Genomic DNA, 57241 nt, shown 5'->3' with positions numbered 1-57241 from the left:
ATCCCCGCTGAGTGCGTTCGGTCCGGCAGTGCGGCCGGCTTCGGACCGCCCCACGGGAAGGAGCGGCGATGCCGACACGAGTGGTCGACTATCTGGTGCAGGCCGTATCGGACATGGGCGTGCGACATATCTTCGGGGTCGACGGCGCCAATATCGAAGATCTCTACGACGCGGCCTACGACGCCGCGGACCGGATCACCGCGGTGGTGGCCAAACACGAATTCGCCGCCGCCACCATGGCCGACGGATATGCCCGCTCCACAGCGGGTTTCGGCGTGGTCTGCGCGACCTCCGGGGGCGGGGCGATGAATCTGGTTGCCGGACTGGCGGAATCGCACGCCTCGCGGATTCCGGTGCTCGCGCTGGTGGGCCAGGCGCCGACCGATCTGGAAGGGAAAGGCGCGTTTCAGGATTCCAGCGGACGAGCCGGAACCTTCGACGCCGCAGAGCTTTTCGATACGATCTCCCTGTATTGCGCGCGGGTGGAGGCACCCGCCTCGCTACCGGCGCATCTGTCCCGCGCCGTCGCGGCGGCACGGGCGGGCGGTCCGGCGGTCCTGCTCCTGCCGAAAGATGTGCAGCAGGCCGAACTCGACGCCGATCCGTTCGTCGCGCCGCGTCCGATGCACGGGCGAGACGATGCCGGTATCGAACGGCTCCTGGAGGGGCTGCGCGCGGCCCGGGCGGTCGGCAAGGTCGTGATCATCGCGGGCACGCAGGTCGCCCGCGACGATGCCCGCGACGAACTGCGCGATCTGGCGGCGGTTCTCGATGCCGGAGTCGGCGTCGCACCCGACGCCAAGGATGTGTACGACTGCACCGAACACGGCTTCCTCGGTGTCGCCGGAAGTATGGGCCATACGGAACTGGCCGACGCCCTGCGCGGCAGTGCGCTGTGCCTGCTGGTCGGCACCCGGATGCCGGTTACCACGCGAGCCGGCCTCGAATCGGTACTCGGCGTGTCGACGGCGTCGGTCGGCGGCGAGCCGCCCTACCTCCCCACGGTCCACGCGACCAGTACCGATCTGGCCGCCACCCTCCGCGAACTGACCTCGGAGCTGACGAGCGGCGCGGGCCGGGTGCACCGGGCGGAACCGCGGCGGCCGCGCCGGGCGCCGGATCCACTACCGGTGCCACCGGCGGACGGGCCGGGGCTGCGGTATCGCGATATCGTCGAAACACTCAACGCCACAGTGCGTTCCGATACCGATGTCTTCGCCGACGCGGGCAATACCGGCGCCTCGGTGGTCCATCACCTGCGCCCACCGCGCGACGGCCGCTTCGTCGTCGCCCTCGGCATGGGCGGCATGGGGTACGCCTTCGGCGCCGCCATCGGGTCCTGCTTCGCCCGCCGGCACCGGGCCGACGGTACCGAGCGCCGCACCGTGGTCGTGGCCGGGGACGGCGCTTTCTACATGCACGGCATGGAAATTCACACCGCGATCCACTACGGACTGCCGGTGACCTTCGTCGTCCTCGACAACTCCGCGCACGGCATGTGCGTGACCCGTGAGCAGCTGTTCTACGGAGATCGCTACAGCTTCAACAGATTCCGCAAGTCGCATCTGGGAGCCGGTATGGCGGCGATGTTCCCGGATCTGCCCGCCTTCTCGCCGGCGACGCCGGCCGAACTCGCGACAGTGCTGTCGTACTGCCTGGAAACGCCTGGGCCCTCGTTCGTTTCGATCGACTGCGATCCGGACGAGATACCGCCGTTCATCCCTTTCCTGTCCGTATCGAGGAGGAATCCGTGACCATCAGCACCGCATCCGCGCTCAGCGATATCCCCGACCATCCGCATCGGGTCATGCCCGGATTGTTGCGTATCGAGAATTCCGATCGCGAGACGACCACTCCGATCATCATGGATATGCTGCGCTCGGTCTATCCCCACGACCAGGTCTTCGGGCAGTTCTGCCCGGTGCAGGACTACATCGCCGCACCGCCGCGCGAATTGTACGAATACCTCTCGCACACACAGAGTTTGGAGGAATGGACCTACAGCCTGCGTGGCTTCACCGAAACCGCCACCCCGGGACTGTGGGAATCCTACGATCGGCTGGGTAAGGACACCCGGATCTTCACTCGTACCGAGGCCAACCCGGATGCGATGACGGTGGATTACCACTGTGCGTGGGACCAGGGTGAACACCTGTGGATGATCTACCTGATGCGCGTCGTCGACGCCCAGGTGGTGTTGAACAAGCCCGGTTCGGTGGTGTTGTGGACCAATTGCCGCCACCCGTTCTACGACGCGAATCCCTATCCCGACAAGGCCCCGGAGGGCCGCAAGGTGTGGGTCGGCGATTTCTGGGAGATGTTCTCCGCCGGACACCGGCTGGAGCTGGACAACCTGAAGGCGATCGCCGAATACCGTGCCGCGCATGGACTTCCGATCACCCCCGAATGGATGAAGTGAGGAAGGTACGCCGAAATGGATTTCACCGATCCCGCCCTGCGGCTGGCACCGGTCAGTCTGGTCGATGTGGCCTCCTATCTGCCGGGTGAACCGGTAGGTACCGAATACTTCACGCAATTCTCGCGTTCGGAACGAATGGCGAAGAACGTCATGTTCCGCGCGCCGCACGGCCGCCATCACAAGGGCCGCGACGAAACCGCCGTGGATATGGTCGAACGCGCGGTCGCGCCGTTGATCGAACGGCACGGCGCCGACACGCTCGCCGATATCGACGTGCTGCTCACCCACACCCAGCTGCCCGACAATCCCGTCATGGGCGCCGGGCCGGAGGTGGCGCGGCGGCTGGGGATGAACCCGAAATGGGTCTTCGATGTGCACAACGGCGGCTGTGCGGCATTCATCCACATGATGATGCTGGCCCGGATGATTCTGCAGACGACCGACGCCCGCACCGCGTTGATCGCGACGACGCAGAACACCGCCGGACCGGTCTTCACGCAGACCGAGATTCGCAAACTCGCGCAGGCGCCGGTGCCGGGTGACGGCTGCGGAGTGGGATTGCTGGTCAAGGACAATCGTGCGCCGATCCTCGACGTGGAATGCCGTACCTTTCCGGAATTCGCCGGGGATATGGATTTCTCCACCGGCTCCGAACGCAAATACTGGGAACCCGGCGAGGGCCAGGGCTGCGTGAGTTTCACCGAATCGAAGGTGACGAAGGTCTTCGCGCGCGGCAACCGGCTGGTCCCCGAACTCGCCCTCGCGGTATGTGACCGCATCGGGGTCAAGGGCCGCGATATCGACACCTTCGTCACCAACCAGCCGAATCGGCTGTTCCTGCGGAACTGGCAAGATGCTCTGGAACTGCCCGCCGAACGCCATCCCGATTCCTTCGATCGGTGCGGAAATCTGTTCGCCGCGGGTATTCCCGTGACCCTCGATATCGAGAACCGGGCCGGCCGGTTGCGCAACGGTTCGGTGGTGCTGCTGGCCGCCTTCGCCCATGCCGGAGATTTCGCGGCCGCGGCCGCGGTGCGCTGGGGTGCGGCGTGATGGAATTCGATCTGGCACTGAGCGAAAACCCGTTCCCGCCATTGCCTTCCGTGCTGGCAGTGGTGAACGAGGCGATTCGCGACGCCAACCGGTATCCGGAATTCCTGCCTCGGCGGCTGCCCGCGGTGATCGCCGCGCATCTCGGCGTCGATGCCGATCAGGTGGTGGTCGGGGCGGGGGCGACCGGGGTGGCGCTGCAGATCATGCAGGCGGTCGCGGGACCGGGCCGGCGCATGGTGTTCGCGACGCCGACCTTCGACGGCTACCCGATCATGGCCGCCATGGCGGGGCTGGATGTCGTTGCGGTGCCGCTGGATTCGAACGGACGTCAGCGGCCGGCGGCGATGGCCCGCGCGGTCGACGACCGGACGGCTCTGATCGCGATCTGCCGCCCGCACAACCCGACCGGAACCGTGGTGCCCGCCGCGGAGTTGAAGGCCTTCCTGTTCGGCGTGCCGCGACATGTTCCGGTGATCCTGGACGAGGCCTATGTGGAATTTCTGGCCGATACCGAGACCGTCGACTCCCACGAACTCATCGCCCACTATCCCAATCTCCTGGTGTTGCGCACCTTTTCGAAGGCGTACGGGCTCGCCGGACTGCGCATCGGGTATGCCTTCGGTGCGCCGGAGCTGATCGCCCGGGTGCGGCGGCTGCAACTTCCGTTCGGAATGCCCGACTACGCCGTGGCGGCGGTGCGCGCCTGCTATGCCGCGTCGGCCGAGCTCGCCGCACGCATCGCCGATATCACCGCCGAACGGGAGTCACTGCGAACTGCGCTGCGGCACAGGGGTTTCGCCGTGCCGTGCAGCCGCGGCAACTTTCTCTACCTGCCGGGGCCCGCGGTGCACGCGACGCTGGCGGGCGCGGGGATCGCGGCCAAGGGGTATCCCGACGGCAGTGCGCGGATCGCGGTCGGTGATCCGCGTGCCGATGCCGCGGTACTGGACGCCCTCGACGGCCGTGCCGAGCCGGTGCCGCGCCTACGCCCGCCGTCCGCGCGGGCCACCGGGGATCGGTGCGCCGACTACCCGGTAGGGGTGGGGCGGTAAATTTTCTAGCAGCGCTAGACAAGCTAGTCATCTCCATCTACTGTTGCTGCATAAGCTAGCAACGCTAGATGATGACTAGGAGTCTTCCCATGCTGACCACATCCGCCCAGGTGCTCACCGTGCTGGCCGTTCTCGGCAACGCCATCGTCTACGGCACCGATGTCGCCGCCGCCCTCATCTTCCGGCCCGTCTACGCCAAACTCGACGACGCGACGATGACCGTCTCGGCCGGTTGGGGGCACTATTACGGCGACCGGCGGATGCCGTTCGCCGGTGCCGGCGGTGTGATCAGCACCGTCCTCGCCGTCGTCGTCGCGGCCGTCGCGGGAGCCACCGGCGCCGCGGTGGCGGCCGGGATCGCGTTGCTGGCGCTGCTGTCCTGGCTCGGCCTCTACGCGCGGATCGCCAAGCCGATCAACACCGCGCAGACCCAGGCGGCGATGACCGGCATCATCCCCGCCGACGCCCGTGCGCTGCAGGACAAGTGGGAGAGCATCCTGGGCTACCGGGTCGGCCTGCAGGCACTGGCAATCGCCGCCCTGTGCACCACCCTCGCCCTGCTGTGAACCGCGCCGACGGACTCGGCGGCCGCTCACACCGTTCCGCGCAGGAACACCTGGTTCGTTGTGGTCGAACGGATTTCGACCGATCGGATCTGATCCGGTGGGGCCGAGGTGATGCCGTCCGCGGTCACCGTCTGGCCGGGATGTGCCGTCCACTGCGCCACCATCGACTGGGTGCCGTCGGTGTGCACCACCCACAGGGCGCCGTCCCAGGTGTAATCCGTATCCGAGGGCGCGTAGTCGCACGACATGTTCACCCGGGTACCGGAACGCAGTTGCGTCAGAGTGAAATTCGCGGTGATCGGTGACGGGATCACCTGATCCATCTGCCGCTCCGTGACCACCTGCTCGGCGGTGGGCGGATTGTTGTGCTGGGTATGGGCGACGGTTATCGGGATGGTGATGGCGACCGCGGCCGCGGCGGCCGCCACCGCACCGGCCAGGGCGAGCCACGGACCGCTGCGGCTGCGCTTGCGCTCGCGCGCGTCGGCCAGGGAGGCGGGGGCTTCCCCCGGCTCGGTGCGGCCGGTTTCCGAGGGCGTTTCGCGGACCGTCGGCGTGCCCGTGGCCCTGTCCGGCTCGGCTGCGCCGGATCCGGCGGCCGGGCCGGTAGCGGGATGCGATTCGAAGGGCAGCATCCCGGCGCCGTCGGTGGTCGCCTCGCCGGCGCGCACCCGGTTCAGCAGGGCGTCGAAGCCGGCGTCGCCGAAACTGCCGGCATGGTCGGCGGACTCGTCGTCGAGCAGTGAGAGGGCGACGTCATCGGGTACGTGGCTGAGCAGTCCCGGCAGGCCCGACAGGTCCGCGACGGCGAGCCGGCATTCGTCGCAGTCGGCCAGATGCGCCTCGTATTCGAGCCGCTGGTCGCGGTCGAGGGCGCCGAGCAGATACGGCGCATCCCAGGTCGCGTAGTCGTCGTGTGACGTGGTGGCGGCCGTCATTTCGTCACCCCCATCTCCTGTAGGGCCGAACGCAACGCTCGCATCCCGTAGTGCATCCGGGATTTGACGGTGCCCTCGGGTATCGCCAGTTCGTTCGCTATCTGCTGTGTCGACAATCCGCGATAGTAGGCCCGCACGATCACCTCGCGGTGATCGGAACTCAGCCGGGCCAGCGCGTCGGTGATCACCCAACTGTCCACTGCGCGTTCCGCCTCATCCGGAGCCGTCTGTTCGGGCGGTGTGTCGGTGCCGTACTCGCGTCGATGCCGCGCACTGCGGAATTCGTCGACCGCGAGATGCCGGGCCACGGTGAACAGCCACGCCCGCGCCGAGGCCGTCGACTGGTCGAGGACCTGCGGCCGCTGCCATGCTCGCAGCAGCGTCTCCTGCACGATATCCTCGGCGCGCCCGGCATCGCCGACCAGGCTGTAGGTGAATCGCCACAGCGTCGGTGCATGCTCGTCGTAGAGCACCCGCAACAACTGCGCCCGGGAGGGCGCCGCGTCGACGGGGGGGATCGCGGAGTCAGACATCGGCGCCGACCGGGCGTATCCGCCGCCTCGGTCGAGGCGAGCGTCGGGGGACCACACTCCGTGGATACGTAATCAATTGCGTTCTAGTTCGATGGGGTGTGTCGCCAGCAGCGACAGCGGCAGCGGCTGCCGGCGCAACACGTGCGCCCACAGATCGGTGCGTCGCGCCAGCGGATCCGACGGCAACGCCGACAACACGATCCAGTCCCCGCGTTCCAGTTCGCCCTCCAGTTGGCCGAAGGTCCACCCGGCGTAGCCGGCGAAGATGCGGATGCCCTCGACCAACGGTGCGATCGAGTCGGGGTCGGAGTCCAGATCGAGCAGCGCCACGCGACCGTCCACGCGGCGCAGCCCGCGGATGCCCTCGATCGAGGCACCGACGCGGACCGTGGTCAGACACAGTGCCGAATCGCGCTTCACCGGCCCGCCCACATACAGGGTTCGGGGCCCGGCCGCGAGATCGGCCCAGCGTGGCAGCACATCCTGCACCGCGGTTTCGCTCGGGCGGTTCAGGACGACACCGAGACTGCCCGCATCGTTGTGTTCGACGATGTAGATCACGGTGCGCCGGAAAGTGGGCTCGACCAGCTCCGTTGCCGAGACCAGCAAGGTGCCGGGCCGCACCGCCTGATCCTCGTACCGGGATTCGCGTCTCGGGCGGTCGCCGTGTTCCTCTGCGCGTGCCACGGTAGTCATCATCGCACCGTCGCGGTGCGCGCGCTGTGTTTAATGGCGCGTGATTCGCGGTTGGATTCCGCAGCGGCCGGCTCGACGAGCCCGCCGGCTACTGCGGCAGGCCGAATCGTTCGCGCGCCCATTGCGGCACCATCGCGAGATATCGCGGCCGGGATTCGACGAAGTGATGGACCATCGGGCACAGCGGCAGAATGCCGAAGCCCTGCTCCACGGTCCGGTCGAGCGCACCCTGCACCAGCAGGCGGCCGTAGCCTTGGCCCTCGTACTGTGGGTAGATCTCGGTGTGCACGAAGGCGCGCTCGGAGGCGGTGTCCTGATAGGCGGCCACCCCGGCATGCTGTCCGTCGACCCACAGTTCGAATCGGTCGAACTGTGGGTTGTCTCGAATTTCGGTGTTCTGCTGCGCACCCTGCGTCATCCGCTGAGCCTAGAACGTGCCGATCACCGCGGGCGTGCGGCTCCGCCGACATCCTTCCCCGTGTCGGGCGTGGTTCGAGTTGTCGCACCCGGCGCCGGTGGCGACAATGCAGAGGCTCGAGTGGTCGGATGCTCGAGGCGACGACGGCCGTCGACCGGCCGGACGGGGAGACGGCGCGGATGGGACGACGGGGACTACCGGTGGCGGCGCGATCGGCGACCGTTGCGGTGCTGACGGTGGTGCTCGCCGTGCTGGCGCCGGCGACAGCGCATGCCGAACCGGGTTTCGGGACGTGCCCGGCCGGGTCCGTCGGCGAGGGGACCCCGGCCCGCTGCGCGTCGATCTCGGTGCCGATGGACTACGCCGCACCGGACGGCGCGCGAATCGATGTGACCGTCAGCCGGATACGCGCGAGCGGGCAGCGATACGGGACTCTCTTCGCCAATCCGGGCGGGCCCGGTGCGGACGCTCTCGGCTACTGGGGCGCCCGGCTGTCCCAGCTGCCGAAGGACCTGGTCGAGCACTACGACCTGGTGGCCGTGCAGCCGCGCGGCCTGCGCTGGTCGACGCCGCTGACCTGCGGGGCCGAGATCGCACAGGACGCCGACCACGAGCGCGAACCGCTCCGGAAGGCATGTGACACCGCCCAGCCCGGCTATCTGCGGACCATCACCACCGAGACCACGGCCCGCGATATGGACGCGGTGCGCGCGGCGCTGGGAGTGGACCGCATCGACTTCCTCGGTATCTCCTACGGGACCTATCTCGGCGCGGTCTACGCCTCGCTGTTCCCCCAGCGTGTCGACCGGATGGTGCTGGACTCCAACGTCGACCCGCAGTGGGTGTGGACCGAACAGTTCGCACAACAGCAGCTTGCGGGGAAACAGCGGCTCGACGATCTGTTCGGCTGGATCGCCCAGCACGACAACGTCTACCACCTCGGCGATTCCGCGCTGCGGGTGTACGAGACCTGGGTGCGGCTGGTCTCGGCACAGGGCGGCGGCTGGTACGCCAACCTGACTCCGCCACCGGTGTCGGCGGCCGACCTGCCGCGCGAGCTGCCCGCACCGCTGCCGGCACTGGCGCGCGAGGGTGTGAACGCCGGTGCCGAGGAGATGGGCAAGGCGCAGAATCTGGTGCGCGCGTTGGCCTCCGGCGGTATGTCGGCCCAGGTGCCGTTGGTGTCGGCGACCACCGTGGCCGCCTACACCCGCGGGTTCTGGCCGAGCCTGGCGCAGGCGATGTCCGAGGCGAATACGCAGCCCGGCGACCTGCGCCGGATGCGCGCCATCGCGGGCGCGGCGACCACCGACCCGACCGGCCAGGCGGTGTTCGCCGCGATCACCTGCAACGAGAACGCGGTGCCGGCCCGGATGGACGCCATCGGTTCGGCGGCCGCCATCGTCGCCTCCGGCGGCAACGCCCTCGACGCCCGCGCCGATCTGGTGCGCAGCGGATTGGCCTGCGCCGATTGGGATCCCGTGACCACACCGGTGCCGATCGCCGATCACGGCCTGACCACGGCCCCGCTGGTACTGCAGAGTCGCCACGACGCGGTGACCGCCTATCCGGGCGGTCCCGCGATGGCGGCGGCCCTGCACGGCCATCTGATCACCGTCGACGGTGGTGACCACGGGACCTTCGGCCGCGGTAATGCTCCACTCGACGACGCCGTGCTGCGATACCTGCGTACCGGCGAGGTCGGGATCGATCACGTGGATCAGGCGCCGATGCCGTGAGTCCGGCCGCATCGCGGCGGGATGCTGAAGCGGCAGGCGGCTCCGGCGGATCGGGTTCACGGCATGCTCGGGGCACGCGCAGTACCGTGAGCGTGTTCGACTGCTTGCCGACGGATTGGGGTGGCGATGGTGCGTGGAAAGCCGTGGCGAGTGGTGATGGCACCGGACAAATTCAAGGGATCGCTGGCGGCGCCGGAGGTGGCGGCGGCGCTCGCGGCCGGCATCGCGCGCGAGGTGCCGGATGCGGAGGTCCGGCAGGTACCGGTTGCCGACGGTGGTGACGGCACCGTCGACGCGTTCGTGGCCGCGGGGTGGGAACGGGTGCGGGTCGACACCGTCGGGCCGACCGGTGCGCCGCATTCGGCAAGCTACGCGGTGCGGGGGAATACGGCCGTCGTCGAGTTGGCCGCAGCGGTCGGACTGGTCGAATTACCCGGAGGCCGAACGGATCCGATGGGCGCGGGCACGTACGGGCTCGGCGTGCTGATCCGCCACGCTCTCGACCACGGCCTCCGCGAGGTCGTCCTCGGACTGGGCGGTAGTGCGTCCACCGACGGCGGCGCCGGCATGCTGCAAGCGCTGGGGTTGCGCATCCTGGACGAGGACGACACCGAAATCGGTTCGGGCGCAGCGGCTCTCGCTCGCGCACGACGCCTCGACTACTCCGATCTGCATCCGGCCGTTCGGGACGCGGTCTTCGTACTCGCCGGCGACGTCGACAACCCATTGCTCGGGCCGGACGGTGCCGCAGCGGTTTTCGCGCCGCAGAAGGGTGCTTCGCCCCGGCAGTGCGCCGAACTCGAAGCGATCCTGACGCAGTGGGCGCACCTGGTCGACACGAGCGGTCACCCGTTCGGGACGGCGGATGCGCATGAGCGCGGCGACCACCTGGCCGGGCATCCCGGAGCGGGCGCCGCCGGTGGGACCGGATTCGGGGCCATGGCGGTGCTCGGGGCGCGGCAGCGGTCCGGGATCGAGGTGATTCTCGAGTTGATCGATTTCGCCGGCCGGGTCCGGGACGCGGACTTGGTGGTGACCGGCGAGGGTGCGATGGACGAGCAGACATTGCGCGGCAAGGCGCCCGCCGGAGTCGCGGCCGCCGCCGGCGCCGCGGATGTACCGGTCGTCGCCGTCGCCGGCCGCTGCACCCTGACACCGGAGCGACTGCGCGCCGCCGGCTTCGCCCGCTGCTATCCCCTGAGCGACCTCGAACCCGATCCGGAGCGATCCATCGCCGAAGCCGCCCGCCTCCTCGTAGAGCTCGGTGCCCGCATAGCGCGCGATTACCTGCGCTGACCCGCCCTCACGCCGAGACGGGGTCGAACAGTCCGTCGCGGCGCCGTTCACCCCACTGTTCGAGTGGGCGCAAAGCCGCGGCCAATGCGACGCCCGCGGGAGTGAGCGAATATTCCACTCGCGGAGGGATTTCGGGAAACACCTCGCGGCGGACCACGCCGTGGGATTCCAGATGGCGGAGATTCTCGGTGAGCACCTTCTCGCTCACCCCGGGCAGCAGGGCGCGGATACGGCCGAAGCGCTGCGGGCCCTCGCCCAGCACCCACATCAGGTGGAGTTTCCACTTGCCGCCGACCACGTCGATGGCCACCGACATCCCGCATACGGAGTGTTCTGTGTCACAGTCGTCCGCCATCTCACCCTCCTGAGCTTTTTCCGAACCTCGAGGTAAGCAACCGCACGTCGACGTGCGTTATTGCCCCGGACCCGGATCCCGGTGACGATCGAATCCGGCGCCGATCGGAAGAACTTCGAAACAGCTTCGAAACAGCAAGGAGTACACCATGTCCGAACGTTCCTCCGTCACGGTGATCGGGCTGGGCCCGATGGGCCGGGCGATCGTGCGCGCACTGCTGGCCGTGGGCACCGAGGTGACGGTCTGGAATCGCAGCGCCGACAAGGCCGAGGCGATGGCGGAACTGGGCGCTCGTCGCGCCGAGTCGGTGGCCGACGCCCTGGACCGCAACGAGGTGATCGTGCTGAGCCTGACCCACTACGCCGCCATGTACGACGTCCTCGGCCGGGCTCCGGAACAGTTGCGGGACAAGGTGATCGTGAACCTGTCCTCCGATTCCCCGGAGCGCACCCGCGCGGGCGCCGAATGGGTGCGCTCGCACGGGGCGCGGTTCCTGTCCGGCGGGTTCATGTCGGCCGGCGACAACATCACCCATCCGGCGTCCTACATCTTCTACAGCGGTCCGCGCGAGGTGTTCGACGCACATGCCGACCTGCTGCGCCCGCTCAGCGCATCGGAGTACCTCGGCGCCGACGACGGGCTGGCGCAGCTGTTCTACCAGGCCCTGCTCACGCTGTTCCATCCCTGGCTGATCGGCTACAACCAGGCCCTGGCCGTGATCGATCGCGCCGGCCACGACGCCGACCGCTTCCTGCCGTTCGCGCAGCGTTCCGCCGAGGCGTTCCCCTTCTTCATGGCCGAATACGCCGCCGCCGCGAAGTCCGGCGGCTGGGGTGACGCGGCCGCCGCCCGCATGATGGTGGCGGGTGCGACCCACGTCGTCGAGACCAGCGAGGAGGTGGGTGTGGACGCCACGCTCTCGCACACCGTGCGCGAGCTGTGGGAGAAGGTGGCCGGCGCCGGAGTACCGATGTACCGGCTACTGCGCGCCGGGGCCTGAGCGAACGCTCAACGGGTGCAGAGGAATTCGATCGCCGCCGCGTATCCCCGGATCCCCATTCCGGCGATCACCGCGGTGGCGATCGGCGAGATGTAGGAGTGGTGCCGGAATTCCTCGCGCGCGTGCACATTCGAGATGTGCACCTCCACGATCGGCACCTCGGGAATCACCAGGGCGTCGCGCAGAGCCACCGAGGTGTGGGTCAGGCCGCCGGGATTGATCACGATCCCGGCTTCCACCCCGCGGGCCGCATGAATCCGATCGATCAGCGCCCCTTCGGAATTGGACTGATAGGCGGTGATCTCGCGATCGAAGCGGGCGGCGGTCGCCCGGCACAGCTCGACCACGTCGTCGAGGGTGTCCGAGCCGTAGACCTCGGGCTGGCGGGTGCCGAGCATATTCAGATTCGGGCCGTTGAGCACGAGAATCGGTGCCATGACCGGTACCCTAGCCCGGTCAGAGGCCGCGCGGCCCCTCGGCTCGCAGGTCGTCCACCTTGCGCATCGCCGTCCGCAGTTCCGCCAACCACTCCTCGGCGTGCTTACCGGCCAATTTCACCGTCCACGCGAGTGCGTCGGCGCGGGAGCGGGCGACCCCGGCGTCGACGAGCGTGTCGAGCACCTTGCGTTCGGGCTGGCGCAGCCGCGTCATCACCGGAACCGAGAGATGGGTGAACAGGGTGCGTTCCCCGTTGACCGATACGCCCCACGCCACATTGCGGCCGTAGCGGGCCTGGGCCTCCTGGGCGATCTGCATGCGGGCCGGTCGCGTCGACTCGCGGAAGCGCGCGATCAGTCCGTCCACCGTCGCGGATGACGGTTCGGAGCCGGCTGCGTCGTCGTCGCCGGATTCGGGGGCCGGCAGCGCCAGTTCGCCGATCACCACGATCTCGTCGCGGTCGATCTCGATGGTCGCCGGACCGCTGAACCACTCGCTCGGCAACCTTCCGGCGAACCAGTCCGGAGCGTCGGCGGCGTCGGGGAGATCCGCCTGTTGCCAGCCGCCCGGCCGCCCGAATCCACGTCCGTGTCCGTGTCTCATGATGTTTCCTCACTGCGAGAGTTTCGCTGTAAATGTGATTACAAGATTACGCCGCAAGATGGCTCGTCGGGTTTCGCTGTCGGAGGAAAGGGGAAAGGTCCGAACACGTCCGCGGATTTCGCCGACCGGCTGCAACGGATGTCGGGGATCGGGCACTATTGTGGTCGCTGAGCATGGAAGATGCGGTCGGTGCCTAGGTGGGACCGCGGGCAACTCCTTCGGGTACCGTTGGTCTTGTTGCTGGAGTGACAAGAGTGAAGAGTGGGCGACATGGATGTGTGGGGATCCCGCCGCTTTCGCGTTCGGGGCGCAGTGGCACTGGCCGCAATTGCTGCCGTAGCGATCGTGATGGGGTCGTGCGATTTTCACAGCACGCCGAGCGGACCCGAAGGGGTCGTCGAGCATTTCACCCAGCTAATGGATGATCGCGATGCCGCCGGCGCCGCCGCACTGACCTCGTACCCCTCCGGTGCCGAGAGCACCCTGAAGTCCATGTTCGACGGACTCCAGCCCGGTAAGCCCGATTACAAGCTGGTTCAGTTCATCAGCCTCGACGGCGATTCGGCGATGTTCAACCTCAAAGCCGCCTGGAATTTCGGCCCGGGTAAGGACTGGAGCTACGACCTGCAGGGCAATATCCGCAAGCTGGCTATCGGCTGGCGGATTTCCTGGGACCCCGCCGTCGTCATGCCGCAACTGGACAACAAGCGCTCGGTGAAACTGGTCCGCACCGAGGCGACGCCGCCACCCAAGGTCAACGACAACGACGGCCAGCCGCTGCTCACCCAGCAGACCATCAACGTCATCAAGGTGGACCCCACCAAGACGGGTGATCTCGTCGGTACCACCAACGCCCTGGCCGATGCCATCGCGCCGGTCGCGCCGCTGATCACCGGTGCCTCGCTGATGCAGCAGCTGGCGGGCTCACAGGGTAAGCCGATCACCGCGGTGAGCCTGCGCGAGGACGATTTCGCGATTCTCGAGCCGCGGATGGCCTCGATTCCCGGCGTGGTGATGGAGAAGCAGCCGAGGCTGATCGTCGCCGATCGGCGGGTGTGGTCGCCGATGACCGAGGCGCTGCAGAAGGTGTGGCAGGAGAACCGGGATCAGCACGCCGGCTGGGGTGTGCAGCTGTTCGAACCCGACGGCAAGATGGTCACCCAGCTCGCCGGATATCAGGGACCGCCCGGACCGGACATCGCCTCCACGATGGACCAGAAGCTGCAGCGCGCGGCCGAGGACGCCGTGGTGAGTGTGGGTACGGCCGCATCGATCGTGGCGATTCAGCCCTCCACCGGAGCGGTCGTCGCGGCCGCCCAGAACAACTACGCCAGCGCTCAGGGCGCGCCCGCCTTCACCGCGACCTATCCGGTCGGCGGTGCGATGGACCTGTTCAAGGCGGTCGCCTCGATTCAGAAGAAGAAGGCGCCGCAGGACGTTTCGGTGCAGGATGCGGCCGAGGCGGCGGCCATGCTGGGTGTCGGTATCGGATTCAAGGTTCCCGGGCTGGACGAGACCACGGGCCGGCTGCCGATCGGTGGTCGTGGCGTCGAGCAGGTCAAACAGGGCGCCAACGATCCGATTCTGGCGAGTCCGTTCGGAATGGCGATCGCCGCCGCCACCATCGCGCGCGGATCGGTGGCGCCGCCGATGATCGAGATCGGCCGGCCCGGCACCACCGAGGCCAAGCTGGAACCGCTGCCGGGCGATGTGGTCGACAAATTGCGCGGCATGCTGCGTGACGCGACCGCCGGTCCGCAGGAGGTGACGGTCGCCCGCTACGCCGGGGTCACGGCCTTCACGGCGAACGCCGGTTCGGACGGGTGGCTGATCGCCAATGCCGGTGACCTGGCCTTCGCCATTCACATCGACGATGTCGACAGCGGTGACGCCACCTCCCGGATGGCCGCGCGCATGCTGCAGTCGCTGGCCACGCCGGACGACAAGAAGTAGCCGTCGAGAAGCGGTCCGCGGGTCAGTTCACGGATGCGCCGGTGGCGCGGATGCGCCGGGCGGCGAGGGCCCACACCGCGCGCCAGCCCAGCAGGAAGACCGCGAGGACCGTCGCCGCGACGATGACGAAGCTGACCGCGGTGCCCTGACCGCTGATCACGCGCAGCACCATGCCGCCGATCAACGTCGACAACCACACCGCCACGCCGGTCGGCCACACCGCCGATCCGTCGAACTGCGCGAACGCCGCTGACAGGCGCCCGCGGCCGGCAATCGTCAGGGCAATCACCCAGCCGATCAGCAGACCGGCGCCGAACGGCCAGACCGTGCGCAGCAGACCCGCCGCCACCGCCTCGTCGTGGCTGCGCCGGCCGATCGCGCAGAACACGATCACCAGCACGACATCGATCAGCAGCGGCAGCCATTTCCTCACGGTCGCCAGGGTAGTGACAGCGGTGCGGCAGCCGGAGTCCGGGACTGCTCAGGCCTGCGGCTCGCCGTCGGGTCGTTTGTCGCCGCCGTCGGCGCGGCGGGGTTCGGCGAGCAGGGCCGAGCGCTGCTCGAATTCCTCCTCGAACTGCGCATCACCGAGCTGCGGATTGCGGAAGCGGAAGGCGAAGACGATCCAGCCGATGATCGCGACGAGAATGAAACTCACCATGCGGTAGACGAAGGCGGCGGCCACCGCCTGTGCGGCCGGCAGTCCCGCGGCGGCGGTGAGGCTGTAGATGAGTGTGGCGTCGACGTAGACGATGCCACCGGGTGCGAACGGAATCGTGCCGACCGCCTTGCCCACGCTGAACGCGATCAGCAGGCCCGCCCAGCGCGGATCGGCGCCGACCGCGTAACAGGCCGCGCCGAGGCAGGCCACATCGCCGAGCCGATGCACGACCGCCCAGAACGCGACCCACGCGGCGTCGCGCCGGTTCAGGTCCACCGATTCCAGCTGGCGCAGGACCTCGTCGACGTGCGCCAGACCGGAATCGGCCGGATGGCGGCGGATCCGGTTGACCAGCCGCACCCCGCGGCGCACCAGCGCCCGCAGCGCACCGGGATTACCGGAGACGTATTTGCCCGCCCACACCAGCAGCGCCACCGTGCCCAGCATGAGGGCCAGCTTCCACGGGCCGATGCGATTGCCGACCAGCAGCGCGCCGCCGACACCGAGCAGCAGCATTCCGCTCGTCGCGACCACGCCCGACATCAGCAGCTGCCAGGACGCGACGATCGCGCTCGCACCCCAGCGGCGGGTCTGGCGATAGGTGAAGGCGGTGGAGAACACCTGGCCGGCGGGCAGCGACACCGACATCGCGGTGGCTCCGTAGACGACCGAGACCGAGGCGCGTTGCGAGACGTCGACCCCGCCGGCGCGCAGCAAGCGCTTCTGGATGCGGCCGAATCCGCTCATCGACAACGCCTGCATCCAGATGCACAGCGCGACCCAGCCCCAGTGGATCTCCGTGAGGTTGCGCCAGGAATCGTGCAGGCGCGGCCACAGGTATACGCCCTCGGCGATCAGCAACGCCGACAGGGCAACGCCGAGGACCCATTTCAACCAGCGGAACCTGCGCCGCGCGGGCCGCGCCGGTTCGCCGCCGGGTTCAGCGTGGGCCGTCACGACGCCCAGCCTAGTGTGGCCGGGCCCGAAGGCGGCAGCGGACGCGTAACCACGCAGGGCCCGGCCCCACTGGGCGCATGGCTCGGCCTAGTGTGGCCGGGCCCGAAGGCGGCAGCGGACGCGTGGTCCCGGGTCAACCGGCCGTGACGGCGCGGGACGGGGTGTCCGGCGGCTGTACGCGCGCGGCACCGATGCGGTCGATCCGCGCACGGCCCCACGCGCCGAGCGGTTCGAGTGCGGTGTTCAGCGATCGGCCCAGGTCGGTGAGGCGGTACTCGACCCGCGGCGGCACCTCGGGGTGGGCCTGCCGGTCGATCAGACCGTCCTCCTCGAGTTCGCGCAGCTGCTGGATCAGCATCTTCTCCGAAACTCCCGGCAGGCCGCGCCGCAGTTCACCGAACCGCCGGACGCCGTAGTTCTCGAGTTCCCAGAGGATCAGCCCTTTCCATTTACCGCTGACGACATCCATCGCGGCGTCGATCCCGCAGAAGTACGGACCGAATCTTTTCGCGCCCATCCACCCTCGCTACCTGTTCACCTACCTGTTGGTGGGTACCGCACCGAATAGTAGGTACTTGTCCCGACAATTCGCGGTGACGAGGGTGGATGACGGCGCGCCCAGCATCCACCCGAGCAAGAGGAGTATCTCGATGACCGCGAACGAACACACCGCCGTTGCCGTGCTGGGCCTCGGCCCGATGGGCCGGGCCGTCGCCGCCGTCCTGACCCGGAGCGGCAATCCCACCACCGTCTGGAATCGCACACCCGGCAAGGACACCGAACTCGTCGCGCTCGGTGCCGTGAGCAGTGCCGATGCCGCCGCCGCGATCGATGCCGCCGAGGTCGTGCTGACCGTGCTCAGCGACCATCCCTCGGTGCACCAGGTCCTCGACCCGGTGGTGGATCGGTTGCGCGGCAAGGCGCTGATCAACCTCACCAGCACCGCTCCGGACGATTCACGCGAGCTCGGCCGGTGGGCGGCGGCCCACGGGATCGACTTCCTGGACGGCGGCATCATGGCGGTGCCGCCGATGATCGGCGGACCCGGTGCGTCGATCCTCTACAGCGGGTCCGCCGCGGTCTTCGAACGATTCCGGTCCGACCTCGAAAAGCTCGCCACCGCAGAGTATTTCGGCGACGATGCCGGTACCGCCGCACTGCTCGATTTCGCCCTGCTGGCCGGGATGTACGCCATGTTCACCGGCTTCTTCCACGGCACCGCCATGGTCCGCTCGGCCGGAGTCACCGCTACGGAGTTCGCGCCGCGCGCGGCCGCATACGTCACCGCGATGGCGGGGTTGATTCCGGCCTATGCCGCGGTGATCGAGAGCGGCGACTACACCGACGAGGCGCAACCGGCGCGATTCCACAAGCCCGCCTTCGACGCGATCGTGCGCGCGAGCCGCGATGCCGGGGTGGCGCTCGATATCGTCGCGCCGATCAAGAACCTGATCGATCGGATGATCGCCGACGGCCGGGCGGAGTCGGGACTGGAGCGGATCGTGGAGGAACTGGCGGGTTCCGGGAAGGGGTAGCCGGAGCCGGTCAGCCCAGGGCCTTCGGCCACGCGAGCCTGGTCTTGCGGCGGCGACCGCGCAACTGCACCTCGTCGCCGGAGATCCACTGCTTCTGTTCGTCGTCGTCGGCGAAGTACAGGGCGCTGCCCGAGGCCAGGACGCGACCCGGATGTTCCTTCGCCAATTCGGTGAGCCGTGAGGCCTCGTTCACCGGATCGCCGATCACCGTGTACTCGAAGCGATTCGCGGCGCCGATATTGCCGGCGACGGCGAGGCCGGCCGAGACCCCGATGCCGATATCCAGGCCCTGCACCTCACGCAGCGCCTCGCGCAGATCACGGGCCGCGGCCAGCGCGGCGGTCGGCGCGTCCGGACGGTCCAGGGGCGCACCGAAGATCGCGAGCGCCGCGTCGCCGACGAACTTGTTGATCAGGCCGTTGTGCCGGTCGACGACGTCGACCACCACCCGGAAGAATTCGTTGAGCAGGCTGACCACCTCGGTGGGCGGATGCTCGGCGGCGGTGGCGGTGGAGCCGACCATATCGACGAACAACACGGCCACGAACCGGGTTTCACCACCCAGTTCGGTGCCGTACTCCAGCGCTCGGCGGGCCACTTCCTCGCCGACGTGCTGGCCGAACAGTTCCTGCAGTTCGCGGCGCTGCGCGGCCTCTTCCATCATGCGGTTGAAACCGACCTGCAGCAGGCCGATCTCACTGCCGTCGAAGACCTCGACCTGCACATCGCGCGCGCCGGCCTGCACCCGGTTGATCGCCCGGGACAGCTGACGCACCGGGTCGGAGATGCTCGCCCCGGTGAGCATCGACAGCGCCAGCGCCTGCATGATCACCACGCCACACAGCAGCAGAATCGAGATGGCCAGCGACTGCGCCGAGAAATGCACCTGCGAAGTGATCTGGGTGACGCACAGCAGCACGATCGCGATGGTCGGCGCGAACGTGCCCATACCCCACGTCATCGCCATGCGGGTGCCGACACCGGGGGTGAGGGTGTGATCGAAGGTGCCGGTGGTCAGCGCGTGCGCGGCGACCGGCCGCAGAATCCGCTCACCCAGCATGTAGGTGAAGCCGAACACGATGGTGGCGGCCATACATTCGGTGACGATCACCGCACCCGCGAGCTCGGGCGTTTCCACGATGATCCGCGCGGCCAGCACCGCACCGCCCACCAGCCACAACAGCAGGTGCAGGATGGACTGCCGCAGCGGCGCGTGCAGGGCCGCCATCTGTTCCTGGCGACTGGGCGGCCCGCCGCGCATCTGCCAGCGCATCACCGGGCGCAGCATCAACGCCGAGGCGGTGACGCTCAGGAATCCGCCGATCGCGAAGACCAGCGCCGGAAGCAGCAGACCGGCGCGCCGCAATCCGTTCGGTGTGCCCTCGGGCGCGGGCAGCCCGTATTGGATGAACGCGTAGACCAGGACCGCACCGAAGGCATTGGCCGCCAGCATGGATGCGAGGTACAGCGGCCAGCGCGTTCGCATGGTCTGTTTGACCGCTTCCAGAGGCGCTGACACGTTGACCAATCTAGCGGGGCGCGGCGTGGGTCACCGGATTCGGGCGGAGCGGACACGTGCCGGTTGCGTCCCCGGCCGATAGGCTCGCGGCGTGAGTGGGGACAGCAAGACCTCCGGGAATCCGGCCGAGCCTGCCCCGGCGGGCGTCGCATCGGCGGCTACGGGCCGAACCGCATCCGGTCGCGGGCGCGAGCGCACCGCCGCCGACTCGGTGCATCCACTGGTGCGCCAGGGCGCCGAATGGTGCTGGCGACTGTTGATCATCCTGGTGGCGGTGCTGGCGGTCGCCTATCTGGCGCACAAGCTGACCACGGTCGTCATTCCGGTCGCGATCGCCCTGCTCGCGGCGGCGCTGCTCTCCCCGCTGGTGGATCTGCTGCAACGCCTCGGAATGCCGCGCGGGATCGGCGTATTCGTGGCGCTGGTCGGATCGCTGGGCTTGCTGGCGGGGATCTTCACCTTCGTCATCGAGCAGTTCATCACCGGTGTGCCGCAGCTGACCGACGAATTCAAGACCAGCATCCATACCGTGCAGGACTGGCTGATCAACGGGCCGCTGCATCTGAGCAACGATCAGATCCGCAACGGCGGCAATACGATCATCAAAACGCTGGAGGCCAATCAGGATTCGCTGACCAGCGGCGCCCTGACCACCGCCGCCGCGATCGGCGAATTCCTCACCGGCGCCTTCCTGACGCTGTTCATCCTGATCTTCTTCCTCTACGGCGGCGACCAGATCTGGAATTTCGTGACCCGGATCGTGCCCACCCTGCAGCGCGAACGGGTGCGCACGGCCGGGCGGCTCGGCTTCGGCACGCTGATCGGATTCGTGCGCGCCACCGTCGTGGTGGCGGCCGTCGATGCCATCGGCATCGGCGCCGGGCTGGCGATTCTGAGTGTGCCGCTGGCCCTTCCGCTGGCATCGCTGGTGTTCATCGGCGCCTTCGTCCCGATCGTCGGCTCCCTGCTCGCGGGTTTCATCGCGGTCTTCCTGGCCTTGATGACGAAGGGTTTCGTCACCGCGCTGATCGTGCTCGGCATCACGGTGGCGGTGATGCAACTGGAAGGCCATGTGCTGCAACCGTTGTTGCTGGGCCGCGCGGTGCGCATCCATCCGCTCGCGGTGGTGCTGGCGATCACGGCCGGCGTGGTGCTGGCCGGTATCGCGGGCGGTCTGCTGGCGGTGCCGTTCGTCGCGGTGATGAATACCGCGATCCGCTCGCTGCTGGCCGGCAGCCCGGAAGAGCTGTATCAGGAACTCAATACCGGCGAACCGGGGGAGCCGATGTTCCACGCCGACCCCGACCGGCCCGATCTGGATCGGTATCGACCGGCCGAATCGCCGTCCGATGCGGGCGGCGGTGATGCGGACGAAGGCTGAGTCCGTGGGCGCCGCGCCGCCCGCCGACTCGACCGCGCCCGGACCGACGGCCGCGACCGCGCCGCTGTGGCGGGCGGCGCAGGTGTTTCGTCTGGTTACGATGCTCTACGCGGTGGGCCAGCAGTTCGCCTCGGTGTCGTCGTACCAGCGGCAGCCGCTGAGCTGGGTGCTGATCGGCATTCTGGTGTTCTGGTCGGTCGTCTCGGCGCTGTGGCTCTCGCGCTGGTCGGTCACCGGGTGGGAGCGTCGCGCGGTGGTGATCGGTGATCTGGCGGTCGCCGTCGGGTTGATGGCGGCTACCCGGCTGGTCGCGGACTATCCCTGGTATCACGGGCATCAGACCGTGCCGACCACGCTGTGGGTGGCGAATGCGGTGATGTCGGCGGCGATCGAATGGGGTGCGCTCGGCGGCGTGGTCGCCGGGCTGGCGATCTCGGTGGTGAGCATCGTGGTGCGCGAACAGTGGGAACTGGATCTGTGGTCGGATGCGACTGCGCCCGTGCTGGTTTCGGTCGGTCTGGCCATCGGGCTGGCGGCGGCGACGGCGCGGCGCGCGCAGGGGCAGCTCGAACAGGCGATGCGGTTGACCGCCGCCACCGCCGAACGCGAACGACTCGCCCGCGAAGTCCACGACGGGGTCCTGCAGGTTCTCGCATACATCAGTCGCCGAGGGAGCGAAATAGGCGGCTGCACAGCGGAATTGGCGGATCGAGCGCGGGAACAGGAAGTCGCACTCCGGGTACTGATCTCCGAACAGGGCCGAAACGGTTCGACTCTCGGCGCCCGCGAAGATCTGCGTTCCCTGTTGACCGCGTTCGCCGCGCCGTCGATCTCCGTGTCTGCGCCCGGAGAGCCGGTGACGATCGGCGGATGGACCGCTCGCGAGATCGCCGCCGCCGTCGGTGCCGCGCTGTCGAATACCGCGCTGCACGCCGGAGCCGAAGCGAAAGCCTATGTGCTGCTGGAGGATATGGGTGACGCGGTAGTGGTCAGTGTGCGCGACGACGGGCCGGGGATCGCGGACGGCCGGCTGCCGGCCGCGGTCGCCGAAGGACGGATGGGCGTCTCGCATTCCATCGTGGGGCGGATCGAAGCGCTGGGCGGCACCGCGGAACTGCTCGACACCACCGACGGCGCCGAATGGGAATTCCGGATTCCACGTGACGGGGAGCAGCGATGAGCGCATCGGAAGACGCGGCGGCACATGATGTTTCGGTGATGGTGGTCGACGACCACCCGATGTGGCGCGACGGCGTGTCCCGCGATCTCACCGAGGCCGGTTTCCGGGTGGTGGCGACGGCCGACGGTGTCGGCACGGCGGCGCGGCGGGCCGCCGCGGTCCGTCCGGACGTCGTGCTGATGGATATGCAACTGCCCGACGGCAGCGGCGCCCAGGCCACCGCCGAGGTGCTGCGCGTCTCGCCGCGCAGCCGGGTGCTGGTGCTTTCGGCCTCGGACGAGCGCGGGGACGTGCTGGAGGCCATCAAGGCCGGGGCCGGCGGCTATCTGGTCAAGAGTGCCTCGGCGGCCGAGCTGATCGACGCGGTGCGGGCGACGGCCGCGGGCCAGGCCGTGTTCACGCCCGGACTGGCCGGTGTGGTGCTCGGCGAATTCCGTCGCATCGCCGGAGCGGAAGCCGGCACGAGCGCCGAGCGACCGGTGCTCACCGACCGCGAGACCGAGGTGTTGCGGCTGGTAGCCAAGGGCCTGTCGGCGAAACAGATCGCGACCAGGCTGACCGTCAGCCACCGCACGGTCGAGAACCACGTGCAGGCGACGCTGCGCAAACTGCAGCTCGGCAACCGGGTCGAACTCACCCGATACGCCATCGAACAGGGCCTCGAATAGGGGGCGGATCAGGGATTGCCCTGATGTGCTCGGGCCGCGGCGTCGGTAGCCTCGTGGACATGGGTGGTGAGACCGTTTCCGCCCCGGGGTCCGCGGGAACCGGGGGAGCCGTGGGTGACCGTGACCTGCGAGTATCGGATACCGAACGCGAACATGTCGGAACCCTGCTGCAGCGCGCGGTCGGGCTGGGCATGCTGTCGCTCGGCGAGTTCAGCGAGCGCATGGATACCGCGCTGGCCGCCAAGACGCGCGGCGAACTCAATGCCGTCCTGATCGACCTGCCCGGGATTCGCCTTGCGGGACAACCGAATCCCGCTCAGCCGACCGCCTCGGCCGGGCCGGCTCCGACATGGCGGTGGGGTGCCCCCGGTGGACGCACCGAGGCGGAAACCGCGATTCGTCCGCGGCTGTCCGGCGTCACCCGCAAGGGACCGTGGCAGGTGCCACCGTCGCTGTACGTCAACAGCTACCTCTCCGGCGTCACCCTGGACTTCACCCAAGCCGTGATGTCGACCCAGGTGGTCGAGATCCGGGTCGACGATTTCTGCAGCTCGCTGACGATGATCCTGCCCGGTGAGGCGACCGTCGACCTCAACGGCGTGGAGCTGATCGGCTCCAGCGCCAACAACAAGGTACGGACCGGCCCGCCGATCGGACCGCTGCACATCATCGTGCACGGGCGCAGCCGGTTCAGCTCGATCACCGCGAAACATCCGTTCGGCGTGCAGTGGAAGAAGCTGATGTCGGGATTCTGATCGCTACTCGACGACCTCGCCGAGTCCGATCATGTTGCCCTCGCTGTCGCGAAACCACGCACCCCGTTCCGCACGTCCCTTACTCGGGTAGTTCCCCTCGATCTCCATGATCCCGCCGACCGTGCCCGGATACTCCTCGAACACGACGCCGCGCTCCCGCAGGGCGGCCACGGTGGCCTCGATATCGTCGACGTAGAACGCCAGCTGGGTGAAGGAACCGTCGGCCGCTCCGGCCGACGCGAACAGGCAGAACACTCCTGCCGCCCCCTCGTAGCGCAGTCCGCCCGGCCGTTCCTCCACGGGGTTCAGCCCGAGTTTTTCGGCGTACCAACGCCGTGCTCGTTCCAGATCCTGTGTGGGGACCCGTGCCTCGATCCGCGCGGAGTTCAGCATGGGGGCATGGTAGAGCCTCGGGCGCGGGCCGGTACGGGAACCACCGGCCCGCGCGCGAGAGGATCAGTCCCGGTTCTGGCGGCGCAGCAGTTCGTTGACGCTCACCGTGCGGCCGCTGGTGCGGTGCTTACCCTCGTCGTCGGGATCGGCCGGTTCCGGCTCGGGGCGGCGGCGGGACGAGCGGAGGTCCGCCATCCACTGTTCGATGTTGTTGCGGTTGTCTCCGCCCGGCCCGGCGGGTTGGTCGGCCGGATTTCCGGAGGCATCGGATTCGGCTGCGGGCGTGGGGTTTTCACGCTCCGGCGCCGTCGACGCCGCGGTTTCCCCGGCATCGGACGTGGTCTGCTGCGGACCGTGCGACATCGCCGAGCCGAGGTCTCCTCGGGGGCCCGGAGCGGGAGCGTTGTGGCCGCCGGCCGGTGGCAGGTTTCCCGGATTCGCGGGTTCGTGCAGCTCCTGGGTCGCCTCCGCGTCCTTAGGCTCCCGGGACATACCGGGGGGCACACTGCCGGGCCCGGATTCCGTTGTCCGCGTAGGCGAAGGGCGCATGCCGTCGGGCGGGATCCGCCGCGGCGGCTGCACGGCGGGAGGGCGCCCTTCGGGGGTGACGCGCTGCGTCCGGTCGGGGCCCTGCTGGGGCCGTCCGGCCGGTTCGGCCCATCCGGAGCCGTGCCCGGTCGGTGCGGACGCGCCAGGGGTGCCCTGCGGCGGGTTCGCGGTGTGTCCGGAGCCGTCGGGAGCGGCGGGCGGTCCACTGTGGCCGGGCCGTCCGGCGTCCGGCGTCGGCCCGGGACCCTGGGCGGGCGGCTGTCCCGGGTGGTACGGCGGGGCGTCCGGACGATAGAGCTGGGCGCGGACCGACGGATGCGGCGGCAGGTTCGACGGTTTCGGCGGCAGGATCCGCGGCGTGGTGCCGACCGGTGCGGTCGGCGGCACCGAATCGGTGGCATCGGGGGCGGTGTCCGGGGCGGGCACGGTCCGAGGCGGCATACCGGGGCGCACGACCTGCGGCGGCCGCACCACGCCACGGTTCGGCGCGGTATCCGAACCGGGCAGCGAAACCGAGGGCGGTGCCGAAGGTGCTTGCGGCATATGGGATTCGGGAGTACCGGCACGATCCGCCGGTCCGGCGCCCTGCGGATAGCCCGGGTTCGACACTCCCGGCGGCGTGCTGGTGGCGCGCGGTGGGACCGGTCCGGGATGCGCCGCGGGGCGCCCCGGCATCGAGGCCGGTTCGGACGTTCCCGCGCCACGGCCCGCCTCGTCCCCGGCGGAGGGACCGGCGCCGATGACACCGGATTCGCTGATGACACCGGAACCACCGATGACACCGGAACCGCCGGATGCGCGCGGCGGCTGCGGGCGGGCCGGCGGGGGCAGTACGCGCGAGGAACGGATGCCCGGCGTTTGCGGCGAGGTTGACGAGCGACCGCCCTCCGGACCCGCCGGCGTGTGTGCCGGAGCGGCGTCGGCGGAGCCCGAGGCGGCAGGCGGTGCCTGATTCGCGGTGCCATCCGAGGCGTCGTCGGCGTGATCGTCGGGCGAGGCATTGCCCGAATCGGCCGACGGCGCATCTGCGCCGGAGTCCGACCGGCGGAAGCCGAAACGCTTGCGCTTCGGGGACTTCGCGGTCTTCCCCGGCTTCTCGGTCTTGCCCGGCTGCTCCGATGCGGACGAGTCGGACTTCTGGGTCCCCGCATCCGAGGAAGCAACCGATTCCGCCGCCCGCCGTTCCGCCGGCTCGCCGGTCCGCGTCGTGGGCCCCCCACTCCGCGACGCCGACGGCTCGGAGCCCTCGGCCCGGGTCGGTTCGGAACTCTCGCCGCGGGATCGGTCGGTGCCCTTGGCTCGTGACTGCGTGAGGCTCTCGGCCCGCGGCGCCGTGGGACTCTTGGCGCGAGTCGCGCGCGCGGAGGTGCCTGCCGCGGCCGGATCGATGCGATCCAGCTGCTCGGTCGGTGCCTCCGGATCGACACGCAGGAACTTCAACCGCCGCGGCTTGCGCGGACCCTTCGGCGTGCCGTCGGGCAGCTGCGGCAGCTGCATGGTCACGGGATCTGTCACCGGTGTGGTCTTGACCAGGTCGACGACCTCGCCGGTGCCGGGACGCTCATCATCGAGAATGGGTTCGCCCAGGCCGATGCGCTGCTGAATGCGCTTCATCCAGGCCGGGGCCCACCAGCAGTCGTCGCCCAGCAGTTTCATGGTCGCGGGAACGAGCAGCATGCGCAGCACGGTGGCGTCGATGAACAGCGCGGCCATCATGCCGTAGGCGATGTACTGCATCATCACCAGATCGGAGAAGGCGAACGCACCGACGACCACGAGCAGGATCAGCGCCGCCGCGGTGATGATGCGACCGGTCTGCGCGGTTCCGCTGCGCACCGACTCGGTGGTGCTCGCGCCCTGGGCGCGCGTTTCCACCATGCGGGAGAGCAGGAAGACCTCGTAGTCGGTGGACAGGCCGTAGATCACCGCCATGATCAGCACCAGCACCGGCGACATGATCGGCTGCGGCGTGAAATTGAGCAGTCCGGCGCCGTGGCCGTCGACGAAGATCCAGGTCAGAATGCCGAGCGTGGACCCGAGCCCCAGGGCGCTCATCAGCGCCGCCTTGATCGGCAGCACCAGCGATCCGAAGGTCAAGAACATCAGCAGCGTCGTCACGAAGACGACCAGCACGATCATCAGCGGCATGCGATCCAGCAGCGAATCGATGCTGTCCTGCATCAGCACCGGCTGCCCGCCGACCATCAGATCCACGTCGTCGGGGACGTGGATCGAGCGCAGGTAGGCGATCGTGTCCTCGACGTTGGCGTCCGGCGCCATGGTCGCCTCGGACACCCAGACGTCGGAGCCGTTCGGCGGGATGCCCGGGGTACCGAACGGATCGGTGAGCCCGGGGGCGCCGCTGGCCTCGTCGAGGATGGCCTTGATCTCACTGGTGTTCTGGGTGGTGATGACCAACTGGATCGGGTCGGTCTGGCGCAGCGGGAAGATCTCGTCGAACTTCTCCTGCGCCATGCGGGTCGGATTGTCCGGCGGCAGATAGGTTTCGCTGATACCGCCGAACTTCAGGTTCTTCACCGGAATGATCAGCAGCAGCAGGATGATGCACAGCGGCACCGCCACCTTCAGCGGATGCTTCATCACCCACTGCGTGGTGCGGCCCCAGAAACCGTTCTCCACCTCTTCGGCGGTCTTGGTCTTGCGGAACCGCTTGAATCCCAGTGCGTCCACGCGCGGTCCGAGAATGGACAGCAGCGCGGGCAGGATGGTGAGCGAGGCCAGCGCGGCCAGCAGTACGGTCGCGATGGTGCCGTAGGCCACCGACTTCAGGAAGCCCTGCGGGAACAGCAGCATGCCGGCGCTGGCGGCGATGATCATGGTCGCCGAGAAGGTGACCGTGCGTCCGGCGGTCATCACCGATCGGCGCACGGCCTGGCGGGTGGTGTAGCCCTCGGCCAATTCCTCGCGGAACCGGCTGACGATGAAGAGTCCGTAGTCGATCGCCAAACCCAGGCCGATCATCGAGACCACGGCCCCGACGAACGAGTTCACCTCGGTGACGTGGGTGATCGCCATCACGATGCCGTTGGCGCCGAGGACCGTGAGTCCGCCGATGATCAGCGGCAGGGCCGCGGCGACGATACCGCCGAAGATGAAGAACAGCAGGATCGCGACGGCCGGAATGGCCAGCATCTCCATGCGCTTCTGGTCGGAGGCGATGGTGTCGTTCAGCTCTCCTGCGACCGGCTGCATGCCCGCGAGCTGGACGTCGACGCCCGGAATGTAGAAGGCGTTCTTGACCGCGCGATAGTTGTTCATCGTGGTCGTGTCGTCGTCGCCCTTGATGGCGATCGACGCGAACGCGTACTTCTTGTCCTTGCTACCGGTGGCCGACGCGCTCCAATCGCCGGTCTCGGTCTTCCAGTAGGCGACGTTGACCTTGCTGATCTGGTCCGGATGTTCCCGGGGCAGGCTGTTGAGATTGTCGGTGATCTTCCGCCCGAACTCCGGATCATCGATGGTCTTACCGTCGGGCGCGGTGTAGAGCGCGATCACATCGGACATGTGATCGCGGCCGTAGACCTCGTCCTTGAGCACCGCGGCCTGCGAGGACTCCGCTCCGGGGTCGAACCAGCCGCTGGAGCTCAGGTGGTTTTCCAGACCGAATCCGTACGCCCCCAGGGCGAGAAGTGCGGCCACCGCTACACCCAGCACGGTGTAGCGGAACTTGTGGACCAGCTCGCCCCAGCGGGTGAACACTAAGCGACTCCTTGAGCGGGGCGGGAGGTGAGCAGTGCGGACAGCGGCCGGAAGGGCTGCAGCCAGGCTCCCTCGTCGGGCAGCGAGTCGAGGCTGACCCGGGGCAGCGGTTCACGGAACACGCCCGGGATGTCCTCGAGGTCGACGAAATCGAGGATATCGGACGTGACAGCCCAACTCGCGTGCTCGCGGAATCCGAGCACCTGGACCGGAACCCCGGTCGCCGCGACCTCCTCGAGCGGTTCGCGGAAGGCCTGACCGTCCGCGGAGGCCACCATAATCCCCGCGAGACCGGCTCCGCCGCGGCGTAACTGGATATGTGCCAGCATGTCGCTGTCGACGTCGGAATCCTCATCGATCTTCGGTTTCGCGAAGACGGCGTAGCCGACGTTGCGCAGCGCCTCGACCCACGGACGCACCACATCGGCGGTCCCGGGGGCGATATTGGTGAAGACGGTGGCCTCGGGTTCGATGCGCTGCGTGCTGCCGGCCGACAGTTCGGCGGTGCGGGCCAGCAGCCAGCGGCCGAGTGCGTCGAAGCGCGGCCGGTAGGCCGCGGTGGGACGGCCGCCGAGGATGGCGCCCAGGCCCATATCCAGATTCGGCGCGTCCCACACCAGCAGCACCCGTCGCACCCCGGTGGGTTCGGCGACCGGCGTCGCGGGGGTCGCCGCACCGGCGACGACGTCCGAGTCGTCGCCGCGCACTGTTCCGGCAACCTCGTCGGCCGCCTGGGCCATCTCCCTGAGACTCATAGCTAGATCTTCCCCCAAATGAACTCGGTGATGGCGCTTCCGGCTCGATGCGCCTTGCTCTCGAACTTCGTCACCGGGCGTTCGAGGCCGATCACCGTATCGGTTCCGGGGTGTTCCGCATCGCCGCCGGTGGCCTCGTTCAGGCCTACGAGCTGCGGTTCTCCCGCGCCCACCTCGGCGATGTGTTCGGCGTAGCCGGCATGGTCGGTGGCTACGTGCAAAATTCCGCCGCGCTGCAGGCGGCTGGCGATCAGGGTCATCGTCGCGGGCTGCAGCAGCCGGCGCTTGTGGTGGCGCGCCTTCGGCCAGGGGTCCGGGAAGAAGACCCGCACACCTGCTAGCGAATCCTTGGCAATCATGTGCTCGAGGACGTCGACGGCATCGCCGCGCAGCAGCCGGATGTTCTCGATGCCTTCCCGCTCGATCCGCTGCACGAGCTGGGCGAGACCGGGTTTGTACACCTCGATGCCGATCAGGTCGAATTGCGGCTCGGCGTGGGCCATCGCCGCGGTCGCGGTCCCCGTGCCACAGCCGATCTCGATGATCAGCGGCGCGGTCCGGCCGAACCAGGCGGCGGCGTCGAGCGGTTCGTCGCTCACTTCGCGGCCGATGCGCGGCCACATCCGCTCCCAGGATTGCTGCTGGGTCGCGGTCAGCGCGCCACGACGCGAGCGGAAGCTCGTTACCCGTGGGTAGAGGCGGGAAGGCTCACGCTGGGGGCCAGGGCCTTCGTGGTTACGCAAGCTGCCGCCTCCGGCCCCGTCGCTACCAGCGGTGTCGTTCGCGGCGTCGTTCACGGCTCCATTGTCCAGTATTCGATGATCAGGGCCGCAATCGACCGCGTCGAGGAGGGAAATCCCGGGTCAGGCCGTGTTGCCGAGGGGTGTGGAGCCCGCCGTCAGGCGGCGAGCGGCTGCTCGTCGGGTAGTTGCGGTTCGCTCTGCTTGCCCAGCGGCAGGCCCAGGAGCATCCGGCCTGCGGTACCGGCCAGCTCGACCAGTCCGCGCCAGCGCGCCGGGGACGCCACGACCGACCAGACGGTCCGCGTGTCGGTGTCGGCGTCGGTGACCGGGAGGCCGGCGATGCGGTCGGCCAGCCAGTCCAGAGTCAGGGGCGTGGCCAGCGGTAAGAGCGTGAAGTGGTCGCTCAGCCGGTCGCGCAGGTAGCCGACGGCGGCGCCGCCCGCGCGATAGCGCTCGACCTGCGCATCGATACACGACACGTCGATGATGCGATCGTGCAGCGGCTGGATCACCAGGATCGGACAGTGCGGGGTGTGCTGTCCGAGGCGCATATCGTCGAACATGTCGCACATCGCGGGGGTGCTCAGCACCTCCTCCAGCGGCCGGTCGAGGTATTTGCTCACGTCCTGGCCGGCCAGCCGGGCCAGCGCCACGATCGGCGGCAGCTGGGCGGCCCGCTCGAGCAGTCGTTCCCCGGCGGTGCTGATGCGGCCGTCGAGAACCTCGCCCAGCGCCGGATACACCTGGCGCAGCGCCGAGATCACGATCGCCGGGAAGCCGGCGTAGCGGCCGCCGTTCAGCCGGATGAACACCTCACCCGGGTCACCGACCGGCGCGCCGAGCACCGCACCGGCGATGGTCAGTTCGGGCGCATACGTGGGAGCCATCTCGACCAGCCACGATCCGGCCATCCCACCCCCGGAATAGCCCCACACCACGACCGGTGTGTCGATACCGAGCCCCACCGGGCGGAAGTGCGTGGCGGCGCGAATGCCGTCGAGGGAGCGGTAGCCGGGTTCGCGGGGCGCGCCGAAACGGCCGTCCGGTCCCTCGTGATCGGCGATGCTCACCGCCCAGCCGCGCCGCAGCGCGTTGGCGACGAGCAGCAGTTCGAGCTGGGTGATCGAGCCCGGGACGACGGCCCCGCGGCGCAGGACATAGGAGGGGGCGCATCGCTCGCTGACGGCGTCGATCGCCGATTCGAAGGCCAGCAGCGGGCGGCGTTCGCCCGGTTCGGCATCGGCGGGCAACAACACGGTGGTCACCGCGACCTCCGCGCGACCGTGCAGGTCGTTGCTGCGGTACAGCAGTTGCCATGCCGTCACGCGCTGCGGAATCAGGCCCAGCAGCGCGATCTGCACGGGACGGCTGCGCAGGACGGTTCCGGGTGCGTGCGTGGCGATGTCGGCGGGTGCGCGATAGAAGGGGTCCTGCGACGGCGGCAGCGGCCGATCGTTCTTAGTCGCGACGGCGGTGCCGTCGTCACCGATGACGTCCACACTGACGCTCATCGCAACCTCCTTCGGATCCACGGGACCGGCGCACAGGCGCACGGCCGACCGGGTTCCACACCGCCGAGGCCGCGCACCAGCGGTGCCGCCGGCGGCTTCAGCGTAGGTGATCGAATCCGTGACCCGTTAGTCCGACACTGTCGAATTATGCTGTGACACAAGCGCAACCACCGTTTTGCCGGAAACATTCCCAATTCCGCCGTCAGTACCGCTCACCGGTGGCGTCCGTCGAGGTGTGCGCCATCGTCGCCGGTCACGGGCTCGGGCAAGCCGTTTCGTGTGATCGATGACACATTTCCGTGTGGCACAACGGCGATCGGCCGTGCCGGTGAATCCGCGGTCGATGCCGACAACGGGCGCGTCTTCTGACAGAATTTGCCGCTGGAAGGGGGTGTCACCTGTGTCGAGAGCCACTGCAACCAGCGCTTCGCCGGGCTTCGTGAACGACCACGGCGGGCCCACACCGGAACTCGAGCAACTCATCGCCACGGTGCGGATCGGCGCCGGGTCCGCGCCGGGAATCGCCGATCAGCTGGCGAATGCGGCCGTGGTCTTCCGGCGGCCGCTGCGGATTCAGGTCACCGGCCGGGCCGGTGCCGGAAAATCGACCCTGTTGCGGGCATTGGCCCTGATGTCGGCCGAGGAGACCGCGCCGGTGGATCAGCCGGGCGTGCCGGATCCGGTGCTCGACGCCGATCTCGTCGTCTATGTGCTCGCGGGTTCGCTGCAGGCCGCCGATCGCCGCGTTCTCGAATCCTTGCGGCCCGACACCACGATGGTCGTACTCAACAAGGCCGATGCCGTTGGCTCGCGCTGGGGCGATGCGGTGGTGGCCGCCGATCAGGCGGCGCACGGGCTGGGTGTGCCGGTCGCCCCGATGGTCGCCGAACTCGCGGTCCGCACCCGTGCGGGCACACCGAGCGACGACGATCTGCGCACGCTGCGCCGCCATGCGGCCGGTGGTGGCGCCGAGCTCACGCTCTCCCCGGAACTGTTCGTCGACCGCTCGGCCGGGCCCGACGTGGCCGATCGCCGGGCGCTGCTGGAGCGCTGGGGCCTGCACGGGGTGAGCTGCGCGCTGGTGGCACTGCGCTACGAACCGGAGCTGGGACCGCAGCAGTTGCTGCAGTTGCTGCATGCCGTGAGCGGGATCGATCCGGTGCACGCGCGTCTGCATCAGCGCTACGAGCAGATCGCGGCCCTGCGTGGCGGCGATCTGCTCGACGATCTGGCTCGCATCGCCGCCCGCGCGATCCCGCAGGGTGACGGCGGGCGCGCCCGCGACCTGATCGAGGATTATCTGGCCGGGGACGAGGCGCTGTGGACCGCGCTGCAGGCCGGTCTGGCCCGCCCGGAGGTCCGCTATCTCGCGGCCGGATATCCGTCCGCGACGCCGGCGGACGCCGACGACGCGCTGGTCCGCGCCCAGCGCTGGCGTGCGGTGGCCGCCAGCGATATGCCGGCCGCCGCCCGCCGCGCCGCGATCCGGTTGCACAACGGATATATGCGGATGTGGGAGCGGATGAGCAGTGCCGGACTGTGAGGTACCCGGTGCGCCGGTCGAGCTGAACGGCCGGCGGGCGGGCGTCACCGCCGGCGTGGATCCCGAGGTGCTGGCCGTCGTCGAGCGGTGGAATCCGCAGGGCAGCGCGTTGCTGCGCGCGGTTCCGGCCGATCCGGACCCGAATTCCGCCGCGCCGCACGGATCTACGGCCGCGGGTTCGGAACCTGGTGTGGCACAGCCTGTTCCGGTGACCGTCATCGGTCCGGACGACGCCAACACCACGCTGCTGCGCACCGAACTGTCCCGCTTCGAACCGCGCGTGGCACTCACCGATCCGGTCACCGACCCGGCAACCCTGCTCGCCGCCACCGATTTCGGCCCCGGCAGCGGTCCGCCGGTGGCGCTGGTGCTGGTGGATCCCGGCGCCGCGGTCGGCGCCGCACTGCTCGACCCGGTGGCGCGCTTGCAGGCGGTGGGAACGCGAATCCTGTTCGCCATGAACGGAGTTCACGCTCATCCCGACTGGCGCTCGGTACTGGATCGCGATACCGCCATGCTGGCCCGGGCACTCGGCGCCGAGCCCGAGATCCTCCCGGTCTCGGCGCGGCTGGCCGTCGCGGGCCGCGGCAACGGCGACGCCGCGCTGCTCGACCGCTCCGGCCTGGCCGCCCTGCACGCCCAGCTCAGTGCCGCGGTCGGGGTCCGGGGCGGCCCCGATCACCTGGCCGGCGTCACCGCACGGGTGCTCGCCGATACCCGTGCCCGGGTACTGGGCCAGATCGAGGCGCTGCGCTCGGGCAGCACGGTCGCCGCCCTGCGCGCCGAACGCACCGCCGCGCTGGCCGGTCGCGACGGTGGCCGCGCGCAAGCCCTGGCCGCTCTGCGCAACCGGTTGCAGCTGGCCCGGGTCGATCTGACGCACGAGGTGGGCGTCCGCGTCCGCACCGTCAATGCCACCGCCCGTGCCGATCTGGACCGCCTCGACCGCCGCTCGGTGCGGGGCTATCCCGAGCTTCTGCAGGCGGCGGTGAATCGGGCCACCGCCGAACTCGACGCCGTGGTCCGGCACCGCCTGATCGAACTGGCCCGCCAGATCGAGGTCGTGGCGGGCTCGGAACCGCAGCCCGCGTTCGCCTCGCCGCCGGCTCCGCCGACCGATCCGGCACCCCGGGTCGGCCCCGATCCGGAGCGCCGCCATCGCGGTGTCGAGGATCGATTGATGATCGCCCTGGGCGCATCGGCGGGTTTCGGCCTCGGCCGGTTGGTCGTTGCGCCGTTGTCGCTGGTGCCGGCGTTGGATTATGCGACCGTCCCGGTTGCCCTGGCCCTCGGCGCGGGGGTCGCGTGGTGGGTGGTGCAGGCCCGGGGGCATCTGGCCGATCGGGCACATCTGCGGCAATGGGTGACCGATGTGCTGGTCAACGTGAAGGCCCAGCTCGAGCAGCGGGTGGCGACTGCCCTGGTGGAGGCGGAGTCCGAGCTGACCGAACAGGTGGTGCGCGCGAGCACCGCGCGCATGGTGGAGGCCGATCGCCGGGTCGCGGAGCTGGAGGCGCAACTGCGCCGCACCGCCGCCGAACAGCCCGCTCGAGTGGCCGCCTGCGAACGCGATCTGGCGATCCTGGAGGCGGCGGTCGCCGGGTGATTCCGCCCGGTCGCGGTTTGCTCACCCCGCACAGCGGGGGTGCCGCCGAGGTGGGAAGGTTTCGGCCGGGTCCCGAGTGAGCAACCCCATGCCGTACCGACCGTCACATCGCGTTAACCTCTTTACTTAAGGAATCCGGGTGTCCGTCTCGTTCTCGTACGCCGCCCAGCCGGGGCGCGCTGTTCGGCGAGCCGGGCGGATGTCCACAGCCAACGGCGGCCTTCCTGGTGTTGAAAGCTGTTTCGGCAGTTTTCCGGCCCGCCGCTCATCTCAGGAGAGTTTTCATGACCTCAGCGACCATTCCTGGTCTTCACGGATCCGATGGCACCGCGCCGACCAAGCATGCCGGACTGCTCGCCTGGGTGCAGGAGGTCGCAGAGCTCACCCAGCCGGAGCGGGTCGTGTGGGCCGACGGCTCCGATGAGGAATGGGACCGGCTGACCACCCAACTGGTCGAGGCCGGCACCTTCCAGAAGCTCAACGAGCACAAGAAGCCGAATTCCTTCCTCGCGCTGTCCGACCCCTCCGACGTCGCTCGCGTCGAGTCGCGCACCTTCATCTGTTCGCGCACCGAGGCCGACGCCGGCCCGACCAACAACTGGGTCGACCCGAACGAGATGCGCGCCACCATGACCGAGCTGTACCGCGGCAGCATGCAGGGCCGCACCATGTACGTGGTGCCGTTCTGCATGGGCCCGCTGGGCGCCGCGGATCCGAAGCTGGGCGTCGAGCTCACCGATTCCGAATACGTCGTGGTGTCGATGCGCGTGATGACCCGCATGGGCAAGGCCGCGCTGGAGAAGCTGGGCACCGACCGCCCGTTCGTGAAGGCGCTGCATTCGGTGGGCGCGCCTTTGACGGGCGATGTGGCAGATGTCCCCTGGCCGTGCAACGACACCAAGTACATCACCCACTTCCCCGAGGATCGCGAGATCTGGTCCTACGGTTCGGGCTACGGCGGCAACGCGCTGCTGGGCAAGAAGTGCTACTCGCTGCGCATCGCCTCGGCGATGGCGCACGACGAGGGCTGGCTGGCCGAGCACATGCTGATCCTCAAGCTCATCTCCCCGGAGAACAAGAACTACTACGTCGCCGCCGCGTTCCCGAGCGCCTGCGGTAAGACGAACCTGGCGATGCTGCAGCCGACCGTCCCGGGCTGGCGCGCGGAGACGCTGGGTGACGACATCGCGTGGATGCGCTTCGGCGAGGACGGCCGCCTGTACGCGGTGAACCCGGAGTTCGGCTTCTTCGGCGTCGCCCCCGGCACCAACCACAAGTCGAATCCGAATGCGATGTCGACGCTCGAGGCCGGTAACACCGTCTACACCAACGTCGCCCTGACCGACGACCGCGACGTCTGGTGGGAGGGACTCGAGGGCGAGCCCGACCACCTGATCGACTGGAAGGGTAACGACTGGTATCTGCGCGAGACCGAAACCCTTGCCGCGCACCCGAACTCGCGCTACTGCACGCCGATGTCGCAGTGCCCGACGCTCGCCCCGGAATGGGACGACCCGCAGGGCGTGCCGATCTCGGCGATCCTGTTCGGCGGCCGCCGCAAGACCACGATCCCGCTGGTGACCGAATCCTTCGATTGGCAGCACGGCGTCTTCATGGGCGCCACGATGTCGTCCGAGCAGACCGCCGCGGCCGAGGGCAAGGTCGGCAACGTGCGCCGCGATCCGATGGCCATGCTCCCGTTCATGGGCTACCACGTCGGTGACTACATGAACCACTGGATCAACCTGGGCAAGAACGCCGACGCCACCAAGTTGCCGAAGATCTTCTACGTCAACTGGTTCCGCCGCGGCGACGACGGCCGCTTCCTGTGGCCCGGATTCGGCGAGAACTCCCGCGTGCTGGAGTGGATCGTGAACCGGATCGAGGGCAAGGCGCAGGCCGAGGCCACCGCGATCGGCAATGTGCCCACGGCCGGCGATCTGGACCTCGAGGGTCTGGACGTGGACCCCGCCGACGTCGACGCCTCGCTGAAGGTCGACCTCGACGAGTGGCGCAAGGAGATCCCGCTGATCGAGGAGTGGTTCGAATTCGTCGGCGAGAAGCTGCCGTCCGGCGTGCGTGACGAATTCGAGGCGCTCAAGCAGCGTCTGGGCTAGTCGGAGGGTCGGCCGGGGGACGGCCGGTCCCCACGAACGACGAAAGCGAGCCGCCCGCACCGTCTTTGCGACGGGGCGGGCGGTTCGTCATTTCCGCCGTTCCGCGTGCGGAATGGCGCGCTTGTCCTATTCTGAATGTGTTCTGCATCTCACGAATACTCCCCGCGGTTGCGGGGAATTAACTACTCGGCTGAACTGACTGCTTGCAGGTGCTCGTGGATTCCGTTGTCTGGCCGACCGGTCGGGGTATGTGGAGGTGGGTGTGGGCATGACCGAACTCGGGTTCGATGCTGTCTCGGGATTAGCCGGCGCGCGATGGGCCGATCCGGAGGTGGATCTCGCGCCGACAGCGGCGAGTACGCCGCTGCAGCGTGCCGCGGCCCGGTTGCAGGCCGTACTGCCGCCCGGGTGGCAGGTCGAGATAGACCTGGCGGCGCCGCGCCCGCACGGAGATCCGCAGCCGGTGCTGCGAGTCCGCTTGTCCGAGAACTGATTCGGCGCGTCTTTCCCCTGCGTCACGTACTACGCGCAGCGGACATCCCGGACCGATCGCCCAGTCGCGAGGCGCGAAATACTACCTCGCGGTTCGCTTTTCGCAAAACGCACTATTGCGTTTCCAGCGATTGCAGAGCATGCTTAGAGCAAACATTTGTCGGACGATTTTACAGATGCAATCGCAGGGGAGTCCGAATCATGGCGGTGCAAGTGGTCGGCCGATCGCTGATGACCAGCGATCAGACCCCACATCAGGCAAGGTCCGTCGGTACCGGGGGCTGGGTGGTGTCCTTTCTGCCCGGCCGGACCTTGACGCTCGAACAGGCGGCGGCGGCGCTGCAGGCGGCCGAGGCGGTGGCGGCGGTCCGCTCACTCGCCAACTGCGTCGGCCTGACCCCGCTGGAAACCGTCGGCCTGGCCATGCAGGAGCCGCCGTGGAGTGAGCCGGCTCGACGCACCCGGCGGCGGGGGTGGCTGGAGTAGATCCCGATGCGGCCTCAGCGGAGGGGTTTGGCCGCGACGACGACCAGATTGCTGACCAGGAGTTCCCGCACGCCCGGTAGGCGCGTCACCCACCACGCCCAGCGCGGATGGTAGCGGGGGAAGGTGGCGAGGATCTGGGCCCGGCCCCCGGTTTCACGCGCCCATCGCAGCCCGTCGGCGGCGGTGACGGCGAACAGTGAACGGCCGAAGCGGTTCTTGGGCTGCTTTCCGGTGCGCCGGGTGTAGCGCCGGGCCGCGAATTCGCCGCCGAGGTAGTGCCACGGTCCCGTTTCGTGGCCGCCGAACGGTCCGAGCCACACCGTGTAGGACAGCACCATCAGGCCGCCCGGTTTGGTGATGCGCAGCATCTCGTCGGCCATCACCCACGGCTGCGGCACATGTTCGGCGACATTCGACGACAGGCAGATGTCGACGGCGTCGTCGCGGATCGGCAGCGCCATCCCCGATCCGCGCACCGCGCCGGCGACGGTGAGCCCGGCGGCGTGCATCTCGGTGGGATCGGGTTCGATCGGCAGATAGCGCGCGCCCGCCGCCGCGAATTCGTCCGCGAAGTACCCCGGACCCCCGCCCACGTCGACGACCACGGTGCCGCGGAGGTCCCGTCCGGTCAGATCCCGATAGAAGTCGGCTACGAGGTCGGCGGTGTCGGTGGCGATACCGCCGTAGAACCGGGCCGGGTCGGTTTGTTCGAAGCGGAAACTGCCCAACAGGCGCAGTGAACGGCGAAGGGTGGCCCGGCGCGCGAAGCGGGGACGCGGTCCGGTTGCGTCGGATCGAAGCATGGCCGCGCCAGTCTATGCGGCCACCGCGACGACCCGGAACGGCCGTCGGCCGCTATGGTGGAGCCCACTGTCGTCCGACGTGAACGATCTGGAGAACTGCCGTGCCCGAAACCGGCCCCCGCGAGCGCGCTGCGATGGCGCAGCTCTGTGGGCCCGGCAGCGGCGAGAACGAGATGCGGCCGGGTGCGGACGTACGCGAAGTCCTGCTGCTGTGCTGGCGCGACACCGGACATCCCCAGGGTGGGGGAAGCGAGCGGTACCTGGAGCGGGTGGGTGCGCAGTTGGCGGCGCGCGGGGTGAAGGTGACGCTGCGGACCGCGCACTATCCGGGTGCGGCGCGCCGGGAACGCATCGACGGCATCGAGGTCAGCCGCGCGGGCGGGCGCTTCACGGTCTACCCGCGAGCGCTGGCCGCCATCGCGGCCGGGCGGCTGGGTTTCGGCCCGCTGCGCGGGTTGCGGCCGGATGCGGTGATCGACACCCAGAACGGCATTCCGTTCTTCGCCCGGACGGTCTCCGGCGCGCCTTCGGTGGTCCTGGTGCATCACGGACACCGTGAGCAGTGGCCGGTGGCGGGCCGGGTGGTCGGGAGGATCGGGTGGTGGATCGAATCGCGACTGTCGCCCCGGGTCCATCGGCGCGATCAGTATCTGACGGTATCGCTGCCCTCCGCGGAGGAACTCGCCTCGCTCGGGGTGGACGCGACGCGAATCGCGGTGGTGCGCAACGGCGCCGAGCCCGTGCCCGCGCAGTCCCCGACCGGCGCCGCGACGACCCGCACGAGGTATCCGAGCATCGTCGTGCTGTCGAGGCTGGTGCCGCACAAGCAGATCGAGGACGCACTGGACGTGGTCGCGGGTCTGCGTGACCGGCTCCCCGGCCTGCGCCTGGATGTGATCGGTGACGGCTGGTGGGCCGACAACCTGAAGAAGCGTGCGCACAGCTCGGGTATCGCCGACGCGGTCGATTTCCACGGTTACGTCGACGAAGCGCGCAAGCACGAATTGCTCTCCCGCGCTTGGGTTCAGGTACTGCCCTCCCGCAAGGAAGGGTGGGGCCTGGCGGTCATCGAGGCGGCGCAGCACGGTGTCCCGACCATCGGCTACCGCAGTTCGCGGGGGCTCACCGATTCCATCGTCGACGGTGTGACCGGGGTGCTGGTGGACGACTCCACCCAGCTGACCGACACCGTGGGTGAACTGCTCGCCGACCCCGAGGGACGAACGGTGATGGGGGAGAAGGCGCGTGCGCGAGCTCGCGAGTTCTCCTGGGAGCAGACGGGCAACGGGGTGAGCGAAGTCCTGGCCGCCGCCGCTCGGGGACGATTCGTCTCGGGGCTGGTCACGGGGCGTGCGACGGTGGCGGCAGCGACCTCGGCGCCGCTGCGAGACGACCGGGTGGCCCCGACCCTTCGCTGATCGGCGAGCGATCATTTCCGGCACGACCCGGCTGTCGATCGGTGCGCTTCATCGCCCGCGTCGCCGGTCGACCAGGGCCGCCGCGAGCCCGGTCAGGAGCAGAGCCGCCCACAGCAGGTGCGCGGCGACGGCCACGGCACGGTCGGTGGCGGTGGCCCGGGCCACATCTCGTGCGCCCGGTACGCGATAAAGCGTCAGATCGGCGTCGGAGTACACCGGCTGCAGCCGGCTCAGCGTGGTTCTCGCATCGCCGACCGCTCCCGGCGTGCGGTGTTCGACGAGTATCCAGCCGACGCCCTGGGCGGCGAGGTCGGCGGGGTCCGCGCCCCGGAGCAGCAGGTTCTCCACCCGCTGGGCCCGTGCGCCCTCACCCGCCACCACCTGCCCCCGGACGGGCAGCACACCCGTCTGCAGAACGTCCGACCGCAGCATGCGGGGTGCGGGATCCAGCACCGGAACCCTTCCGCTGTAAGGGAATACGCGGAACATCCCGGCGGGCAACACCGCGACGTCGCCGGGGCCGTCGACCACCGCGGCCACCCGCTGCCACGCCGGCGGGTAGTGCACCGGTCGCAGCGCGCCACCCACTCCCCAGGCCAGGTCGGGCAAGGTGAGGATCAGCGCGGCGATGAAGAGCACAGCGATAAGTGGTTGCGCGGCAAGGGTATTCGGCCGAGACGCGGTGCTGTCGATGCGCGAGGGCTCGTCACCGGCGGCAGGAGCGGTCAGCGCCGCGGCCGATTCCGCGGGCGCGTCCGTGTGAACCGTGTCGGTGTGCGGCGCAGGTTGCCGCGCGAATTCCGGTGTACCGCGGTGGCGGAAGGAGGCGAGGGCGCGGCATCCCGCCGCAGCGCACAGGGCATATGCGGGCATCGCCAGGGCGACATACTTCTGGGTGTCGCGCAGCAATCCGGCACCGGGGATGCGCTCGATCAGGGATTCGCCGATCGAGAGACCCCATCCCGTCGCACCCAGGGCCGGCAACAGGATGCAGATCGCGGCCAGCACCAGCAGCATTCGCCGTGAATAGCGCGTGGAGCGTTCGCCCGGCGCCGCGACCGCCCGCACACCCGACAGGACGACCGCCAGCAGCACCAGGGTCGACAGCACCGCGAAAAGTGTGGTCCGAGAGCCGGGTACCGCCGCACCGTTCCAGATTCCCCCCAGTCCGGCCAGGCTCCCCAGGGTGCCGAGCCCCGGCTCGGCCCGCGCGGCGAAGGCCGCCACGCCCGCCGGATCGGACGGTTCGGCCCCGCTGCCGGACAGCGCAGTGGCCACCAGCCACGGACCGGCGCTCACCAGCCACAGCGCCACCGCGCCGACCACATTGCGCCGCCCCACCGTGAGGATCGCCGCCACACCCGCCAGCAGCGAACCGGTCGGCGTCAAACCCGCCGCGGCGAACAGGCCGCCCAGCATCAACCACGGACCGGCGGTACGCGCCCAACCCGGCCTCGTCCGGCTGCCGAGCGCCTGCTCGGAGGTGTCTCCTCGCGGCTCGCGGTCGGCACCGGCCCTGATCCGCTGCCCGAGGACAACCGTCCAGGGCAGCGCCGCATAGCCGGCGAGCAGGCTCCAATGTCCCTGCAGAAGACGTTCGGCCACATAGGGATTCCAGATCGCCACCGTCGCGGCGACCAGCTGAGGCGCCAGGGACACCCGCAGCAGGCTGTGCGCGAGCCGGGCCGCGCCCCATCCGGCGGCCGTGAGCGCGAGCACCAGAATCGCCTTGACGACGATCCCTCCGTCCACCACCACCGACAGTGCGGCGAGCAATCCGTCCTGCGGAACGGCCCTCGGCGCCGCGTCGCCCAGCCCCAGAGCCGCATCGGTCGCGTAGGACCGCGGCGTGCTCACCCCGTCGCGCAGCAGCAGATATCCCGGCCCCAACAGTGGGCCGACGACGATCAGGGCGAGCGCGAGGCTGTAGGCCACGGGAACGATCCGGGCCCACATCGGCGCGGCGCTCGCCGGACGCAGCTGCGAGCTTCTGGTGTCGTCGCCGTGTTCTCGAGCCCCGGTCACGCTGAGTCACCCTACGTCGGCCGGAATGCCGGCCGCGGACGCCCGCCCGGGCTCCCTACACCGCGGACGCCCGCCCGGCTCCCTACACTTGCCCGCCGATCTGGCGCAGCAACGTCACATCGTCGAACACCGCCCGCGCTCCCGCGATCTTCCCGTCGCGAATCGTGTACAGGCCGAGCTGGGTGTACTCCACCGGCCGGTGGGTCGCGGGGACGCCGCGCAGCTCCGCGGAGTGGGTGCCGCGGATGGTGATGTGGGCCCAGACCCGGTCGTCCTCGGCGATCAGTTCGTCCACGGTGAAGGTGGCGTCCGGGAGCGCGCGGAAATAGTCGAGCAGGAATGTCCGGTAGTCCGCCACGGTGAACCGGGCACGGCCGGTGCGGTCGGCGAGGGTCGGAAACGTGCAGTCCGGCATGAAGCTGTCCCACACAGCCGGCAGATCCCTCGTCGGGGCGTCCCCGGCCTTCATGAATCGGCGGATGACGTCCTTGTTCGCCTCGATAGACATATCAAACCCTCACAGTGAGATCGTATCAGTGATACTAAAGATATGGTCTCACTGAGACGGTGTCAACGCGGCGAGACGGAGTTGTGCGATGGATCGATGCGCCGAATGCGGTTACGAGTACCGGCCGGACGAGGCGCCGCGGGCCGCGACCGCGATCCTCGCCGGCGTCACCGAGCTGGCCGCCACGCTGAACGACTGCCCCGACGCGCGGCGTCGCCGTCTTCCGGAGTTGTGGTCGCCGTTGGAATACGGCTGCCATGTCCGGGACGTACTGCTCGTGCAGCGCGAACGCATACTGCTGGCGCGCCGCACCGACCGCCCGGCCCTCGTCACCATGGGCCGGGACGAACGCGCCGATCACGACGGCTATGCCGAGCAGGATCCCGCCGACGTGGCTCAGGAACTGCTCGTCTCGGCGCGACTGCTCGCGAATGTTCTCGACCGCCTCGACGCCTACGACTGGAACCGGCGGGTTCTGTACAACTACCCCGATCGCGTCGAGCGCGAACTGCGCTGGGTGGCGGTCCACACCGTCCACGAGGTCCGCCATCACCTGCTCGACGTGCGGCGCCAGCTGGTGGACGAGGACTGAAACACCGGCTCGACGGCGCCGCCGGTCGCGTACCGGCAGGCCTCGGCTGCGCCGGGTGGCGCGGAGGTGGGAGCATGGCGGGATGCCTGCCCTGCGCCGTCTACCCGTGGTCGCGGATATGACCCTGGTGACCGCTGGGGCCATGACCGCCAATATCGCCGGCTATCTGCTGCAACTGCTGGCCGGGCGCTGGCTGGGTGTGGCCGGCTACAGCGCCTTCGCGAGCCTGCTGGCCGTGCAGTTGCTCGCCGCGGTGCCGGCGTTGGCGCTGCAGAACGTGGTCGCGCGGGAGTTGGTGCGTGGCGCCGCGGTGGCGACGGTGCGCGGCCTGACCCGGCGCTGCGCGATGATCGTCGCGGTCGTCGCGGTCGCGCTCATACCCGCCGTCGCGGTGCTGCTGCACGTGAGCGCGGTCGCCGCGGGCGGGGCGCTGATCGCCGCGCCGGTCCTGGTGTTGCTCTCCGGCGAGCAGGGAATTCTGCAGGGAACGAACCGATTCCGTTCGCTCGCAACCGTTCTCGGCGGTTCGGCGATCGCCCGGGTCGCTCCGGCGCTGATCGCGCTGGCCATCGGCGTGGGTGCTGCGGCCGCGCTCTGGGGCGCCGCTCTCGGCTTGCTGGTCGCTACCACGGCGGCGAATCGGATCTCCCGGATCGCGCACTCGGCGCCGGATGCCGGCTCGAACCCGCTGCCACCGAACGCGACCGAAGGCGCGCGGGCCCCCGCCGAGGTCCGGAGCGCCGGTGCGCGGATCGGGGCGGCACGGGCCGCCGATGTGACCGCGGTCCTGCGCGCGGCCCAGGTCCAGGCTGCCCTGATGGCGCTGTCGTCCGCGGATCTGATCATCGCCCGCATCGTTCTCGACGAGGCGGACGCCAGCCGCTACGCCCTCGGCGCGATCGCCACCAAGATCGCCTTCTGGCTCCCGCAGGCCGTCGGCGTCGTGCTGTATCCGCGGATGGCGCAACCACAGCATTCCGTGCGTGCGCTGCGGTCCGCGCTCGGCGTGCTGGCGGCGGTCGGCGTGGTCGCCGTGGCCGGCGCGGCCGTGCTGGCGCCGCTGGCCCCGCTGTTCGCCGGCCGTGACTATGCGCCGATCCAGGATCTGCTGTGGTTGTTCGCGCTGGCCGGCGCGCTGTTGGCGGTGCTGCAGGGAGCCCTGCTGTCGGCCATCGCCGCCGACCGCACCGCACCGGCCGCCGTCATCTGGGCCGGATTGGCGGTCGAAGTGGGCGCCGCCGTGCCGTTCGTGCGCAGCCTGCCGGCGTTGATCGCGCTGGCCACCGCCATCGTCGCGATCGTGACGACGCTGGTGGTCACCGTGGTGGTCCGGACTGTGCGCCGCGATCCGGGTGCTACGAATATCGCTGTGGGAGAGAAGCGTTCGCCGTTACCTACCGAGTGACGACGGGGAGGCGACTCACTCGCCCGGAGTCTCCGCTTCGGTGAGCTCCTCGGCGGTGATGTCTTCGGCGGCGCGCTGGTACGCGTCGGCCGCGCGGGCGAAATAGTCGAACAGCAGTTCCCGCTGTTCGGGGGTGTAGCCGCGCACGATGTCGCCGATCCGGCGACGGGCCGGGGCCAGGGCGCTGTCGAGGCCGGCGGGCCGGTCCACCGGTTCGACGATGACCTTGCGCCGGTCGGCAGGATCCGGCGCCCGGCGCACGTAGCCGCCCTGTTCCAGGCGATCGATCAGGCGGGTGGTGGGCCCGGTGGTGAGCCCGGTGCGGGCGCCGAGTTCGCCGGGTGTCATCGCGCCGCTCAGCTCCAGGATGTTGAGCGCGTAGAGGTCGGTGGCGCCGAGCCCGACCGCTTTCGCACCCGCTTGGGCATGCAGCACAACGGAACTCAGATAGCGGCGAAAGACCTGGCTGGGATCGTTGTCGCGACTCGTCGTTGACACGGGACACACCTCTCTCGTAATCTCTTCCTCAACGAAGAGACTTCTTCAAAGAAGTAAAATCTTCTACGCAGAGAATATCACGAGAGGCCCGCACGAGTTGTCCAAGACCCAGACCTACACGCTGGTCCGCGAAGCCGACGGCCGGTGGCGGATCGCCAGTTTCCACAACACCGCGCGACAGTCGGTGTTCGAGCGGGTGTCCTTCCTGTTCGACCCGGCCACCGAGCCCGAGGCCGAACGGTGAAGGCGCTGGTGACCGGTGCGAGTGCCGGCATCGGCCGCGCCTTCGCCACCGGCCTTGCGGCAGAGGGGTTTTCGGTGACCGCAGTCGCCCGGGACGCCGATCGTCTGGCGGAGCTCGTCGGTGAACTCGGTACCGGCCACGACCATCTCGCCGCGGACCTCAGCACCGAGAAGGGAGTAACGGCAACCGCGCAGCTGCTCCGCCGGGGCGGTTACTCGCTGCTGGTCAACAACGCCGGGACAGCGGTGCCCGGCGACTTCACCGAGGTGGGGATCGAATCGTCGCTCGCCACCATCGATCTCAACTGCCGGGCCGTGGTCACACTCGCGCACGCTTTTCTCGCTACCGCAGGCTCCGGCAGCGCGCTCGTGAATGTGTCCTCGACGCTGGGACATTCACCGAAGCCTGGCCTGGATGTGTACAGCGCGTCCAAAGCATTCGTCACCGCGTTCTCCGAAACCCTGTGGCACGAACAGAAAGCGCGCGGGGTCCACGTCATGGCCCTGTGCCCCGGTGTCACCGCGACCGGCGCCCAGACCGCCGACGATGTGCCGCCGTGGCTGGTGCAGTCGCCGGAGGACGTGGTGCGCCGAGCGCGAAAAGCCCTGGCCCGCAAGGAGGGCCCGGTCGTACTCACCAGCCCGGCCAACCGGATCTGGACCACCGCCATGCGGCTGCTGCCGCGCCGAACCGCTCTGACCCTGCTCGCCGATTGAGGAGACGAACATGTCCACCACCGACACCACCGCCATCCGCGCTCTCATCGAGCGCAGCCGCGAGGCCTGGAACCGCGGCGACGGCGCCGCCTACGGCGCCTGTTTCACCGCCGACGCCACCGACGTCACCTATCTGGGCACCGTTTACCACGGTGGCACCGAGATCGGCGGCGCGCATCAGGCGCTGTTCGACAGTTTCCTGAAGGGCACCCGGCTCACCGTCGACATCGTCGAGATCCGCCGCTACGGCAGCGATACCGCCGTCGTCGTCACCCGCGGGGAATCGTCGAAGGGGCAGCCGAAGAAGCTGGGCAAGCTGGCCACCTACACCGTGGTCCGCGAAGCCGACGGCGAGTGGCGGATCGCGGCGGTGCACAAGACCCAGCGCAAAACACTGATGGAGGCGCTGACCTTCCGCATGCAGCCCGCCGCCCGGCCGGCCGCCGGATAGCGGCCCCGAGAAACGCCAGTGGCTCCCCGGTCCGACAACCGGGGAGCCACTGTGCGACCGGAGAACCTACCGGTTCTCGCTGATCACCGGTTCTTGCTGATGTCTATCTGCTGCGTCGGCGCTTCCGAGAACGACTGTCCCGGCTTGTCGCTCGGCGGGGTGGTCTGCGGCTTCTTGACCAGCCGGCCCGGCTTCGAGGAGCCGTCGCCGCCGCGCAGGCCCAGGATCAGACCGGCGATCAGCGAGATCACGCCCAGCACACCGAGGATGATCGGCAGCGTGCGGCTGTAGAGCGAGATCTGGTCCATGTACTTGCGGGCCTCGTCGGCCTGCGAGCGGACGGTGTCCGGATCGAAGGTCAGCGTGGTGTTGATCGCGGTGACCTCGGGCTTGTCCGCGCTGCGCGCGTAGTACTGGTGCAGCTGCTCGGAGCCGTTCACGACGGTGCCGGTCTTCGGCTCGACCCACACGTCGCGGGTGTTGGTGTAGTAGCGGTTCATCGTGACGTCGCCTTCGCCCTGCACGCCCCACTTGGCGGCCGGGAAGGTGAGCCGGTTGGTCGGCGCGGAGGTGACCTTGGACAGATCGGTCGGCGGCACCTGCTGGCGGAAGTGGTAGACCTTCAGATCGTTGATCTCGGTCTCTTCCACGAACTTCATATCGAACGACTTGCGGGCGTTGATGTCGAAGTACGGGTACGTGGTCTTCTCGGTGCCGATCGGGAAGCGGTACTGCAGACCGGTGTGCTGCACCGGATCCGGGACGCTGTTGCCCTTGCTGTCGACGGTGGTCGCGATCGAGCCGTTGGGGTCGTCGTCGATCGGCTGACCGGTCTTGCGGTTGATGGTGACGCGGTCGATGATCGCCGACAGCAGGCCGGTGTCACCGGTCTTGTCCTTGCGGCGCAGTGTCTGACCGGCCTGGATCGTCATATTGGTCTTACCCGACGGATCCTCGACGGTGAGGAAGCGCTGCGAGATGAGCCCGACGTTCTTGTCGATCTGGACCGGGCCCTCACCGGAGGTGAGCGATTTCGCGTCCAGCACCTCGCTCGGGGCGTTCGGCTTGTTGGATGCGATGGTGGTGATCTCGAGGTCGAGGGGAGTTTTGGCCAACTGGCTCACCCCGTAGGTCGGAATCAGTATCGCTGCGACGATCAACAGCGCACCGAGTCCCACGAGCAGGCAGGCCACCGTCCTCTTGGTACCGGCACTGAGTGCCATGCAAACTCTCCTCGTCGTCGAACAAGCCTCGTCCGGGTGCGCTCATAACCGGGTGCGGTCATAACACAAGCACTCGTGAGCCCCGACACTAACAGTCCGGCACCTTAACCCGGCGAGCTGAGTACGAAAACACCCCGGAGAAGTACGGGCGTCCGGCGAGCCGTGGTCCACGCTCGGGCCGCGGGGAGCCGCACGCGGCGCCGGCGAACCCCGCAGGGCACACTGGATCGCGATGACCGCAACGCCCGAAATCGCCACATCCAGCACCGACGTGCCGGCTGCCCCGGCGTCGCGCCCCGCTCCGGCGGTCCCCGGAACCCGGAAATTCGTTCCCGCACTGGAGGGTCTGCGCGGACTGGCCGCACTCGGTGTGGTGCTGACCCATGTGGCCTTCCAGACCGGCGCCGCGGGAACGCCGGTGATCGGGCGGGTGTGGGAGCGGTTCGATATGGCCGTGGCCGTATTCTTCGGCCTCTCCGGCTTCCTGCTGTGGCGCCCGCACGCCGCCGCGGCCCGCGGGCTGGGCACCGCGCCGCGGGCCGGGCGCTATCTGCTGCACCGGGCCGCTCGCATCCTGCCCGCCTACTGGGTCGTGGTCTGCGTGGCGCTCACCCTGCTGCCGTCCGCGGCGCATTCGGCCGGGCTGCGGGTGTGGGGGGCGAATCTGGCGTTGGTGCAGGTCTTCGTCCCGCTGACCCTGACCGACGGGCTCACCCAGATGTGGAGTCTGTCGGTGGAGGTGGCCTTCTATCTGGTGCTGCCGCTGCTGGCCTGGGCGCTGGCCGGGTTGCGCGGCTCGGCGGCGCGGCAGCGGGTGTTCGCGGTGACCGCGATCGGGGTGCTGTGCCTGGGCTGGAATTTCCTGCCGGTCCCCACCCCGGACGCCATCCACGCCGACAACTGGCTGCCCGGCTATCTGCCCTGGTTCGCGGCGGGCATGGTGCTGGCCGAACTGGCCGAGATCCTGGGCGCGCGATCGCGGGACGGGGACGCGGCGCCGCGGTGGCAGCGGTGGTTCGGCGACCGCCGGCTGATGTGGTCGGTCGCCGCGGTCGCGTTCGCGCTGTCGGCCACCGACCTGGCCGGGCCCGCCGGACTGGCTCGCGCCGCGGCGTGGCAGTACGCGATGAAAATGGGTCTAGGGGGCTTGATCGGTTTCGGCCTGCTCGCCCCGCTAGTGGTCGGTGTCGCGCGGCACCGCTTTCTGGAGAGCCGCCTGGCGTTGACGATCGGACGCTGGTCCTACGGCGTCTTCATCTGGCATCTGGTGGTCCTGGCGATGATGTTCCCGATCTTCGGTTTCATCCCGTTCAACGGCGGGTTCCTGCATGTGCTGGCGTTGACGGTCGCCTTCACGATTCCGCTGGCCGCCGCGAGTTACGCGCTGGTCGAAGAGCCGGTGCGGCAGTGGGTCAAACGCCGGTTCGGGTAGCGGAACCCGCTCGCCCCCACGGTTTCCGCGCGGGCAGTGCGGCGACGCCCACGGCGACGACCGCCACCAGCGCCGGGAACTGCGCCCACAGCGAGCCGCCCATATAGACCTCTCCCGACCGCCACGGCCCGGTGGAGAGCGCGGCTTCGCCCAGAATCGTGCCGGCCCCGGCCAGCACGGCGAGGACGAGCGGCGCCTGCGGCAGCACCCGTACTGCGACGACACCGATCGCGGCGCACACCGCCCCGATCGGGCCGGCGATGAGGAAGGCGGCGATCAGCACACCGGCGGCGCCCAGCCACCAGCTGTTCCAGGTCCGAGGGGGTGGGTCGTAGGAGACGGCCGAGGAGGCCGGTGCCCGGACGGCGGTCACGGGATTGTCGGTGTGATCGCCGGATGCGCTCGAAGCACCGTCCGGCCGGGGCGTCGTGCCGCCGCCGATTCCGTGTGCGAGCGCACCGTCTGCCGTCGTCGGTGCACCGTCCGCCGGGGCGGGCGAGTCGGCCGCCGACAGGGCGGTGTCGCCGGGTGTTCCGCCTTCTGCGGGCAGCGGCGTGGTGTCGTCCTGCGGCAGTTCGGCCGTGCGGTGGTTTCGATTGTGCCCCAACCATTTACGCAGTCGCCCGGGTACCGGAAGGGCCAGCAGCACCAGCGGGATCAGCAGGAGCAAACCGCCGAAGATGGCCAGGCGATACCAGCGGTCGATCGGGAATCCCACGGTCACCGCGCCGTGCGCATCCGCGGGAATTACCCAGCCCTGCTTCCATCCGTCGACTACGACGGGCCGCAACGTGTGGCCGTCTCCGGTGTGCGCGGTCCAGCCGACATTGGTACTGAGCGGCAGCACCAGCAGCCGATCGCCGGCCGGCGCGTCGATTCCGGCCGGGCGATCGGCGCCTCCGGTCGACTCCGGCGCGGGGCGGTCGACGGCAGTCCCGCCCTCGCCGGTTGCTTCGTCACCGTCGTGGGCCGGCCGCGTCGCGTCGCCACCGTCAGTAGCCGGTGTCGCGGGCGTGGCAGCCGCGAAAGCCGTATTGTCCAAACGCAATTCGTCGACCGAGAACAGTTCGGTCGGAGCGACCGCGACGTCGACGGAACCGGCCGGAAGGTCGACCGTGGCACCGCCGTACGCGGTGTCGCCGGGCGCGCACACGGTGGCGGAAACCGGCTTCCCCGTGCGCAATTCATCGGCCGTCGCCGTCACGCTGGTGTGCAGCACCCGCCCCGCGACCGCGAGGGTCGGGCCGTGGTCGCAGTCCACCGTCACCGGCCGGTCGCCGGGTGCGGGCGCCGGATAGTCCGGTCCGAGTACGGACACTTCCGCCAGGCCCGGCGGCTGCTCCTGGGTGAAACCGAGTGCGGTGCGGTCCAGCACCGGCTTCCAGGTATCGATACTGATCTCGATGTGGTCGGTGACGTGCGGATACAGCTCCAGCCGGACCGGAGTCGGCGGTGCGGACATCGGCGCGGGGGTGTCGGTCGACTTCGGCTGCGGGGCGGGTGCGTCACGCGGCGGTGTGGCGGTCGGCGAGGTGCGGCCCGGTGACTCGGCCGTCGCCTCCGGATCGCGTCCCTTCGGCGCGGGCGGAATCTCGCGCACCTGGGGCCCGTCACCGAGATTCACCGCGATCGAGGTCGGCCGTGCGGGCAGTGCGCCCATCGGCGGGGTCACCTCGAGGCCGGTGACCAGTTCCGGGCGCGGCAGCTGAACGGTCAGCGTCGGTTTGGCGCCGGTGCGATTGCGCACGGTCTCCTCGGGGGCGATCCAGCTGGTGCGCGGATCGCCGTCGGTCGCCGCGAAGGCCGAACCGCGCAGATCGCCGACATCGGCCTTGCCCCGGGCGATGGGCCGCTCCGGATCGGTCAGCAGACTTTCCAGCGCCGGGCCCTGCCGGGTGCGCAGGGTCAGTCGCGGTGCGACCGTCACCGGGTCCGGGACATCGAGAGTCCGTTCGAAGGCGCCCGGTTCCTCGGCGGGCAGTGCGAGTCCCTTACTGCAGCGCACGCGATCGGGCGCATCGAAACATCCACTGCGACCCGGGAATTCCTGTCCCAGATTCCAGCCGCGCACCGGTGTTCCGGCCGGAACGGGCGGCAGCACCGTGCGGTGGCGAATGGTCACCGGCGTCGGCGCGTCACGGTTCGAATAGTCGAACAGCTGCACCTCGCTGATACCGAATTGCCCACCGCCGGTACCGTTCTCGGTGCGAGTCGCGGTGATGGTGAGCCAGTCGGTGCGCCCCGGCGGCAGCGAAACCGACACCGGCGCACCGGGTTCCGATATCCGCGCGGCCACCGTGCCGTTGGCGGTGCGCACCTCGATCCACTTCACCGGATCGCCGATCGCGGCGGGACTCGTGGTCACCTGGAGTGCCCCCGCCTGGATCGGATGGTCGAGGCCGAGCCGGAGCCATTGTCCGACAGCGTGTTCGGCACTGGTGCTCAACCACGCGGTACTCGGGTCGCCGTCGAAGGCGGCCGCGGTCGAACTTCCCGGGGCCGCACCGCCGAGCTGAGTGGCATCGGCCGCGGAACTGGAGGCCGTGACGGTGGCGCCGGACCACTGCCCTTCCACCGGCTGCGCGCCGGGTACGGGGTAGTCGGGGACCAGGTTGTGGGTGCGGCGGGCGTCGGTGGGCGCGCGCAGCGCCGAATTGTGGTTGTCCACCCGCCCGAAATCGGCCTCGCGATCCATCGGGGTATCGGTGATCGTGGTCGCGGAGGGAATCAGTCCGGCGCGTGCGGCATCGGCGGCGAGCAGGGTGGGTCCGTTCGCGCCGGATCCGTTGCGACGCAGCCGTTCCAGCACTTCCGGACCGCCCTGAACGACCGGCACGGAATTCAGCGGCACGGTCCGCGCCCCGGGGAAGCTCGCGGGAGCGCCGGGACCACTGCGGATGTCGGCCGGTTGCCCGCTGTCGCCGTCGCTCACCCGGTAGATCTCGATCGCGGGATACGTCGGGCGCAGATCACCGTCGGCGACCAATCCGTCGCCGTGGCCCACCTCGATCGGGTTGCCGAATTCGGCGACCTTGGTGATCCCGGGCGAGCCCTCGATCGCCTCGTGCGCCAGCATCGGACGGGTGGAGCGGGAGGTGTCGGGGTCGAGGTCGTTGCGCAGCAACAGAATTCCGATGCCCTGATCGATCAGCGTCGGGGCGAGCCCCGTGGAGGGCCGGCCGTCGGCGATCAGCCGCTGCACCGAATCCATCGCCCGGATCGCCCCCGGCGGTGTGAGGGGCACGGCATCGCGCACCGCCCACGGCGTGCGGGCCAGGGCCTGCAGTGGTTCGTCACGGGTCAGTCCCCAGATCTGGCTGCCGAACGGCGCTCCGGGCACCACCAGCGCCCGGGTGTCGGAGGCGTTGCGCGCCAGCCAGTCCGCGGTCTCCTGCCAGTACGCCGGCACCTTGTCGTAGGCGCCGCGTGGGGCGAGCTTGCCGGTCCATGCCAGCGAGGTCGACAGGGCCAGTGCCGCCAGCAGCAGCGCCGCCACCGCGACCATCCGATTGCGTTCCGGATGTGCGAAGGCGCTGCGCCACACCGGCATCGGCACCGAGGCGGGCAGCGGCACCCGGCGCAGCAGATGAGCGAGCCCGAGCACCAGCGGGATCCGGATCAGCGGTTCCAGCTTGTGCACATTGCGCAGCGGGGCGCCACCGGAATCCAGGAAGATCCGCACCGATTCGGCGAACGGCCCACCGAGCTGTCCGGCGTATCCGGCGCAGATGCCGACCAGGCCGGCGATCAGAACGAGCGTGAACCGTCCGCGTCCCGGCATGGAGCGCAGCGCCAGCCCGGCCATTCCGGCCGCCGCGAGCGCTCCGGACGCCAGTACCGCCGCGGGCTGGGTGACCAGCACCGCGCCCGCGATCCGCTCCGGTGAGACGTACGGCGTCCAGCTGTCGGTGCCGCGCAACACCTCACCCAGCGACGCCCACTGGGTGGTCACCCCGGAGGATTCGATGTAGTCCAGGAACGGCGGGCTCACCTTGCCGAGCACCAGCAGCGGCACCACCCACCAGAAGGTGCCCAGAATCAACAGCGGAATCCACGCCCGGGTGAAGCGCCACCAGGTGCGATTCGGGCGATACGACGCCCACCACAGTGCCGCGGGCAGAAAGGCGGCCACCGTCGCGACCGCGTTGACCGAGCCCATCAGCGCCAGCGCGAGGGCGCTCGCCGCGGGCGAGGTCGCACCCCGCATCGAGACCGAGTCGGCGGTCGGCCGGTGCGGCAGCAGCCGCCGCCACCCGGATCGGGCGGCACGGACCCGCGGCATCCCGACGACGCCCAGCGCGGCCGGGGCGAGCAGCACCCAGGGGGCCAGCATCATCGGCAGGGTTTCCGAGGAGATTGATCCGAGCGTGGTCAGCACCCGCGGCGAGAGCGCGAACGCGACCGCCGCGACCACCCGGGAACCGCGGGTGCCGATGCCCAGCACCTCGCACAGCCGGACGATGCCCCAGAAGCCGGCGAGAATCAGCAGCGCCCACCAGATCCGCTGGGTCACCCACGCCGGAAGGCCCAGCACATGGCCCAGTGAGAAGAAGGCGCCGTGCGGGAAGAAATATCCGTACGCCTGGTTCTGCACCTGGCCCATCGGGGCTTGACTGCTCCACAGATGGGCGGCGCGCTGCAGGAATCCGACCGGATTCTGGGCGAGATCGTATTTGGTGTCGGCGACGGTATTGCCGGGTGCCTGCAGGAAGGTCAGCAGGAAGGCGGCGAGAACGGTACCGGCGAACCAACGCCGGCCCAGTGGTGCGGTGGCCGAGGAAGGGGAGTCGGCGGAGGGGGCAGCGGCGGGCGCAGCGTCAGCGCGCGCCGTACTCAACGTTGTTCAGCAGCGACGACGACGCGTCGCCACTGCGATCCACCTCGGGCCGCGAATTCTGCGCTGTCGCCGTCACGACGACGAACACCGCGATCACGCCGAGCAGCGCTCCGGCGACGGCGCTCGCAACCCCCGGGACGGCAAACTTCATCGCGTACTCCCAACATCGACACAGGCGTCTTGCGAGCCAACCTACAACATGGGCGCGCCGCAGGCGGCACGCAGCACGGCAACCCGCCGGTCGGCCGGCCCTCTCGCGCCCTCCGAGCAGCCCCGATCAGCTCGGCTGGTCCGGTACCGCGCAGGCCAGCCCGTTCAACAGGGTGCGCAGTTTGGCCGTCGTCTCGTCGAGTTCGGTGCGCGGGTCGGACGCCGCCACGATGCCGCCGCCACCGTAGGCCTGCACGGTGCGCCCGTCCGCGGACACGTCGGCGCATCGGATCGCGACCACCCATTCACCGTCGCCGCGGGCATCGCACCAGCCGACCGCGCCGCCGTAGAACCCGCGCGGCTCCTCGTATTCGGTGATGGTTCGCAGGGCGAGGTCGGTGGGGGTCCCGCAGACCGCGGGCGTGGGATGCAGCAGCAGAGCCAGGTCGAGCGCGGTGGTGGCGGGGTCGCGCAGCCGGCCGGTGACGGGCGTCGCCAGATGCCAGACCTCGGCGGTGTTGATCAGCTCTGGGCCCTCGGGGATCGCGAGTTCGGCGCAGACCGGGGTGAGTTGTTCGCGGATCCACTCGATGACGAAGGCGTGCTCGTCGCGATTCTTGGTACTGGACAACAACTCCCGCGACCGTTCGGCATCGACGGCGGGATCGGCGTGCCGGGGCAGTGTCCCGGCCAGCGGGCGCAGCGTGACGGTGTCGCCGTGCCGGGCGACCAGCACCTCCGGTGTGGCGCCGACCAGATGTGCGCCCGTCCGGCCCGCCGGTGTCAGATCGACGGCGAAGACGTTGGCCTGGGGATGGCGAACCAGCAGGTGCGCGGCGATCACCTCGGGTTCGAGCGGCTGCCGCGCCTCGGCGATCAACGAGCGCGCGGCGACCACCTTGCGTAACGGCTGCGCCGGATCCGACAGTTGCTCCACCAGTTTCGTCACCCGGGCCACATGCTCGGCCGGGCTGGGAATCTCCGCGACGACCCGGACCTCGGGCAGCGGTGGCACCGCGGCCGGACGCCACGGGCCCGCGCTGTGTTGCGCCTGTTCCGGTTCACACAGCGCGGCCGCATCGCCCGGATCGAACGGGATCGCGCCGACGATCAGTTCCGCCGCACCCGCACGCAGGGCCGCCGCCGCCCGCCGCGCATCGTCGAATGCGCGCCGGATGCCGGTCGTACGGACCACGCCCCCCGGTTGTGCGAGCAGAAAGCCGTCCATAGTTTCCCGACGATAGTCGTGTCCGGAACGGGCGGCGCCCGGGCAGCGACGCAGATCTCATGTGGGCAGACTCATGTGAAGGGGAGCGGCCCCGTCACAGCCGACCGGCGAGATCGCTGACCGGAATCGGTTCCTTTCCCGGCGGTACCAGCAGAATCGGCCGGTGGCAGTGCTTCAGCACCGCCTCCGCGACACTCGAATGCAGCAGGGCGCGGATGCCGGTGGAGCCCCGCGTACCGGCGACGATGATGTCGACATTCAGCTCGTCGGCCACGTCGACGATCGCATTCCAGATGGTCGAGGTGCATTCGGCGGTGCGTGGCTCCGCATTCAATCCCGCCAATTTCGCCAGCCGTACGCCCTCGGCATTGATCTGTTTGGCGTCGACGTAGGCGATATCCTCGATCTCCTCGTCCGGAAGCCATTCCGGCTGCATCACCCCGGAAAGTCCGGACAGCCGCGCGGCCTGGCGCACCATCGGCTCCCACGCCGTGAGCACGACCGCCCTGGGCGCGGACAGAAACCGCCCCGCATATTCCACGGCCCGCTTCGCATTCTCGGATCCGTCGTACGCGATGAGCATCAAGTCGCAAGTCATGACGACCTCCCGGACCTCCGTGCCGTGAGTGTGTGGGCGTCCCGCGACTACCCGCGACCCGAGACTACTCGCGCGATCAGCGTCGATGCGGGATGTCGATCGGTATTCGCCGATTCGATTCGAAACCGTTCCGTTCCGTCCCCGCATTTCGGTCCAAACCGGATGCGACCATTCGGTCCGGACCGATCGGACTGTGTGCTGAACCTCACTCGTGGCTGACAATTCGCGCGTGATTCACCGAATCACGTGTAACTGCTGTGATTTCCGGTATTCACTGGAACAACCGACGAACGGAGCCGGGGTACGGCGCCGGGAGATGGACAGTGAGTGAGGTGCATCGTGCGATTGAAAGAGATTGCTACGCCACAGGATTGGGCGGACACCTATCGGGAGCTGTTCGGATTACCCTATGTGCGCGTCACCTCACCCGGATATGTGGTGTTACCGCTGGGCGACTCGGTCGCCGCGGTGAATACGCCGGAACCGCTCGGTGCGCTGGTACTCGGTGAATTGACCGTGCGCGGCATTCCGGGACCGGTGCTGGTGCGTGAACATCCGCCGCGTCGAACGTTCATCGCGGTATTCGACGGTTATCCGGATGGGGATCGGACCCTGCGATTGCAACGCCACGGCGTCGATATCGGATCCCATCGCAGCAATGTCATTCTGCCCACCGGATTCGGGCGGCACACCCACGAGGGCCGGTGGTGGGCGCGCGCACCTCAGCGCGACGAATCGCTGCCGCTGCTGTCGGAGGTGGTGACAGCGGTGGAGCGCATCGCCGCGTGAGCCGGGCGCGCCGCGGATCCCGGGTCGGTGTCAGGCGAGCGCGATCAAGCAGGCCGCCGCCGAGGCCAGGACCAGGCACGGCATCGGATACGGCAGATGCGCGTACCAGCGTGCCCGCACGATGGTGATCACCGCACCGACGAAATACAGCACCAGGCCGACGGCCGCGGCCAGGCCGACCGCCGGGAACACCAGCCCGGCCAGCAGCCCCAGTGCGCCCGCTGCCTTGATCGCCGCCAACGGCATCAGCGCCCGGTCCGGTACCCCGTAGCTGCGCATATTGCCGCGCACCCACTCCGGGGCGACGATGTCGACGACGGTCGTCCCGAAGATCACCACGGCGGCGACGATCGTGACGGTCACATATGCGGTGTGCATGACACCCTCCTGCTCGTTCGGCGCCCTGATCTGCGATCGTGAAGAGGTGGGTCCGAGCCCACGGCGCGGGCGAACAGGGCGAATCCGTCCCACATCCGGTTCGACGTGCGGGGGCCGAGAAAGGTGACCGGTGCGCGATCGGGACGAGCTGGCGCGGCGCTTCGAAGAGCACCGCGAGCTGCTGCGCGCTATCGCCTACCGCATGCTGGGCTCACTGAACGAGGCCGAGGACGCGGTGCAGGAAGCCTGGTTGCGCCTCGATCGGGCCACGGGGACGACCGAGACGAAGAATGGTGGGCGAGGCACGGCGGAAGGG

The 57241-nt window shown here is 69.3% G+C and carries 53 protein-coding genes and 1 pseudogene; 28 read left to right on the top strand and 26 right to left on the bottom strand.

Going from position 1 to position 57241, the window contains the following annotated elements; all coding sequences use genetic code 11:
• Positions 1–68: 68 nt before the first annotated feature.
• The 5 genes from C8258_RS11850 to C8258_RS11830 all read left to right on the top strand — a co-directional run bounded on the left by C8258_RS11850 (position 69) and on the right by C8258_RS11830 (position 5090).
• The gene (locus C8258_RS11850; protein WP_106955239.1) at positions 69–1754 is read left to right on the top strand and encodes a thiamine pyrophosphate-binding protein; all 1686 of its coding nucleotides are present in this window, start codon (positions 69–71) and stop codon (positions 1752–1754) included.
• Between the two features lie 53 nt (positions 1755–1807).
• Positions 1808–2419 (top strand): hypothetical protein, encoded by a 612-nt coding sequence (locus C8258_RS11845; RefSeq protein ID WP_051043438.1) that lies wholly within the window; start codon positions 1808–1810, stop codon positions 2417–2419.
• A gap of 15 nt (positions 2420–2434) precedes the next feature.
• Positions 2435–3472, top strand: a complete 1038-nt coding sequence (locus C8258_RS11840) for a 3-oxoacyl-ACP synthase III family protein (protein WP_106955237.1) — start codon at positions 2435–2437, stop codon at positions 3470–3472.
• On the top strand, positions 3472–4524 hold the full coding sequence (locus C8258_RS11835; protein WP_106955236.1) for an aminotransferase class I/II-fold pyridoxal phosphate-dependent enzyme: 1053 nt from the start codon (positions 3472–3474) through the stop codon (positions 4522–4524). The genes C8258_RS11840 and C8258_RS11835 overlap by 1 nt, the downstream gene beginning before the upstream one ends.
• Before the next feature lie 89 nt (positions 4525–4613).
• Positions 4614–5090 carry a DUF1772 domain-containing protein gene (locus C8258_RS11830; protein ID WP_106955235.1) on the top strand — a complete coding sequence of 159 codons (477 nt, stop codon included), beginning with the start codon at positions 4614–4616 and terminating at the stop codon, positions 5088–5090.
• A gap of 26 nt (positions 5091–5116) precedes the next feature.
• On the opposite strand, the gene C8258_RS33555 is transcribed toward C8258_RS11830, so the two are convergent.
• The 4 genes from C8258_RS33555 to C8258_RS11810 form a co-directional block, all read right to left on the bottom strand.
• Complete coding sequence (locus C8258_RS33555) at positions 5117–6028, bottom strand: anti-sigma factor (protein WP_106955234.1); 912 nt, start codon at positions 6026–6028, stop codon at positions 5117–5119.
• Positions 6025–6561 carry a sigma-70 family RNA polymerase sigma factor gene (locus C8258_RS11820; RefSeq protein ID WP_051025276.1) on the bottom strand — a complete coding sequence of 179 codons (537 nt, stop codon included), beginning with the start codon at positions 6559–6561 and terminating at the stop codon, positions 6025–6027. Before C8258_RS11820 ends, C8258_RS33555 begins: the two co-directional genes overlap by 4 nt.
• Before the next feature lie 72 nt (positions 6562–6633).
• Positions 6634–7257: a YqgE/AlgH family protein gene (locus tag C8258_RS11815; protein ID WP_106955360.1), complete on the bottom strand. Its 624-nt coding sequence runs from the start codon at positions 7255–7257 to the stop codon at positions 6634–6636.
• Positions 7258–7345: 88 nt separating this feature from the next.
• Positions 7346–7675: a GNAT family N-acetyltransferase gene (locus tag C8258_RS11810; RefSeq protein ID WP_063063723.1), complete on the bottom strand. Its 330-nt coding sequence runs from the start codon at positions 7673–7675 to the stop codon at positions 7346–7348.
• A gap of 128 nt (positions 7676–7803) precedes the next feature.
• On the opposite strand from C8258_RS11810, the gene C8258_RS11805 reads away from it, so the two are divergent.
• On the top strand, positions 7804–9414 hold the full coding sequence (locus C8258_RS11805) for an alpha/beta hydrolase (protein WP_233225026.1): 1611 nt from the start codon (positions 7804–7806) through the stop codon (positions 9412–9414).
• Between the two features lie 126 nt (positions 9415–9540).
• Positions 9541–10710: a glycerate kinase gene (locus tag C8258_RS11800; RefSeq protein WP_106955358.1), complete on the top strand. Its 1170-nt coding sequence runs from the start codon at positions 9541–9543 to the stop codon at positions 10708–10710.
• A gap of 7 nt (positions 10711–10717) precedes the next feature.
• On the opposite strand, the gene C8258_RS11795 is transcribed toward C8258_RS11800, so the two are convergent.
• Positions 10718–11065 carry a helix-turn-helix domain-containing protein gene (locus C8258_RS11795; RefSeq protein WP_106955233.1) on the bottom strand — a complete coding sequence of 116 codons (348 nt, stop codon included), beginning with the start codon at positions 11063–11065 and terminating at the stop codon, positions 10718–10720.
• Between the two features lie 103 nt (positions 11066–11168).
• Between C8258_RS11795 and C8258_RS11790 the strand changes: the two genes are divergently transcribed.
• Complete coding sequence (locus C8258_RS11790; protein ID WP_369974744.1) at positions 11169–12065, top strand: NAD(P)-dependent oxidoreductase; 897 nt, start codon at positions 11169–11171, stop codon at positions 12063–12065.
• 8 nt (positions 12066–12073) lie between these two features.
• On the opposite strand, the gene aroQ is transcribed toward C8258_RS11790, so the two are convergent.
• A complete protein-coding gene (aroQ, locus tag C8258_RS11785; RefSeq protein ID WP_036506929.1) occupies positions 12074–12502 on the bottom strand; it encodes a type II 3-dehydroquinate dehydratase in 429 nt (142 codons plus the stop codon).
• Between the two features lie 19 nt (positions 12503–12521).
• Complete coding sequence (locus tag C8258_RS11780) at positions 12522–13106, bottom strand: hypothetical protein (protein ID WP_106955231.1); 585 nt, start codon at positions 13104–13106, stop codon at positions 12522–12524.
• Between the two features lie 270 nt (positions 13107–13376).
• Between C8258_RS11780 and C8258_RS11775 the strand changes: the two genes are divergently transcribed.
• Positions 13377–15059: an NTF2-like N-terminal transpeptidase domain-containing protein gene (locus tag C8258_RS11775; protein WP_106955357.1), complete on the top strand. Its 1683-nt coding sequence runs from the start codon at positions 13377–13379 to the stop codon at positions 15057–15059.
• 22 nt (positions 15060–15081) lie between these two features.
• On the opposite strand, the gene C8258_RS11770 is transcribed toward C8258_RS11775, so the two are convergent.
• The 3 genes from C8258_RS11770 to C8258_RS11760 form a co-directional block, all read right to left on the bottom strand.
• Positions 15082–15492: a DUF3054 domain-containing protein gene (locus C8258_RS11770; protein ID WP_106955230.1), complete on the bottom strand. Its 411-nt coding sequence runs from the start codon at positions 15490–15492 to the stop codon at positions 15082–15084.
• A gap of 48 nt (positions 15493–15540) precedes the next feature.
• On the bottom strand, positions 15541–16677 hold the full coding sequence (locus C8258_RS11765) for a YbhN family protein (RefSeq protein WP_106955229.1): 1137 nt from the start codon (positions 16675–16677) through the stop codon (positions 15541–15543).
• A 133-nt stretch (positions 16678–16810) separates the two neighbouring features.
• Positions 16811–17194 (bottom strand): helix-turn-helix domain-containing protein, encoded by a 384-nt coding sequence (locus tag C8258_RS11760; RefSeq protein ID WP_036506914.1) that lies wholly within the window; start codon positions 17192–17194, stop codon positions 16811–16813.
• Positions 17195–17327: 133 nt separating this feature from the next.
• Between C8258_RS11760 and C8258_RS11755 the strand changes: the two genes are divergently transcribed.
• Positions 17328–18212, top strand: a complete 885-nt coding sequence (locus tag C8258_RS11755; protein ID WP_106955228.1) for an NAD(P)-dependent oxidoreductase — start codon at positions 17328–17330, stop codon at positions 18210–18212.
• A gap of 10 nt (positions 18213–18222) precedes the next feature.
• Here the strand turns inward: C8258_RS11755 and C8258_RS11750 are convergent, their stop codons facing one another.
• Positions 18223–19698: an adenylate/guanylate cyclase domain-containing protein gene (locus tag C8258_RS11750; protein WP_063013287.1), complete on the bottom strand. Its 1476-nt coding sequence runs from the start codon at positions 19696–19698 to the stop codon at positions 18223–18225.
• Positions 19699–19942: 244 nt separating this feature from the next.
• Here C8258_RS11750 and C8258_RS11745 point away from each other — a divergent pair, with 244 nt between their 5' ends.
• The 4 genes from C8258_RS11745 (at position 19943) to C8258_RS11730 (ending at position 23715) form a co-directional block, all read left to right on the top strand.
• Positions 19943–21112, top strand: coding sequence for an AI-2E family transporter (locus tag C8258_RS11745; RefSeq protein ID WP_199195683.1), 1170 nt, complete (start codon positions 19943–19945; stop codon positions 21110–21112).
• A complete protein-coding gene (gene macS, locus C8258_RS11740; RefSeq protein WP_106955356.1) occupies positions 21096–22292 on the top strand; it encodes a MacS family sensor histidine kinase in 1197 nt (398 codons plus the stop codon). The genes C8258_RS11745 and macS overlap by 17 nt, the downstream gene beginning before the upstream one ends.
• On the top strand, positions 22289–22960 hold the full coding sequence (locus tag C8258_RS11735; protein ID WP_106955226.1) for a response regulator transcription factor: 672 nt from the start codon (positions 22289–22291) through the stop codon (positions 22958–22960). Before macS ends, C8258_RS11735 begins: the two co-directional genes overlap by 4 nt.
• A 110-nt stretch (positions 22961–23070) precedes the next feature.
• On the top strand, positions 23071–23715 hold the full coding sequence (locus C8258_RS11730; protein WP_106955225.1) for a DUF1707 domain-containing protein: 645 nt from the start codon (positions 23071–23073) through the stop codon (positions 23713–23715).
• Between the two features lie 3 nt (positions 23716–23718).
• Here the strand turns inward: C8258_RS11730 and C8258_RS11725 are convergent, their stop codons facing one another.
• The 5 genes and pseudogenes from C8258_RS11725 to C8258_RS11705 all read right to left on the bottom strand — a co-directional run bounded on the left by C8258_RS11725 (position 23719) and on the right by C8258_RS11705 (position 31386).
• Complete coding sequence (locus C8258_RS11725; protein WP_036506903.1) at positions 23719–24108, bottom strand: VOC family protein; 390 nt, start codon at positions 24106–24108, stop codon at positions 23719–23721.
• A gap of 1611 nt (positions 24109–25719) precedes the next feature.
• Positions 25720–28377: pseudogene (locus tag C8258_RS33155) on the bottom strand (MMPL family transporter); the annotation flags it as partial.
• Entirely contained in the window at positions 28377–29132 is a 756-nt protein-coding gene (locus C8258_RS11715) for an NYN domain-containing protein (RefSeq protein WP_036506901.1), read from the bottom strand. The gene C8258_RS11715 and the pseudogene C8258_RS33155, both read right to left, overlap by 1 nt.
• Positions 29133–29134: 2 nt before the next feature.
• Entirely contained in the window at positions 29135–29947 is an 813-nt protein-coding gene (gene trmB, locus C8258_RS11710) for a tRNA (guanosine(46)-N7)-methyltransferase TrmB (RefSeq protein WP_369974743.1), read from the bottom strand.
• 83 nt (positions 29948–30030) lie between these two features.
• Complete coding sequence (locus tag C8258_RS11705) at positions 30031–31386, bottom strand: lipase family protein (protein WP_106955355.1); 1356 nt, start codon at positions 31384–31386, stop codon at positions 30031–30033.
• A 400-nt stretch (positions 31387–31786) separates the two neighbouring features.
• Here C8258_RS11705 and C8258_RS11700 point away from each other — a divergent pair, with 400 nt between their 5' ends.
• The 5 genes from C8258_RS11700 to C8258_RS11680 all read left to right on the top strand — a co-directional run bounded on the left by C8258_RS11700 (position 31787) and on the right by C8258_RS11680 (position 37630).
• Positions 31787–32929 (top strand): hypothetical protein, encoded by a 1143-nt coding sequence (locus C8258_RS11700; RefSeq protein ID WP_233225025.1) that lies wholly within the window; start codon positions 31787–31789, stop codon positions 32927–32929.
• Complete coding sequence (locus C8258_RS11695; protein WP_233225024.1) at positions 32916–34535, top strand: hypothetical protein; 1620 nt, start codon at positions 32916–32918, stop codon at positions 34533–34535. The genes C8258_RS11700 and C8258_RS11695 overlap by 14 nt, the downstream gene beginning before the upstream one ends.
• 284 nt (positions 34536–34819) lie before the next feature.
• Positions 34820–36652, top strand: coding sequence for a phosphoenolpyruvate carboxykinase (GTP) (locus C8258_RS11690; RefSeq protein ID WP_106955221.1), 1833 nt, complete (start codon positions 34820–34822; stop codon positions 36650–36652).
• A gap of 268 nt (positions 36653–36920) precedes the next feature.
• Positions 36921–37145 carry a hypothetical protein gene (locus C8258_RS11685; protein ID WP_146161217.1) on the top strand — a complete coding sequence of 75 codons (225 nt, stop codon included), beginning with the start codon at positions 36921–36923 and terminating at the stop codon, positions 37143–37145.
• 200 nt (positions 37146–37345) lie between these two features.
• On the top strand, positions 37346–37630 hold the full coding sequence (locus C8258_RS11680) for a hypothetical protein (protein WP_036506885.1): 285 nt from the start codon (positions 37346–37348) through the stop codon (positions 37628–37630).
• 14 nt (positions 37631–37644) lie between these two features.
• Here C8258_RS11680 and C8258_RS11675 read toward each other — a convergent pair whose 3' ends face one another.
• Complete coding sequence (locus tag C8258_RS11675) at positions 37645–38433, bottom strand: class I SAM-dependent methyltransferase (RefSeq protein ID WP_106955219.1); 789 nt, start codon at positions 38431–38433, stop codon at positions 37645–37647.
• A gap of 173 nt (positions 38434–38606) precedes the next feature.
• Between C8258_RS11675 and C8258_RS11670 the strand changes: the two genes are divergently transcribed.
• Complete coding sequence (locus C8258_RS11670) at positions 38607–39851, top strand: glycosyltransferase family 4 protein (protein WP_106955353.1); 1245 nt, start codon at positions 38607–38609, stop codon at positions 39849–39851.
• Between the two features lie 48 nt (positions 39852–39899).
• Here C8258_RS11670 and C8258_RS11665 read toward each other — a convergent pair whose 3' ends face one another.
• Together C8258_RS11665 and C8258_RS11660 are read right to left on the bottom strand one after the other, a co-directional pair.
• Positions 39900–41807: a hypothetical protein gene (locus C8258_RS11665; protein WP_106955352.1), complete on the bottom strand. Its 1908-nt coding sequence runs from the start codon at positions 41805–41807 to the stop codon at positions 39900–39902.
• 151 nt (positions 41808–41958) lie between these two features.
• Complete coding sequence (locus tag C8258_RS11660) at positions 41959–42384, bottom strand: ester cyclase (protein WP_106955218.1); 426 nt, start codon at positions 42382–42384, stop codon at positions 41959–41961.
• An 88-nt stretch (positions 42385–42472) separates the two neighbouring features.
• Between C8258_RS11660 and C8258_RS11655 the strand changes: the two genes are divergently transcribed.
• Together C8258_RS11655 and C8258_RS11650 are read left to right on the top strand one after the other, a co-directional pair.
• Positions 42473–42976, top strand: coding sequence for a DinB family protein (locus C8258_RS11655; RefSeq protein WP_106955217.1), 504 nt, complete (start codon positions 42473–42475; stop codon positions 42974–42976).
• A gap of 82 nt (positions 42977–43058) precedes the next feature.
• Positions 43059–44381, top strand: coding sequence for a polysaccharide biosynthesis protein (locus tag C8258_RS11650; RefSeq protein ID WP_106955216.1), 1323 nt, complete (start codon positions 43059–43061; stop codon positions 44379–44381).
• A gap of 15 nt (positions 44382–44396) precedes the next feature.
• Here C8258_RS11650 and C8258_RS11645 read toward each other — a convergent pair whose 3' ends face one another.
• Entirely contained in the window at positions 44397–44879 is a 483-nt protein-coding gene (locus tag C8258_RS11645) for a MarR family winged helix-turn-helix transcriptional regulator (protein WP_199195675.1), read from the bottom strand.
• A gap of 97 nt (positions 44880–44976) precedes the next feature.
• Here C8258_RS11645 and C8258_RS11640 point away from each other — a divergent pair, with 97 nt between their 5' ends.
• The 3 genes from C8258_RS11640 to C8258_RS11630 are packed head-to-tail and all read left to right on the top strand — an operon-like array spanning position 44977 to position 46290.
• Positions 44977–45123, top strand: coding sequence for a hypothetical protein (locus C8258_RS11640; RefSeq protein WP_199195674.1), 147 nt, complete (start codon positions 44977–44979; stop codon positions 45121–45123).
• Positions 45124–45131: 8 nt separating this feature from the next.
• A complete protein-coding gene (locus tag C8258_RS11635; protein ID WP_199195673.1) occupies positions 45132–45839 on the top strand; it encodes an SDR family oxidoreductase in 708 nt (235 codons plus the stop codon).
• 10 nt (positions 45840–45849) lie between these two features.
• Positions 45850–46290 (top strand): SgcJ/EcaC family oxidoreductase, encoded by a 441-nt coding sequence (locus tag C8258_RS11630; RefSeq protein WP_106955214.1) that lies wholly within the window; start codon positions 45850–45852, stop codon positions 46288–46290.
• 83 nt (positions 46291–46373) lie between these two features.
• Here the strand turns inward: C8258_RS11630 and C8258_RS11625 are convergent, their stop codons facing one another.
• Positions 46374–47513 carry a DUF3068 domain-containing protein gene (locus tag C8258_RS11625; protein WP_106955213.1) on the bottom strand — a complete coding sequence of 380 codons (1140 nt, stop codon included), beginning with the start codon at positions 47511–47513 and terminating at the stop codon, positions 46374–46376.
• Positions 47514–47745: 232 nt separating this feature from the next.
• Between C8258_RS11625 and C8258_RS11620 the strand changes: the two genes are divergently transcribed.
• On the top strand, positions 47746–48945 hold the full coding sequence (locus C8258_RS11620) for an acyltransferase (RefSeq protein WP_106955212.1): 1200 nt from the start codon (positions 47746–47748) through the stop codon (positions 48943–48945).
• Here C8258_RS11620 and C8258_RS11615 read toward each other — a convergent pair.
• The 4 genes from C8258_RS11615 to C8258_RS11600 all read right to left on the bottom strand — a co-directional run bounded on the left by C8258_RS11615 (position 48926) and on the right by C8258_RS11600 (position 55758).
• Entirely contained in the window at positions 48926–53782 is a 4857-nt protein-coding gene (locus tag C8258_RS11615) for a DUF3367 domain-containing protein (protein WP_199195672.1), read from the bottom strand. The genes C8258_RS11620 and C8258_RS11615 overlap by 20 nt on opposite strands.
• Positions 53763–53933, bottom strand: coding sequence for a DUF2613 domain-containing protein (locus C8258_RS11610; RefSeq protein WP_083871340.1), 171 nt, complete (start codon positions 53931–53933; stop codon positions 53763–53765). Before C8258_RS11610 ends, C8258_RS11615 begins: the two co-directional genes overlap by 20 nt.
• Positions 53934–54059: 126 nt before the next feature.
• Positions 54060–55160, bottom strand: a complete 1101-nt coding sequence (locus tag C8258_RS11605) for an isochorismate synthase MenF (RefSeq protein WP_106955211.1) — start codon at positions 55158–55160, stop codon at positions 54060–54062.
• 94 nt (positions 55161–55254) lie between these two features.
• Positions 55255–55758 carry a universal stress protein gene (locus C8258_RS11600; RefSeq protein ID WP_063063743.1) on the bottom strand — a complete coding sequence of 168 codons (504 nt, stop codon included), beginning with the start codon at positions 55756–55758 and terminating at the stop codon, positions 55255–55257.
• 345 nt (positions 55759–56103) lie between these two features.
• On the opposite strand from C8258_RS11600, the gene C8258_RS11595 reads away from it, so the two are divergent.
• Positions 56104–56547 (top strand): hypothetical protein, encoded by a 444-nt coding sequence (locus C8258_RS11595; protein WP_146161216.1) that lies wholly within the window; start codon positions 56104–56106, stop codon positions 56545–56547.
• Positions 56548–56577: 30 nt separating this feature from the next.
• Here the strand turns inward: C8258_RS11595 and C8258_RS11590 are convergent, their stop codons facing one another.
• On the bottom strand, positions 56578–56925 hold the full coding sequence (locus tag C8258_RS11590) for a DoxX family protein (protein ID WP_106955209.1): 348 nt from the start codon (positions 56923–56925) through the stop codon (positions 56578–56580).
• A gap of 130 nt (positions 56926–57055) precedes the next feature.
• On the opposite strand from C8258_RS11590, the gene C8258_RS11585 reads away from it, so the two are divergent.
• On the top strand, positions 57056–57241 hold a 186-nt coding region (locus C8258_RS11585), incomplete at its 3' end, for a sigma factor (RefSeq protein WP_304598376.1).

This window comes from Nocardia sp. MDA0666 (assembly GCF_003023875.1).
GTDB lineage: Bacteria > Actinomycetota > Actinomycetes > Mycobacteriales > Mycobacteriaceae > Nocardia > Nocardia aobensis.
Note: the sequence above shows the minus strand (reverse complement) of the source record. Positions and strands in the feature narration are given on the sequence as shown.

Excerpts from the sequence above, each read along its gene's own strand:
- C8258_RS11780 (WP_106955231.1), bottom strand. The coding sequence starts at position 13,106 with ATGAGACACGGACACGGACGTGGATTCGGGCGGCCGGGCGGCTGGCAA.
- C8258_RS11675 (WP_106955219.1), bottom strand. The coding sequence starts at position 38,433 with ATGCTTCGATCCGACGCAACCGGACCGCGTCCCCGCTTCGCGCGCCGG.
- C8258_RS11850 (WP_106955239.1), top strand. The coding sequence starts at position 69 with ATGCCGACACGAGTGGTCGACTATCTGGTGCAGGCCGTATCGGACATG.
- C8258_RS11835 (WP_106955236.1), top strand. The coding sequence starts at position 3,472 with ATGGAATTCGATCTGGCACTGAGCGAAAACCCGTTCCCGCCATTGCCT.
- C8258_RS11600 (WP_063063743.1), bottom strand. The coding sequence starts at position 55,758 with ATGACTTGCGACTTGATGCTCATCGCGTACGACGGATCCGAGAATGCG.
- C8258_RS11665 (WP_106955352.1), bottom strand. The coding sequence starts at position 41,807 with ATGTGGGCCCGGATCGTTCCCGTGGCCTACAGCCTCGCGCTCGCCCTG.
- C8258_RS11620 (WP_106955212.1), top strand. The coding sequence starts at position 47,746 with ATGACCGCAACGCCCGAAATCGCCACATCCAGCACCGACGTGCCGGCT.
- C8258_RS11810 (WP_063063723.1), bottom strand. The coding sequence starts at position 7,675 with ATGACGCAGGGTGCGCAGCAGAACACCGAAATTCGAGACAACCCACAG.
- C8258_RS11685 (WP_146161217.1), top strand. The coding sequence starts at position 36,921 with ATGACCGAACTCGGGTTCGATGCTGTCTCGGGATTAGCCGGCGCGCGA.
- C8258_RS11830 (WP_106955235.1), top strand. The coding sequence starts at position 4,614 with ATGCTGACCACATCCGCCCAGGTGCTCACCGTGCTGGCCGTTCTCGGC.
- C8258_RS11845 (WP_051043438.1), top strand. The coding sequence starts at position 1,808 with ATGCCCGGATTGTTGCGTATCGAGAATTCCGATCGCGAGACGACCACT.
- C8258_RS11725 (WP_036506903.1), bottom strand. The coding sequence starts at position 24,108 with ATGCTGAACTCCGCGCGGATCGAGGCACGGGTCCCCACACAGGATCTG.
- C8258_RS11795 (WP_106955233.1), bottom strand. The coding sequence starts at position 11,065 with ATGGCGGACGACTGTGACACAGAACACTCCGTATGCGGGATGTCGGTG.
- aroQ (WP_036506929.1), bottom strand. The coding sequence starts at position 12,502 with ATGGCACCGATTCTCGTGCTCAACGGCCCGAATCTGAATATGCTCGGC.
- C8258_RS11655 (WP_106955217.1), top strand. The coding sequence starts at position 42,473 with ATGGATCGATGCGCCGAATGCGGTTACGAGTACCGGCCGGACGAGGCG.
- C8258_RS11590 (WP_106955209.1), bottom strand. The coding sequence starts at position 56,925 with ATGCACACCGCATATGTGACCGTCACGATCGTCGCCGCCGTGGTGATC.
- C8258_RS11755 (WP_106955228.1), top strand. The coding sequence starts at position 17,328 with ATGACCGCGAACGAACACACCGCCGTTGCCGTGCTGGGCCTCGGCCCG.
- C8258_RS11775 (WP_106955357.1), top strand. The coding sequence starts at position 13,377 with ATGGATGTGTGGGGATCCCGCCGCTTTCGCGTTCGGGGCGCAGTGGCA.
- C8258_RS11605 (WP_106955211.1), bottom strand. The coding sequence starts at position 55,160 with ATGGACGGCTTTCTGCTCGCACAACCGGGGGGCGTGGTCCGTACGACC.
- C8258_RS11750 (WP_063013287.1), bottom strand. The coding sequence starts at position 19,698 with ATGCGAACGCGCTGGCCGCTGTACCTCGCATCCATGCTGGCGGCCAAT.
- C8258_RS11840 (WP_106955237.1), top strand. The coding sequence starts at position 2,435 with ATGGATTTCACCGATCCCGCCCTGCGGCTGGCACCGGTCAGTCTGGTC.
- C8258_RS11670 (WP_106955353.1), top strand. The coding sequence starts at position 38,607 with ATGCGGCCGGGTGCGGACGTACGCGAAGTCCTGCTGCTGTGCTGGCGC.
- C8258_RS11705 (WP_106955355.1), bottom strand. The coding sequence starts at position 31,386 with ATGAGCGTCAGTGTGGACGTCATCGGTGACGACGGCACCGCCGTCGCG.
- C8258_RS11735 (WP_106955226.1), top strand. The coding sequence starts at position 22,289 with ATGAGCGCATCGGAAGACGCGGCGGCACATGATGTTTCGGTGATGGTG.
- C8258_RS11805 (WP_233225026.1), top strand. The coding sequence starts at position 7,804 with ATGCTCGAGGCGACGACGGCCGTCGACCGGCCGGACGGGGAGACGGCG.
- C8258_RS11625 (WP_106955213.1), bottom strand. The coding sequence starts at position 47,513 with ATGGCACTCAGTGCCGGTACCAAGAGGACGGTGGCCTGCCTGCTCGTG.
- C8258_RS33555 (WP_106955234.1), bottom strand. The coding sequence starts at position 6,028 with ATGACGGCCGCCACCACGTCACACGACGACTACGCGACCTGGGATGCG.
- C8258_RS11630 (WP_106955214.1), top strand. The coding sequence starts at position 45,850 with ATGTCCACCACCGACACCACCGCCATCCGCGCTCTCATCGAGCGCAGC.
- C8258_RS11660 (WP_106955218.1), bottom strand. The coding sequence starts at position 42,384 with ATGTCTATCGAGGCGAACAAGGACGTCATCCGCCGATTCATGAAGGCC.
- C8258_RS11760 (WP_036506914.1), bottom strand. The coding sequence starts at position 17,194 with ATGGGCGCGAAAAGATTCGGTCCGTACTTCTGCGGGATCGACGCCGCG.
- C8258_RS11800 (WP_106955358.1), top strand. The coding sequence starts at position 9,541 with ATGGTGCGTGGAAAGCCGTGGCGAGTGGTGATGGCACCGGACAAATTC.
- C8258_RS11650 (WP_106955216.1), top strand. The coding sequence starts at position 43,059 with ATGCCTGCCCTGCGCCGTCTACCCGTGGTCGCGGATATGACCCTGGTG.
- C8258_RS11820 (WP_051025276.1), bottom strand. The coding sequence starts at position 6,561 with ATGTCTGACTCCGCGATCCCCCCCGTCGACGCGGCGCCCTCCCGGGCG.
- C8258_RS11690 (WP_106955221.1), top strand. The coding sequence starts at position 34,820 with ATGACCTCAGCGACCATTCCTGGTCTTCACGGATCCGATGGCACCGCG.
- C8258_RS11715 (WP_036506901.1), bottom strand. The coding sequence starts at position 29,132 with ATGAGTCTCAGGGAGATGGCCCAGGCGGCCGACGAGGTTGCCGGAACA.
- macS (WP_106955356.1), top strand. The coding sequence starts at position 21,096 with ATGCGGACGAAGGCTGAGTCCGTGGGCGCCGCGCCGCCCGCCGACTCG.
- C8258_RS11815 (WP_106955360.1), bottom strand. The coding sequence starts at position 7,257 with ATGACTACCGTGGCACGCGCAGAGGAACACGGCGACCGCCCGAGACGC.
- C8258_RS11680 (WP_036506885.1), top strand. The coding sequence starts at position 37,346 with ATGGCGGTGCAAGTGGTCGGCCGATCGCTGATGACCAGCGATCAGACC.
- C8258_RS11610 (WP_083871340.1), bottom strand. The coding sequence starts at position 53,933 with ATGAAGTTTGCCGTCCCGGGGGTTGCGAGCGCCGTCGCCGGAGCGCTG.